Source organism: Futiania mangrovi (assembly GCF_024158125.1).
Taxonomy (GTDB): domain Bacteria; phylum Pseudomonadota; class Alphaproteobacteria; order Futianiales; family Futianiaceae; genus Futiania; species Futiania mangrovi.
The window spans coordinates 111108-167211 of sequence record NZ_JAMZFT010000001.1; the positions used below are offsets into that span (position 1 = coordinate 111108).

Annotated in this window: 50 protein-coding genes, 1 tRNA gene and 1 pseudogene (2 of these 52 only partly in view); 31 read left to right on the forward strand and 21 right to left on the reverse strand. The window is 68.9% G+C overall.

The genetic code is table 11. From position 1 onward, the window contains the following. From tolQ to thiD, 11 genes are all read left to right on the forward strand, one after another. Window positions 1–330, forward strand: the 3' end of a protein-coding gene (gene tolQ / locus NJQ99_RS00540; RefSeq protein WP_269330856.1) for a protein TolQ. Its footprint begins 375 nt before the window's first position; only the last 330 of its 705 coding nucleotides appear in the window; its start codon lies beyond the left edge, outside the window; its stop codon occupies window positions 328–330. Beyond that, a complete protein-coding gene (tolR, locus tag NJQ99_RS00545) occupies window positions 330–806 on the forward strand; it encodes a protein TolR (protein ID WP_269330857.1) in 477 nt (158 codons plus the stop codon). Before tolQ ends, tolR begins: the two co-directional genes overlap by 1 nt. A gap of 33 nt (window positions 807–839) precedes the next feature. Next, window positions 840–1979: a hypothetical protein gene (locus tag NJQ99_RS00550; protein ID WP_269330858.1), complete on the forward strand. Its 1140-nt coding sequence runs from the start codon at window positions 840–842 to the stop codon at window positions 1977–1979. Between the two features lie 118 nt (window positions 1980–2097). Continuing rightward, window positions 2098–3420, forward strand: coding sequence for a Tol-Pal system beta propeller repeat protein TolB (tolB, locus tag NJQ99_RS00555; protein WP_269332048.1), 1323 nt, complete (start codon window positions 2098–2100; stop codon window positions 3418–3420). A gap of 183 nt (window positions 3421–3603) precedes the next feature. Continuing rightward, window positions 3604–4131, forward strand: a complete 528-nt coding sequence (pal, locus tag NJQ99_RS00560) for a peptidoglycan-associated lipoprotein Pal (protein ID WP_269330859.1) — start codon at window positions 3604–3606, stop codon at window positions 4129–4131. Window positions 4132–4233: 102 nt separating this feature from the next. Further along, complete coding sequence (ybgF, locus tag NJQ99_RS00565) at window positions 4234–5226, forward strand: tol-pal system protein YbgF (RefSeq protein WP_269330860.1); 993 nt, start codon at window positions 4234–4236, stop codon at window positions 5224–5226. A 25-nt stretch (window positions 5227–5251) separates the two neighbouring features. Continuing rightward, window positions 5252–6631: a tRNA lysidine(34) synthetase TilS gene (tilS, locus tag NJQ99_RS00570; RefSeq protein ID WP_269330861.1), complete on the forward strand. Its 1380-nt coding sequence runs from the start codon at window positions 5252–5254 to the stop codon at window positions 6629–6631. 96 nt (window positions 6632–6727) lie between these two features. Next, window positions 6728–8647 (forward strand): ATP-dependent zinc metalloprotease FtsH, encoded by a 1920-nt coding sequence (gene ftsH / locus NJQ99_RS00575; protein WP_269330862.1) that lies wholly within the window; start codon window positions 6728–6730, stop codon window positions 8645–8647. 106 nt (window positions 8648–8753) lie between these two features. Continuing rightward, entirely contained in the window at window positions 8754–9812 is a 1059-nt protein-coding gene (gene folP / locus NJQ99_RS00580) for a dihydropteroate synthase (RefSeq protein ID WP_269330863.1), read from the forward strand. A gap of 72 nt (window positions 9813–9884) precedes the next feature. Continuing rightward, a complete protein-coding gene (glmM, locus tag NJQ99_RS00585) occupies window positions 9885–11228 on the forward strand; it encodes a phosphoglucosamine mutase (RefSeq protein WP_269330864.1) in 1344 nt (447 codons plus the stop codon). After that, window positions 11225–12070, forward strand: a complete 846-nt coding sequence (gene thiD / locus NJQ99_RS00590) for a bifunctional hydroxymethylpyrimidine kinase/phosphomethylpyrimidine kinase (RefSeq protein WP_269330865.1) — start codon at window positions 11225–11227, stop codon at window positions 12068–12070. Before glmM ends, thiD begins: the two co-directional genes overlap by 4 nt. 15 nt (window positions 12071–12085) lie before the next feature. Here the strand turns inward: thiD and NJQ99_RS00595 are convergent, their stop codons facing one another. Then, window positions 12086–12253, reverse strand: a complete 168-nt coding sequence (locus NJQ99_RS00595; protein ID WP_269330866.1) for a Flp family type IVb pilin — start codon at window positions 12251–12253, stop codon at window positions 12086–12088. A gap of 231 nt (window positions 12254–12484) precedes the next feature. Here NJQ99_RS00595 and NJQ99_RS00600 point away from each other — a divergent pair, with 231 nt between their 5' ends. The 3 genes from NJQ99_RS00600 (at window position 12485) to NJQ99_RS00610 (ending at window position 16763) form a co-directional block, all read left to right on the forward strand. Next, complete coding sequence (locus NJQ99_RS00600) at window positions 12485–13651, forward strand: phosphoserine transaminase (RefSeq protein WP_269330867.1); 1167 nt, start codon at window positions 12485–12487, stop codon at window positions 13649–13651. Window positions 13652–13759: 108 nt separating this feature from the next. Next, window positions 13760–15352, forward strand: coding sequence for a phosphoglycerate dehydrogenase (gene serA, locus NJQ99_RS00605; RefSeq protein ID WP_269330868.1), 1593 nt, complete (start codon window positions 13760–13762; stop codon window positions 15350–15352). A 118-nt stretch (window positions 15353–15470) separates the two neighbouring features. Beyond that, complete coding sequence (locus tag NJQ99_RS00610; RefSeq protein ID WP_269330869.1) at window positions 15471–16763, forward strand: adenylosuccinate synthase; 1293 nt, start codon at window positions 15471–15473, stop codon at window positions 16761–16763. 82 nt (window positions 16764–16845) lie between these two features. On the opposite strand, the gene rpoH is transcribed toward NJQ99_RS00610, so the two are convergent. Together rpoH and NJQ99_RS00620 are read right to left on the reverse strand one after the other, a co-directional pair. Then, entirely contained in the window at window positions 16846–17736 is an 891-nt protein-coding gene (gene rpoH / locus NJQ99_RS00615) for an RNA polymerase sigma factor RpoH (RefSeq protein WP_269330870.1), read from the reverse strand. A 143-nt stretch (window positions 17737–17879) separates the two neighbouring features. Beyond that, window positions 17880–18908, reverse strand: a complete 1029-nt coding sequence (locus NJQ99_RS00620) for an RluA family pseudouridine synthase (protein ID WP_269330871.1) — start codon at window positions 18906–18908, stop codon at window positions 17880–17882. Between NJQ99_RS00620 and NJQ99_RS00625 the strand changes: the two genes are divergently transcribed. Both NJQ99_RS00625 and NJQ99_RS00630 read left to right on the forward strand, forming a co-directional pair. After that, on the forward strand, window positions 18895–19290 hold the full coding sequence (locus NJQ99_RS00625; protein ID WP_269330872.1) for a DUF6476 family protein: 396 nt from the start codon (window positions 18895–18897) through the stop codon (window positions 19288–19290). The genes NJQ99_RS00620 and NJQ99_RS00625 overlap by 14 nt on opposite strands. Beyond that, on the forward strand, window positions 19287–19730 hold the full coding sequence (locus tag NJQ99_RS00630) for a M67 family metallopeptidase (protein WP_269330873.1): 444 nt from the start codon (window positions 19287–19289) through the stop codon (window positions 19728–19730). The genes NJQ99_RS00625 and NJQ99_RS00630 overlap by 4 nt, the downstream gene beginning before the upstream one ends. A gap of 12 nt (window positions 19731–19742) precedes the next feature. On the opposite strand, the gene cysQ is transcribed toward NJQ99_RS00630, so the two are convergent. After that, complete coding sequence (gene cysQ, locus NJQ99_RS00635; protein ID WP_269330874.1) at window positions 19743–20531, reverse strand: 3'(2'),5'-bisphosphate nucleotidase CysQ; 789 nt, start codon at window positions 20529–20531, stop codon at window positions 19743–19745. A 91-nt stretch (window positions 20532–20622) separates the two neighbouring features. Then, window positions 20623–20799, reverse strand: coding sequence for a DUF3553 domain-containing protein (locus NJQ99_RS00640; protein WP_269330875.1), 177 nt, complete (start codon window positions 20797–20799; stop codon window positions 20623–20625). 137 nt (window positions 20800–20936) lie between these two features. Between NJQ99_RS00640 and NJQ99_RS00645 the strand changes: the two genes are divergently transcribed. From NJQ99_RS00645 to NJQ99_RS00665, 5 genes are all read left to right on the forward strand, one after another. Continuing rightward, the gene (locus tag NJQ99_RS00645) at window positions 20937–21545 is read left to right on the forward strand and encodes a histidine phosphotransferase family protein (RefSeq protein ID WP_269330876.1); all 609 of its coding nucleotides are present in this window, start codon (window positions 20937–20939) and stop codon (window positions 21543–21545) included. Window positions 21546–21649: 104 nt separating this feature from the next. Next, complete coding sequence (locus tag NJQ99_RS00650) at window positions 21650–23776, forward strand: chemotaxis protein CheA (RefSeq protein ID WP_269330877.1); 2127 nt, start codon at window positions 21650–21652, stop codon at window positions 23774–23776. Further along, complete coding sequence (locus NJQ99_RS00655) at window positions 23773–24225, forward strand: chemotaxis protein CheW (protein ID WP_269330878.1); 453 nt, start codon at window positions 23773–23775, stop codon at window positions 24223–24225. Before NJQ99_RS00650 ends, NJQ99_RS00655 begins: the two co-directional genes overlap by 4 nt. Window positions 24226–24266: 41 nt before the next feature. Further along, a complete protein-coding gene (cheB, locus tag NJQ99_RS00660) occupies window positions 24267–25361 on the forward strand; it encodes a chemotaxis-specific protein-glutamate methyltransferase CheB (protein ID WP_269332049.1) in 1095 nt (364 codons plus the stop codon). Then, window positions 25358–26179, forward strand: a complete 822-nt coding sequence (locus NJQ99_RS00665) for a CheR family methyltransferase (protein ID WP_269330879.1) — start codon at window positions 25358–25360, stop codon at window positions 26177–26179. The genes cheB and NJQ99_RS00665 overlap by 4 nt, the downstream gene beginning before the upstream one ends. Before the next feature lie 103 nt (window positions 26180–26282). On the opposite strand, the gene ctrA is transcribed toward NJQ99_RS00665, so the two are convergent. From ctrA to sciP, 7 genes are all read right to left on the reverse strand, one after another. Next, the gene (gene ctrA / locus NJQ99_RS00670) at window positions 26283–26984 is read right to left on the reverse strand and encodes a response regulator transcription factor CtrA (protein WP_269330880.1); all 702 of its coding nucleotides are present in this window, start codon (window positions 26982–26984) and stop codon (window positions 26283–26285) included. A 179-nt stretch (window positions 26985–27163) separates the two neighbouring features. Continuing rightward, window positions 27164–27931, reverse strand: a complete 768-nt coding sequence (locus NJQ99_RS00675) for a nucleotide-binding protein (protein WP_269330881.1) — start codon at window positions 27929–27931, stop codon at window positions 27164–27166. Continuing rightward, window positions 27931–28878, reverse strand: a complete 948-nt coding sequence (locus NJQ99_RS00680) for a hypothetical protein (RefSeq protein ID WP_269330882.1) — start codon at window positions 28876–28878, stop codon at window positions 27931–27933. Before NJQ99_RS00680 ends, NJQ99_RS00675 begins: the two co-directional genes overlap by 1 nt. Window positions 28879–28910: 32 nt before the next feature. Continuing rightward, the gene (gene fliN / locus NJQ99_RS00685; RefSeq protein ID WP_269330883.1) at window positions 28911–29195 is read right to left on the reverse strand and encodes a flagellar motor switch protein FliN; all 285 of its coding nucleotides are present in this window, start codon (window positions 29193–29195) and stop codon (window positions 28911–28913) included. A 34-nt stretch (window positions 29196–29229) separates the two neighbouring features. Continuing rightward, entirely contained in the window at window positions 29230–30240 is a 1011-nt protein-coding gene (gene fliG, locus NJQ99_RS00690; RefSeq protein ID WP_269330884.1) for a flagellar motor switch protein FliG, read from the reverse strand. Next, window positions 30237–31682 carry a flagellar M-ring protein FliF C-terminal domain-containing protein gene (locus tag NJQ99_RS00695; RefSeq protein ID WP_269330885.1) on the reverse strand — a complete coding sequence of 482 codons (1446 nt, stop codon included), beginning with the start codon at window positions 31680–31682 and terminating at the stop codon, window positions 30237–30239. The genes fliG and NJQ99_RS00695 overlap by 4 nt, the downstream gene beginning before the upstream one ends. Window positions 31683–31910: 228 nt before the next feature. After that, window positions 31911–32192, reverse strand: a complete 282-nt coding sequence (sciP, locus tag NJQ99_RS00700) for a CtrA inhibitor SciP (RefSeq protein ID WP_269330886.1) — start codon at window positions 32190–32192, stop codon at window positions 31911–31913. A gap of 242 nt (window positions 32193–32434) precedes the next feature. Here sciP and mnmA point away from each other — a divergent pair, with 242 nt between their 5' ends. The 4 genes from mnmA to cysC all read left to right on the forward strand — a co-directional run bounded on the left by mnmA (window position 32435) and on the right by cysC (window position 36676). Next, the gene (mnmA, locus tag NJQ99_RS00705; protein WP_269330887.1) at window positions 32435–33580 is read left to right on the forward strand and encodes a tRNA 2-thiouridine(34) synthase MnmA; all 1146 of its coding nucleotides are present in this window, start codon (window positions 32435–32437) and stop codon (window positions 33578–33580) included. Between the two features lie 38 nt (window positions 33581–33618). Then, window positions 33619–33695 (forward strand) — tRNA-Met (locus NJQ99_RS00710). A gap of 246 nt (window positions 33696–33941) precedes the next feature. Then, window positions 33942–34736, forward strand: a complete 795-nt coding sequence (gene cysD / locus NJQ99_RS00715; RefSeq protein ID WP_269330888.1) for a sulfate adenylyltransferase subunit CysD — start codon at window positions 33942–33944, stop codon at window positions 34734–34736. Between the two features lie 14 nt (window positions 34737–34750). After that, window positions 34751–36676, forward strand: coding sequence for an adenylyl-sulfate kinase (gene cysC, locus NJQ99_RS00720; RefSeq protein WP_269330889.1), 1926 nt, complete (start codon window positions 34751–34753; stop codon window positions 36674–36676). A 33-nt stretch (window positions 36677–36709) separates the two neighbouring features. Here the strand turns inward: cysC and NJQ99_RS00725 are convergent, their stop codons facing one another. Next, window positions 36710–38284, reverse strand: a complete 1575-nt coding sequence (locus NJQ99_RS00725; protein WP_269330890.1) for a benzoate-CoA ligase family protein — start codon at window positions 38282–38284, stop codon at window positions 36710–36712. Between the two features lie 193 nt (window positions 38285–38477). Between NJQ99_RS00725 and NJQ99_RS00730 the strand changes: the two genes are divergently transcribed. Next, on the forward strand, window positions 38478–39272 hold the full coding sequence (locus tag NJQ99_RS00730) for an enoyl-CoA hydratase-related protein (RefSeq protein WP_269330891.1): 795 nt from the start codon (window positions 38478–38480) through the stop codon (window positions 39270–39272). Between the two features lie 7 nt (window positions 39273–39279). Here NJQ99_RS00730 and NJQ99_RS00735 read toward each other — a convergent pair whose 3' ends face one another. The 3 genes from NJQ99_RS00735 to speB form a co-directional block, all read right to left on the reverse strand. Further along, the gene (locus tag NJQ99_RS00735) at window positions 39280–40080 is read right to left on the reverse strand and encodes a maleate cis-trans isomerase family protein (protein WP_269330892.1); all 801 of its coding nucleotides are present in this window, start codon (window positions 40078–40080) and stop codon (window positions 39280–39282) included. Window positions 40081–40100: 20 nt separating this feature from the next. Further along, window positions 40101–41348: a D-amino acid dehydrogenase gene (locus NJQ99_RS00740; protein WP_269330893.1), complete on the reverse strand. Its 1248-nt coding sequence runs from the start codon at window positions 41346–41348 to the stop codon at window positions 40101–40103. Between the two features lie 92 nt (window positions 41349–41440). Continuing rightward, window positions 41441–42385, reverse strand: coding sequence for an agmatinase (speB, locus tag NJQ99_RS00745; protein WP_269330894.1), 945 nt, complete (start codon window positions 42383–42385; stop codon window positions 41441–41443). A gap of 176 nt (window positions 42386–42561) precedes the next feature. Between speB and NJQ99_RS00750 the strand changes: the two genes are divergently transcribed. Continuing rightward, complete coding sequence (locus NJQ99_RS00750) at window positions 42562–45057, forward strand: GcvT family protein (protein ID WP_269332050.1); 2496 nt, start codon at window positions 42562–42564, stop codon at window positions 45055–45057. Window positions 45058–45063: 6 nt separating this feature from the next. Here NJQ99_RS00750 and NJQ99_RS00755 read toward each other — a convergent pair whose 3' ends face one another. After that, entirely contained in the window at window positions 45064–46281 is a 1218-nt protein-coding gene (locus NJQ99_RS00755; protein WP_269330895.1) for an MFS transporter, read from the reverse strand. Between the two features lie 282 nt (window positions 46282–46563). Between NJQ99_RS00755 and NJQ99_RS16265 the strand changes: the two are divergent. The 4 genes and pseudogenes from NJQ99_RS16265 to ettA all read left to right on the forward strand — a co-directional run. Beyond that, a pseudogene (locus tag NJQ99_RS16265) lies at window positions 46564–47286 on the forward strand (AAA family ATPase); the annotation flags it as partial. Window positions 47287–47532: 246 nt separating this feature from the next. Beyond that, window positions 47533–48075 carry a hypothetical protein gene (locus NJQ99_RS00765; RefSeq protein ID WP_269330896.1) on the forward strand — a complete coding sequence of 181 codons (543 nt, stop codon included), beginning with the start codon at window positions 47533–47535 and terminating at the stop codon, window positions 48073–48075. A 309-nt stretch (window positions 48076–48384) separates the two neighbouring features. Next, window positions 48385–48807 carry a MucR family transcriptional regulator gene (locus NJQ99_RS00770; RefSeq protein WP_269330897.1) on the forward strand — a complete coding sequence of 141 codons (423 nt, stop codon included), beginning with the start codon at window positions 48385–48387 and terminating at the stop codon, window positions 48805–48807. A gap of 249 nt (window positions 48808–49056) precedes the next feature. Further along, entirely contained in the window at window positions 49057–50709 is a 1653-nt protein-coding gene (ettA, locus tag NJQ99_RS00775; RefSeq protein WP_269330898.1) for an energy-dependent translational throttle protein EttA, read from the forward strand. An 81-nt stretch (window positions 50710–50790) separates the two neighbouring features. On the opposite strand, the gene NJQ99_RS00780 is transcribed toward ettA, so the two are convergent. The 4 genes from NJQ99_RS00780 to NJQ99_RS00795 form a co-directional block, all read right to left on the reverse strand. Then, window positions 50791–51393 carry an MlaC/ttg2D family ABC transporter substrate-binding protein gene (locus tag NJQ99_RS00780; protein ID WP_269330899.1) on the reverse strand — a complete coding sequence of 201 codons (603 nt, stop codon included), beginning with the start codon at window positions 51391–51393 and terminating at the stop codon, window positions 50791–50793. Window positions 51394–51448: 55 nt separating this feature from the next. Beyond that, the gene (locus tag NJQ99_RS00785) at window positions 51449–52216 is read right to left on the reverse strand and encodes an MlaA family lipoprotein (RefSeq protein WP_269330900.1); all 768 of its coding nucleotides are present in this window, start codon (window positions 52214–52216) and stop codon (window positions 51449–51451) included. A 397-nt stretch (window positions 52217–52613) separates the two neighbouring features. Beyond that, window positions 52614–52754: a hypothetical protein gene (locus NJQ99_RS00790; RefSeq protein ID WP_269330901.1), complete on the reverse strand. Its 141-nt coding sequence runs from the start codon at window positions 52752–52754 to the stop codon at window positions 52614–52616. Further along, window positions 52751–56104 carry the 3' portion of a hydantoinase B/oxoprolinase family protein gene (locus NJQ99_RS00795; RefSeq protein WP_269330902.1) on the reverse strand. Its footprint extends 303 nt past the window's final position, so only the last 3354 of its 3657 coding nucleotides appear in the window; the start codon falls outside the window, past its right edge — the gene reads right to left on this strand; it ends in the stop codon at window positions 52751–52753. The genes NJQ99_RS00790 and NJQ99_RS00795 overlap by 4 nt, the downstream gene beginning before the upstream one ends.

A 56104-nucleotide genomic window follows, 5' to 3' on the forward strand; every position in this document is an offset into this window, starting at 1 on the left:
CGCGAGATGGAGCGTCTCGACCGGTCCCTCGGCTTTCTTGCCAGTTGCGGTGCGGTTGCGCCCTTCGTCGGCCTGTTCGGCACGGTCTGGGGCATCATGAACAGCTTCCGCGCCATTGCCGCCTCGCAGAACACGAGCCTCGTGGTCGTCGCGCCCGGCATCGCCGAGGCGCTGTTCGCCACCGCGCTTGGCCTGCTGGCAGCCATTCCGGCGGTCATCTTCTACAACAAGATCACCGGTGACATAGGGCGCTACGCCGGCCGGGTGGAAGCGTTCGCGGACGACTTCATCGCCCTTGTCAGCCGGCACTCGGACCGGAGGCCGTCCTGATGGGTGCGAGCCTCGGAACGGGCGCGGGCGGCAATGGTCCGCGCAAGCTCTTCGGCGGCGGCCGGCGGCGGATGTCCTACCGCCCCATGGCGGAGATCAACGTCACGCCCTTCGTCGACGTCATGCTGGTTCTGCTCATCGTGTTCATGGTGGCGGCCCCGCTGCTGACGGTGGGCGTGCCCGTGGAGTTGCCGAAGACGCAGGCGCGCGCGCTTCCCTTCGACCAGGAGGAGCCGCTGACCATCACGGTCGATGCGGACGGCCGGGTGTTCATCCAGGAGACCGAAGTGCCGCTCGACGGCCTTGTCGCAAAGATCGCGGCGATCCGTGCCGCGCGCGACAATGACCGCCTCTACATCAAGGCGGACCGCGACGTCGACTACGGCAAGGTGATGGTGGTCATGGGCCGACTGAACTCCGGTGGCTTCACGAAGATCGGCCTGGTGACCGAGCCGGAGCCCGAGGCCGGGCGCTGAGCCCCGAGTAGGTGAGGGAGGAACCGTTCCCGCATGCGCCGTTCGATTGCCCTGTCGCTTGGTCTGCACGCCGCCGTCGCCACGGCCGCGGTCGTGACCTGGCCGCATGCGGCGCGCACGCCGATGGTGGATGCGGGCGCGATCGGCGTCGAGGTGGTGCTGCCGGGCGCGGCGGAACTCCAGGGGCCGGCGCAGATGGAGGAGGTGACGGCGCCCGCCGCCGAGGCGACCGCCGATCCGATTGCCGACGCGATCGCCAGCCTGCCGCCCGAGCAGGCCGTGCAGCCCGACACGCCTCCCGCCCCGCCGCCTCCGCCGCAGACGCCCGCCGCAGAGGCGCCCCCGCCCCAGGAGCCCGCGCCAGATCCCGACGCCGCCACACTGGTGCCGGCCCTGACGGAGGCGCCGCCGGTCAAGGCGGCGGAGCCCGCGCCGGAACAGGTGCCGCCGCCCCCGCCGCGCCCGGCCGAGACGGTGCAGGCGGCCGAGCCTGTGCCGGAAACCGCGAAGGCCGAACCGGTCGAGGCACCCGACCCCGCGCCCGAACCCGTCAAGGAACCGGTGAAGGAGCCCGAGACGGCGAAGGCGGAACCCGTGCCGGCGGAACCGCAAAAGGCCGAAACGGTCGAGCCGGAACCGAAGGCCGAGCCGAAAACCGAAATCGCCGCCGCGCCTGTACCCAAGCGCAAGCCGACGCCGCCGCCTGCGCCGAAGCAGGAGAGGGCCGAGGCCCCGAAGCCGAAGACGCCCGCGCCCACCGCGACGTCCTTCCTTGATCGGGTTGCCGCGGCGGTGGACAATGCGCGGACGGCGCCTCCTGCCGCGGCACGCAGCGCCGGGCAGGCGCGCGCCGGGATCGGGTCCGGGCTGACGGATACGGAGCGTGACCGTCTGCGCCGCCAGGTGTCCCGTTGCTGGCGCGAGCCCGTGGGCGCGCCGCGGCCGGAGGAGCTGGTCGTGACCCTGTCGGTCGAGCTGACCCGGGATGGCAAGGTTTCGGGCCGGCCGCGCGCCATCGAGGTGCGGCGCGACGACAGCCATTACCGTGCCGCCATCGATGCGGCTGTGCGGGCGGTGCTGCGCTGCCAGCCCTACGACATGCCCGCGGACAAGTACGACAGCTGGCGGACCGTCGAGCTTGTCTTCGACCCCGCCGATCCGTCATTCCGATAGGAGGGCGCCGATCTTGCCCGCGTGCCCCATGAGAAGGAGGCCAAGCCCCGTGACCCGACCCACCGAGAAGGCGATTTTCCCGCTGTGTGCCCGGTCCGTGCGTGCCGCCCGTCTGCAGATGGCGGCGGCTCTCATGGCGGTCGCGGCAGCCCTTGTCCTGACAATCCCCGGCAGCCCTGCCCACGCTCAGGCACCCTTGCGGATCGAGATCACCGAGGGCGTGGCCGAGCCGCTGAAGATCGCCATCGTCGATTTCCGCGGTGCAGGCGATCCGCGCGCGGCGGAGTTCGGCCGCGACGTGGCGAACGTCGTCTCCGCGGACCTGGAAAGCTCGGGCCTGTTCGCGCCCGTCGATCCGGCGGCCTTCATCCAGGCCGACGTGGGCTTCGACCAGGTTCCCCGCTTCGCCGACTGGCGCGTGATCGACGCACAGGCGCTCGTCGTCGGCCGGTCTGTGGTCGAGCCGGACGGCAGGCTGCGCGTCGACTTCCGCCTCTGGGACGTGTTCGGCGAGGAGCAGATGGTCGCGCTGCAGTTCTACACGCGCCCCGAAAACTGGCGCCGCATCGCGCACCTGGTCGCCGACGCGATCTACGAACAGCTGACCGGCGAGAAGGGCTATTTCGACACGCGCATCGTCTATGTCGCTGAGACGGGCCCGAAGAACGCCCGCGTGAAGCGGCTCGCCATGATGGACCGGGACGGCGCGAACCACCGGTTCCTCACGGGCGGGGAGAGCCTCGTGCTGACGCCGCGCTTCAGCCCGACGACGCAGGAGATCACCTATCTCTCGTACCGCGACGGGCGCCCGCTGGTTTACCTCTTCAACATCGAGACCGGCCGGCAGGAGGTGCTGGGGAATTTCCCCGGCATGTCCTTCGCCCCCGCCTTTTCGCCCGACGGCGACGGCGTTGTGATGAGCCTCGCGCGCGACGGCAATTCCGACATCTATCTGATGGACCTGCGCACGCGCGCGCAACGCCGCCTGACGAACCATCCCGCCATCGATACGTCGCCGTCGTTCTCGCCGGATGGCCGCAGGGTCGTCTTCAACTCCGACCGGGGCGGGTCGCAGCAGCTCTACGTGATGAACGCCGACGGCTCGGATCCGCAGCGGATCAGCTTCGGGGAGGGGCGCTACGCGACGCCCGTGTGGAGCCCGCGCGGCGACCTGATCGCCTTCACGCGGATCGCCGGCGGGCGATTCGGCATCGGCGTGATGCGGCCGGACGGATCGGGAGAGCGCATCCTGACGGAGAGCTTCCTCGACGAGGCGCCAACCTGGGCGCCGAACGGGCGCGTGCTCATGTTCTTCCGCCAGACCCCGGGGGAACGCGGTGCGACGCGGCTCTATTCCGTTGATCTGACAGGGCGAAACCTGCGGCTTGTGCCGACGCCGCAGGACGCATCCGACCCGGCGTGGTCGCCGCTGTTGCGGTGAGGCGCCTCGACGGGGAGGTCCAAGGGGTCTTGCAAATCAGTTGCCTTTGGCGCAGTTCTCCCCCCGGAGTATCAGGGGGCAGTCTGAACCGGTTCCGCCCGCGGCGTCTAGCGCCGGGTCCGCGCGCGGAACAGCACATGGAACACCCGGACACGACCGTTGGCCGGACATATGGAGGTTGAGATGGGCCTATCCGCCGCACCGAAGCTTGCACTTCTCGTTTCGCTGATGATGGGCCTCGCGGCCTGTTCGTCGACTGACAGCGCCGCCCCGGTCGCCACCGGGGCAGGTGCCGGCGGCACCGGGGTGTCGACGGGCCGCGTGCAGGCCGGGCCTGCGCCGGGCACGGTCGAGGAATTCCAGGTCGAGGTTGGCGACCGCGTCTTCTTCGGCACCGACGAATATGCCCTGTCGCCGGACGCTCAGAACACGTTGCGCGCGCAGGCGGCGTGGCTGATGCAGTACCCGCAGGCCGCCATCGTGATCGAGGGCCACGCCGACGAGCGCGGCACGCGCGAATACAACCTTGCGCTCGGCGACCGCCGTGCGTCCTCGGTGCGCAACTATCTCGTCGCGCTGGGCGTGCCGGGCGACCGCATCCGCACGGTCAGCTACGGCAAGGAACGGCCGGTTGCGCTCTGCTCCAACGAATCGTGCTGGAGCGAGAACCGCCGTGCGGTGACCGTGGTCACCGGCGTTCCGAGCGCCTGAGGCAGGAGCGCCGGCGCACGGCCGGCGCTTTGCGGCCTCATTCTCGCCGCTCCCGCGGGCGAGGGATGAGGGCGTGATGCCATCTGCGATGGGAGGCGAGGCATGATCGCGCGCAAGGGACTATCCGCAATGCTCGCCGGCGTCCTGCTGCTCGCGGCGGGCAGCGGGGCCGCGCTGGCGCAGGCCGGCGACCCCGCCTTGCAGAATCGTCTGGATCAGCTGGAGCGCCAGGTGATCAGCCTCCAGCGCGACTTCTACTCCAGCGCGGGCCGTGCGCAGACGCCGTCGGCGGGGGGCGGGGCACCGCTCGATGCTTCGGCGACGGTCCGGCTCGATCAGCTGGAGACGGAACTGCGCCGGCTGACAGGCCAGATCGAGGAGTTGCGCTTCGCGATCCGGCAGAACGAGGACCGGCTGACCCGCTTCGTCGAGGATGCGGAGTTCCGCCTGCGCGCGCTCGAGGGCGACGGACCGGCGACCGGCGAGGCCGGGGGCACTGCCGGTCCGGGTGCCGCGGCTTCCGCCGGGGCTGCTGGCGCGGCAGGCGCTGCAGGTGCGGCCGTCGCGAACGGCGGCCGCGCGGCGCTTCCCTCTTCCGGCCAGTCGCCGCAGCGGGTGCTCGGCACCGTGAGCCCCGACCGAATCCCGCCCGCGCCGCGCGAGGTGCCCGATGCCGGAGGCCAGCAGACGGCCGCACTCGCTCCCACGGGCGATGCGCGCGCCGATTACGAGCGGGCGTTCGCGCTGCTCCAGCGCAAGGATTTCGAGGCGGCGGAAGGGGCGTTCATGCAGTTTCTCGGTGCCTATGGCGACCATGGGCTTGCCGGGAACGCCCAGTACTGGCTGGGCGAGACACATTACGTCCGCGGCGCCTACGAGGACGCGGCGGCGGCTTTCCTCGACGGGTTCCGCAAGTATCCCGCCAGCCCCAAGGCCCCCGACAGCCTCCTGAAGCTCGGCATGACGCTTGCCGCGCTGAACCAGCCGCAGGAGGCCTGCCTGACCTTCGACGAGGTAGCCACGCGCTATCCGGACGCCAGCGCGGCGATCAAGCGGCGCACCGCGATCGAGAAGGCGCGTAACGGCTGCCGCTGAGCGATCCTTGCGGAAGGGGCGCGCCATGACCCGCCCGTCCGGTTCCCGCCTTCCCGGCGCGGACGGGGCCGATGCCCCGCCGTCGCCCGAGACGCTGTCTGCGGCGCTTCGCTCCCTGCTCGGGACCGCGCCGGAAGGGCTGGCACTCGCCGTGTCCGGCGGATCCGACAGCCGCGCGCTGATGGAGATGGCGGCCCGGCTGCCGGTGCGCCCAGCACGGCTTCTCGTCCTTACCGTCGACCATGGCGTCCGCCCCGAGGCTGCGGCGGAAGCCGCTACCGTCGCCGCGCGCGCCCAGGCGTTGGGCGTGGCCGCGCAGGTGTTGCGCTGGGAGGGCGCTCCAGCCGACGGGAACTTCCAGGCTGCCGCCCGTGCCGCGCGCTATCGCCTGATGGCGGAGGCCTGCCGGGCTGCCGGGATTGCTGTGCTGGCAACCGCCCATACGCGCGACGACCAGGCCGAAACCGTGCTCGCCCGCCTGGCCCGCGGCGCGGGCGTGGACGGCTTGTGCGGCATTTCCCCCGTGCTGGACGCGGGCGCCGGCGTGCGGATCGTGCGGCCCTTGCTGGGCGCGGGCCGGCAGGAACTCAGGGACTGGCTCCGCGGCGAGGGAATTGCGGACTGGGTCGACGATCCCTCCAACGAGGCTAGGCGGTTCGACCGGGTGCGGCATCGGCGCCTGCTTGCGCTGCTGGCGGAGGAGGGGCTCGATGCCGGGGCGCTTGCGGGGCTGGCGGGGCGCATGCGCGATGCGCGCGACGCCCTCGATAGTGCCGCGTCGTCACTGGCCGGCACGGCAGCGCGGTTCGATCCGCTGGGCTTCGCGGTTCTCGACCGCGAGATCTATGCCGCGGCTCCGGCGGAGGTGCGGCGGCGGGCACTGCTGGGCCTGTTGCGCGCGGTCTCCGGCCGGACTGGCCATCCGCCCAGGTTCGACCGGCTCGGCCGGCTCGACCGCCTGCTCGCCGGTACGGGCTGTGTCCGCGCGACGCTGAACGGCGCCGTGGTGCGGACAGACGGGCGGGAGGTCCTCATGCTGCGCGAGGGGCGTGGTGCCATGACGGCATCGCCGGTTGCGGTGTCCGGCGGCGCGGTCTGGGATGGGCGGTTCCGCCTGGAGGGCGATGCGGCGGCGCCCTTGTCCGCGTCCGCGCTGGGCGTGGAGGGGATCGCCATCCTGCGCAGTCAGGGGGTGCTGCCGAAGAAGGGGGGGCTCCCCGTGCCGCACGCGGTGTTTGCGGCGACCCTCGCCTTGTGGCGCGGCGGGACGCTGGCCGGGGTGCCTGCCTTGGGCTGGGCAGCGGCTGACGCGCGCGGCATTTCGGCGCGCTTTCCTGCCTTTCCGCCATTCGCGCAGGGGAAAGATGCGCAACCCGTTGTCGCCGATCCGTTGTCTCTCTGGTAAGTTTGCCTATCTCAGTATGGTAACGCCGCGCGGCGGGCGGCGTGGGATGTGCCCGCCATTGCCGGGACGACGCGGCGAGAAGGAGATGTAACTCTCGTGACGAATTTCCGTAACTTCGCGCTTTGGGTGATCATCGCGCTTCTGCTGGTGGCCCTGTTCAACCTGTTCCAGGGGCCGGCGGGGCGCGGCACGAACGCGAAGGTCAGCTTTTCGCAGTTCATGTCGGACGTGCAGGATGGCCGCGTCGCCGACGTGCGCATCCAGGGCGAGACCCTGTCGGGACACTACAAAAACAACCAGCCCTTCATGACCTATGCGCCGGACAACCAGAGCTACGTGGACCGGCTCATGGAAAACGGGGTGCGCGTGGATGTCGTGCCGCAGGACGACGACGCGCTGTTCTCGATTTTCGTGTCCTGGTTCCCCATGCTGCTGCTGATCGCCGTGTGGATCTTCTTCATGCGCCAGATGCAGTCTGGCGGGCGCGGCGCCATGGGCTTCGGCAAATCCAAGGCGAAGCTGCTGACCGAGAAGCAGGGCCGCGTTACCTTCGACGACGTCGCCGGCATCGACGAGGCGAAGGACGAGTTGCAGGAGATCGTGGAGTTCCTGCGCGACCCGCAGAAGTTCCAGCGCCTGGGTGGCCGCATTCCCAAGGGCGCGCTGCTCGTCGGTCCTCCCGGCACCGGCAAGACGCTGCTGGCGCGTGCCATCGCGGGCGAGGCGCGGGTGCCGTTCTTCACCATCTCGGGCTCCGATTTCGTGGAGATGTTCGTGGGCGTCGGCGCAAGCCGCGTGCGCGACATGTTCGAGCAGGCCAAGAAGAACGCCCCCTGCATCATCTTCATCGACGAGATCGACGCGGTCGGCCGCCATCGCGGTGCGGGCCTCGGCGGCGGCAACGACGAGCGGGAGCAGACGCTGAACCAGCTCCTCGTCGAGATGGACGGGTTCGAGGCGAACGAGGGCATCATCCTGATCGCCGCCACGAACCGCCCGGACGTGCTCGACCCGGCGCTGCTGCGCCCGGGCCGCTTCGACCGCCAGGTCGTGGTGCCGAACCCGGACATCACGGGCCGCGAACAGATCCTGAAGGTGCACGTGCGCAAGGTGCCGCTGGCGCCCGACGTGGACCTGAAGGTCATCGCGCGCGGCACCCCGGGCTTCTCCGGCGCGGACCTCGCCAACCTCGTGAACGAGGCGGCGCTGCTGGCGGCGCGCGGCGGCAAGCGGCTCGTCACCATGCACGAGTTCGAGAACGCAAAGGACCGCGTCCTCATGGGGGCGGAGCGCCGCTCGATGGCCATGACGGAGGAGGAAAAGCGTCTCACGGCCTATCACGAGGCGGGGCACGCGCTGGTCGGCCTGTTCGTGCCGGGCAACGATCCCTTGCACAAGGTCACGATCATACCGCGCGGCCGGGCGCTCGGCGTCACCATGAACCTGCCGGAGCGGGACCGCTACGGCATGAAGAAGATGGAGATGGAGGCGCGCCTCGCCATGATGTTCGGCGGGCGCGTGGCGGAGGAGTTGATCTTCGGGCCGGAGAACGTGACGACCGGCGCCTCCAACGACATCATGCAGGCGACCAACATGGCCCGCGCGATGGTCATGGAGTACGGCATGAGCGACAAGCTCGGCCGGCTGCGCTACCGCGACAACCAGGAAGAGGTGTTCCTCGGCCATTCCGTCGCGCAGAGCCAGAACATGTCGGAGGAGACGGCCCGCCTCATCGACGAGGAGGTGCGCCGCATCATCGACGAGGCTGAGACGCTCGCCCGCAAGGTGCTGAACGAGCACATGGACGACCTGCACGCCGTCACCAATGCGCTGCTGGAGTACGAGACGCTCTCCGGCGCGGAGGTGAAGCAGGTGCTGAAAGGCGAAGCGCTGCACCGGCCTTCGGATCACGAGCCGCCGAAGGAGACGGGCTCTGCCGTCCCGACTTCGGGCAAGGGCGCGCGCAAGCCGAAGCCCGACCCGGATGTCGGCGGGATGGAGCCGCAGCCGACCTGACGGGCCGCGCCGTCCGCAAGCCCAGGAAACAGGCAAGGCCCGGTCCCCGCGGATCGGGCCTTGCGCGTCCGGGCCACCAGCGCTGCACAGGAGGAGTGTTGTTTCCGTGACCCCGCCGTCCGTCTATCTGCGTCCATTCGGCCTGCTGTCAGGCGCCGATGCGCACGCCCGCATCGCGGCGGGCGACGCGCTGCCGCTCGCGGGTGGCTGGCTGGCCTTCACGGGACTGGAGCGTATCCGGCGGACCCCGGGGGCGGCGATCCACCGCGAGGTGCTGCACGTTGCGGGGCTTGCGAATCTCGACGGCGAGAGCGCCGGAACCCTTGCCCGCCTCACTGCCCCGCGCGGCGATTTCGCCGGGCTTTCCTTGGACCGGCCGCATGTCATGGGCATCCTGAACGCGACGCCCGACAGCTTCTCAGACGGCGGCGTGCATTTCGAGGCCGACGCGGCGGTCGCTTCCGGGCGCCGCATGGCGGAGGCGGGCGCCACCGTCCTCGACGTGGGCGGGGAATCGACGCGGCCGGGGGCGGACCCGGTAAGCGAGGCTGAGGAACTCGCCCGTGTGCTGCCGGTGCTGGAGGGGCTGCAGGGCGTGGCCTGTCTCTCGCTCGACAGCCGCAACGCGCCCGTCATGGCGGCGGGGCTGGAGGCCGGCGCGCGCATCCTGAACGACGTCTCGGCGCTGACGCACGATCCCCGCGCGCTCGAGGTCGCCGCGCGGGCGGGGGCTCCCGTTGTGCTGATGCACGCGTCCGGCGACCCGAAGGTGATGCAGAGCCGCACGGACTATGCCGACGTCGTGCTCGACGTCTACGATTATCTCAACGAACGCATTGCCGTGTGCGAGGCGGCTGGCCTGCCGCGCGCCTCGATCTGCGTCGATCCGGGTATCGGCTTCGGCAAGACACGGGCGCAGAACCATGCGCTGCTGCGCGACCTCGCGCTTTTCCACGGGCTCGGCTGCCCGATCCTGCTGGGCGCCTCGCGCAAGAGCTTCCTTGCCGACCTGCCGGGGGCCGAGGCGCCAACCGGACGCCTGGGCGGGTCGCTGGCGGCGGCGTTGCAGGGGCTTTCGTGCGGCGTGCAGATGCTGCGCGTGCACGACGTGGCGGAAACGGCGCAGGCGGCGGCGCTCCACATGCGCTTGCACGGTGCGGCGTAAAGCGGCATTAACCGAGATCGTGCGACCGTCCGCCGCGACAGTCATGTGTGCGAAAGGGGATCGCGAGCGACCATGAGCAGACGCTATTTCGGGACCGACGGCATCCGCGGCACGGCGAACAAGGCGCCGATGACGGCGGAGATCGCGCTCCGCGTCGGTCTCGCCGCCGGCAAGATGTTCACCACGGGCGCGCACCGTCACCGGGTCGTGATCGGCAAGGACACGCGGCTTTCCGGCTACATGGTGGAGGCGGCGCTGATGGCCGGTTTCGTCTCGGTCGGCATGGACGTGATGCTGCTCGGCCCCGTGCCGACGCCCGCCGTGGGCATGCTCACGCGCTCGCTGCGCGCCGACCTCGGCGTGATGATCTCGGCCTCGCACAATGCGTTCCAGGACAATGGCATCAAGCTCTTCGGTCCGGACGGCTACAAGCTCTCCGACGAGATCGAGGCGCAGATCGAGCACATGATGGAGAACGGCCTCGACGAGGGGCTGGCGAAGCCCGACCGGCTCGGCCGTGCGCGGCGGCTGGAGGACGCGCAGTCCCGCTATGTCGAGATCGTGAAGGCGAGCTTTCCGCGCGAACTGACCCTCGACGGCATCCGTGTCGTGATCGACTGCGCGAACGGCGCCGCCTACAAGGTCGCGCCCGACGTGCTGTGGGAACTGGGGGCGGAGATCGTGAAGATCGGCGTTTCGCCCGACGGCTTCAACATCAACCGGGAATGCGGGTCGACCGCGACGGGCGCACTCAAGACCAAGGTGGTCGAGACGCGCGCGGACATCGGGATCGCGCTCGACGGCGACGCCGACCGCGTCATCATCGTCGACGAGAAGGGCCGCGAGGTCGACGGCGACCAGTTGATGGCGCTGATCGGCAAGGCCTATCACGAGCGCGGGCGCCTGACCGGCGGCGGCATCGTGGCGACGGTCATGTCGAACCTGGGGCTCGAGCGGTTCCTCGAAGGCCAGGGGCTGACGCTCGCCCGCACCAAGGTCGGCGACCGCTACGTGGTGGAGCACATGCGCGCCCACGGCTTCAACGTGGGCGGCGAGCAGTCGGGCCATATCGTGCTTTCCGACTATGCGCGCACCGGCGACGGGCTTCTGGCGGCGCTTCAGGTGCTCGCCGTCTGCCGCGAGGCGGACAAGCCCGTGAGCGAGGTTTGCCACCTCTTCGATCCCGTTCCGCAGGTGTTGAAGTCAGTGCGCTACGCCGGTGGCGAGCCGCTGGAGACCGCGAAGGTCAAGGCAGCGATCAAGGCAGGCGAGGAGCGTCTGAACGGCGCGGGCCGCCTCGTCATCCGCAAGTCCGGGACGGAGCCCGTGATCCGCGTGATGGCGGAAGGCGACGACGAGGGTGTCGTCAGCGCCGTCGTGGACGACATCTGCGGCGCGGTGACCGGCGCGGCATGACGGACGGGGCGGGGACGCATCGCGGGCGCGTGCTGATCGTCGCCGGCTCCGATTCCGGCGGCGGCGCGGGTATCCAGGCCGACATCAAGGCCGTAACCGCGCTCGGCGGCTACGCCATGACCGCCGTGACGGCCATCACCGTTCAGGATACGATGGGGGTCCATGGTGTCCACCCGATCCCCCTCGACATCGTACGCGGCCAGATCGCGGTGACGATGGACGACATCGGTGCGGATGCGGTCAAGACCGGGATGCTCGGCACCGTCGAGACGATCGAGGCCGTGGCCGCCGCGCTCGACGCGCACAGGCCCGACGCGGCTACCTGTCCGCTGGTCGCCGATCCCGTGATGGTGGCGAAGGGCGGCGCGTCCCTGCTCGAAGACCGCGCCGTCGGCGCGGTGCTTGATCTCATTCTGCCTCGCGCAGCCCTCGTCACGCCCAACGCGCCGGAGGCGCAGCGCCTGACGGGAATCGAAGTGGAATCGCTCGACGGACAGCGGCGTGCGGCGGAGGCTCTCCTGAAGGCAGGGGCTGCGGCAGCGCTCGTCAAGGGCGGGCACGTCGCGGGCCATATGGTGCGCGACCTGTTGATGACGGTGGACGGCGAGCATGTGTTCGAGGCCCCGCGGATCGACAGCCGCAGCACTCATGGCACGGGCTGCACGACGGCCTCGGCGATTGCCTGCGGGCTTGCACTCGGCCAGCCGCTCGACCTCGCGGTGGGCCGGGCGATCGCCTATGTGCGGCGCGCCATCGAACTGGCGCCCGGCTTCGGGAAGGGGCATGGGCCGCTGTGGCACGGCTGGACGGTCGATCCGGCGCGCGTTCCGGACAAGCCCTGACGCGCGTCGGCCCGGTCAGTTGGTGAGGCCGTCCGACACGTCGGTGAATGGCTGCGCCAGGTCCGTGCCCAGAGTCTGCACGGAGACGACAATGGCGAGACAGATCCCGACCGCGATCAGACCATACTCGATCGCGGTGGCGCCGCTGTCGTCAGCCAGGAACCGGCGAAGGTGACTACGCATGGCATTGGCCCTCCCGCGAGGGGTTGGAATGGTTGCATCCTGCCCGACAAAGATTTCGTGGGTCTTAAGGAAGGTTACTAACACTTCGTTGAGCTTCAGGCTTACTGCCCGTTGACCATGCCGGCACGTGCGCAAAATCTCCGTTGACGGCGCTGCGGCTTCGGCGTAACAGGCTCGCGGGCCACGCCTCCCCAACGAGGCGCGACCCATCTGTGAGGATGGGAGAAATCCATGACGAAAGCTCAACCGGCTGCACGGCCGGTCAATCCGTGCTTCTCTTCCGGCCCCTGCGCCAAGCGCCCCGGCTGGTCCCTGCAAAATCTCGAAGACGCGTTTCTCGGACGCTCGCACCGCGCGAAGGGCGGCAAGGCGAAGCTGACGGACGCCATCGACCGCACCAAGGCGATCCTGGGCGTGCCGGAGGACTACCTCGTCGGCATCGTGCCCGCCTCCGACACGGGCGCCGTCGAAATGGCCATGTGGACCATGCTGGGCGCGCGTCCCGTCGACCTGCTGGCATTCGAATCCTTCGGCGCGGGCTGGGTGAGCGACGCGGTGAAGCAGCTCAAGCTCGCCGACGCCCGCGTGCTCGAGGCACCCTACGGCCAGCTTCCCGACCTCGGCGCGGTCCGCAAGGACGCCGACGTGGTCTTCACCTGGAACGGCACCACCTCCGGCGTGCGCGTGCCGAACGGCGACTGGATCGCCGACGACCGCGAGGGGCTGACGATCTGCGACGCGACGTCTGCGGCGTTCGCGCAGGATCTGCCCTGGGCCAAGCTCGACGTCACCACCTTCTCCTGGCAGAAGGTCATGGGCGGCGAGGCGCAGCACGGCATGATCATCCTGTCGCCGCGCGCCGTCGCCCGGCTGGAGAGCTACACGCCGAACTGGCCCGTCCCGAAGATCTTCCGCATGACCAAGGGCGGCAAGCTGATCGACGGCATCTTCAAGGGCGAGACGATCAACACGCCCTCCATGCTGGCGGTCGAGGACTATCTCGATGCGCTGGGCTGGGGCGAGAGCATCGGTGGCCTGAAGGGCCTGCGGGCGCGTGCGGACGCGAACCTCGCCGTGCTCGCGCGCTGGGTCGACGAGACGCCGTGGGTGGACTTCCTCGCCGAGGATCCCGACACGCGGTCCAACACCAGCGTCTGCCTGAAGATCGTCGATCCGGCCTTCCTCGCGCTCGACGACAAGGCTCAGAAGGCTGTGTGCAAGGCGCTGGCCGACGCGCTGGAGGCCGAGGGCGTCGCCTATGACATCAACGGCTACCGGGATGCGCCGGCAGGCCTTCGCATCTGGGCGGGCGCCACGGTCGAGACGCGCGATCTCGAGGCGCTGACCCCCTGGCTCGACTGGGCCTATGCCCAGGTCGCGCCGGCGAAGGCGGCCTGAGCCGCCCGGTACGGACGCACTCCCGCGACTTGATCCCGCCCCCGCCTGCCCTTGCGTGCAGGTCAGGGGGCGGACAGACCTTCCTTATCTCAGAGGATACCCGGATCCATGCCCAAGGTACTCGTTTCCGATGCGCTGTCCGAGCGTGCTGTCGAAATCTTCCGCGAGCGCGGCATCGACGTCGATTTCCAGCCCGATCTCGGTAAGGACAAGGACAAGCTGGCCGAGGTGATCGGCCAGTACGACGGCCTCGCCATCCGCTCCGCCACCAAGGTCACCGACAAGATCATCGCGGCGGCCGCCAACCTCAGGGTAATCGGCCGTGCCGGCATCGGCGTCGACAATGTCGACATCCCCAAGGCCACCGCGCGCGGCATCGTGGTGATGAACACGCCGTTCGGCAACTCGACCACCACGGCCGAGCACGCGATCGCCATGATGCTCTCGCTCGCCCGCCAGATCCCGCAGGCGAACGCTTCCACCCACGCCGGCAAGTGGGAGAAGTCGCGCTTCATGGGGATCGAGCTGACCGGCAAGACGCTGGGCGTCATCGGCTGCGGCAACATCGGCTCCATCGTGGCCACGCGCGGCGTCGGGCTGAAGATGCGCGTCATCGCCTTCGACCCCTATCTCTCGCCGGAACGGGCGCAGCAGCTTGGCGTCGAGAAGGTCGACCTCGACACGCTGCTCGCGCGCGCCGACATCATCACGCTGCACACGCCGCTGACCGACAAGACCCGCAACATCCTGTCGCGGGAGGCGCTGGCCAAGACCCGCAAGGGCGTGCGCATCGTCAATTGCGCGCGCGGCGGCCTTATCGACGAGGAGGCGCTGAAGGACGCCATCGACGCCGGCCACGTGGCGGGCGCGGCGCTCGACGTCTTCGCGGTGGAGCCCGCCAAGGAGCATCCGCTCTTCGGCAACGAGAACGTGATCTGCACGCCGCACCTCGGCGCCTCCACCGAGGAAGCGCAGGAGACGGTCGCCCTGCAGGTTGCCGAGCAGATGGCCGACTACCTGCTGACCGGGGCCGTGACCAATGCGGTGAACATGCCCTCGATCTCGGCGGAGGAAGCCCCGCGCCTGAAGCCGTGGGTGCGGCTGGCGGAGATGCTGGGCTCGTTCGCCGGCCAGGTGACCGAGAGCGCGATCAAGGAGGTCGAGATCCTGTTCGAGGGCGTCGCCTCAGAGATGAACGTGAAGGCCATGACGTCCGCCGCGCTCGCGGGCCTGCTGCGCCCGCAGGTGGGCGACGTGAACATGGTCTCGGCACCGATCATGGCGAAGGAGCGGGGTATCGTCCTCTCCGAGGTCAAGCGCGACAAGATGGGCGTGTTCGACGGCTACATCCGCCTGACCATCCAGACCGAGAAGCAGCGCCGCTCGGTCGCAGGCACCGTCTTCTCCGACGGCAAGCCGCGCTTCATCCAGATCAAGGGCATCAACCTGGACGCCGAACCCGCCGCCCATATGCTCTACACGACGAACGCCGACAAGCCGGGCTATATCGGCGCGCTCGGCACGACGCTGGGCGAGGCGGGCGTGAACATCGCCGCCTTCGCGCTCGGACGCGACAAGGAGGGCGGCGATGCCATCGCCCTTCTCACGGTCGACGATGTCGTCTCCGACGCGGTGCTGGAGAAGGTGCGCGATCTGCCGCACGTCCTCCAGGCCAAGCGGGTCGAGTTCGACGTGGAGTGACAACCGGGCCGCACTGCCCGAACAGGCTTTGATCGGACGGGGGCGGGGTGCTAAACCTCGCCCCCGTTCACGTGTGCGGGGATAGCCTCGCGCGCCGCAGGGATGAGGGACGGAACGCATGACCAATGTCGCCGTGGTCGGCTCCCAGTGGGGGGACGAGGGCAAGGGCAAGATCGTCGACTGGCTGTCGGAGCGGGCGGACGTCGTCGTCCGCTTCCAGGGCGGGCACAATGCGGGCCACACGCTCGTCATCGGCGGCAAGGTCTACAAGCTGTCGCTGCTGCCGTCGGGCATCGTACGCCCGGGCAAGCTGTCGATCATCGGCAACGGGGTCGTGCTCGACCCTTGGGCGCTGTTCGACGAGATCGCGCGCCTGACGGGCCAGGGCGTCGAGATCAGCCCGCAGAACCTGCGCATCGCCGAGAACGCGCCGCTGATCCTGCCGTTGCACCGGGAGCTCGACCAGATCCGCGAGAAGGCGGCGGGCCGTGCCGCGATCGGCACGACGGGCCGCGGCATCGGCCCGGCCTACGAGGACAAGGTCGGCCGCCGCGCCATCCGCGTCAGCGACCTCGCCGACGGGCCGACCCTCGACGACCGGATCGAGCGGCTGCTGGCCCATCACAACGCGCTGCGCCGCGGCCTCGGCGAGGCGGTGATCGACCCGACGCAGCTGAAATCGGACCTGGAGGAGATCGCCGACCGGATCCTGCCCTTCGCCGACGCGGTGTGGAGCACGCTCGACGCGCACCGCCGCGCGGGCGACCGGATCCTGTTCGAGGGCGCGCAGGGCACCATGCTCGACGTCGACCACGGCACCTATCCTTACGTCACCTCCTCCAACACGGTCGCGGCGGCCGCCAGCGTGGGCACCGGCATGGGGCCAGGCGCGGTCGGGTTCATCCTCGGCATCACCAAGGCCTACACGACGCGCGTCGGCTCCGGCCCCTTCCCGACGGAGCAGGACAACGCCGTCGGCAACCGGCTGGGCGAGCGCGGGCACGAGTTCGGCACGGTCACGGGGCGCAAGCGCCGCTGCGGCTGGTTCGACGCGGTGCTCGTGCGCCAAGCGGTGGTGCAGCAGGGCATCGACGGCATCGCGCTGACCAAGCTTGACGTGCTCGACGGCTTCGACGAGATCAAGGTCTGCGTGGGTTACGAGATCGACGGCGGCCGGGTGGAGCGTCTGCCCGCGGCGGCGGCGGTTCAGGGCCGCGTGACCCCGATCTACGAGACGCTGCCGGGCTGGTCGGAGTCGACCGCGGGCGCCCGGTCCTTCTCGGACCTGCCCGCGACCGCAATCAAGTACGTGATGCGCCTGCAGGAACTGATCGGCTGTCCGGTCTCGCTCGTTTCGACGAGCCCGGAGCGGGACGACACCATCCTGCTGCACGATCCTTTCGAGGATTGAGGGCCTTTCGAGGATTGAGGGCGGACCAGCGCGAAGCATGCGAGAAGGGGCGCGCTGGCGCCCTTTTTCATGTCTGGCGGTGTCAGTCGCCCGCGGGGATCAGATGCTGCGCGCGGGCGGCCTCGCGCATGGCCTTCTGCAGCTTCTCGAAGGCGCGCACCTCGATCTGGCGCACCCGCTCCCGGCTGACGCCATAGACCTGCGCGAGATCCTCCAGCGTGGAGGGATCTTCCTTCAGCCGCCGCTCGATCAGGATGTGCTTCTCGCGCTCGTTGAGCACGCCCATCGCCTTGACCAGCAGGGCGCGGCGCTGTTCCAGTTCCTCGCGTTCGCCCAGAAGCGTTTCCTGGTCCTCGTCCTCGTTGACGAGGAAGTCCTGCCACTCGCCCTCCGAGTCGGCGCGCAGCGGCGAGTTGAGCGAGCTGTCGCTGCCCGACATGCGCCGGTTCATCGAGATGACCTCGTCCTCGGTCACCGAGAGCTTGGTCGCGATCGTCTTGACCTGGTCGGGGTGCAGGTCGCCTTCCTCGATTGCCTGGATCTGGCCCTTCACCTTGCGCAGGTTGAAGAAGAGCTTCTTCTGCGCCGCCGTGGTGCCGATCTTCACCAGGCTCCAGGAACGCAGGATGTATTCCTGGATCGCTGCGCGGATCCACCACATGGCGTAGGTGGCGAGCCGGAAGCCCTTTTCCGGGTCGAAGCGCTTGACCGCCTGCATCAGGCCGACATTGCCCTCCGAAATGATTTCCGAGATCGGCAGGCCGTAGCCGCGGTAGCCCATGGCGATCTTGGCAACGAGGCGCAGATGGCTGGTAACGAGCTGGTGTGCGGCGTCGGCGTCCTCATGCTCGACCCAGCGCTTGGCCAGCATGTACTCCTGCTGCGGCTCCAGCATGGGGAACTTGCGGATTTCCTGCAGATAGCGGCTGAGGCCGCCGTCAGGCGTCATGGTCGGAAGCGTGTTTCCTGCCATTGCGTCGATCCCTCGCGCGACGTCCCGGTCCACCCAAATCACCCGCCGGGACAATCTCATATATCCACGCTTTGTGGCGGCTCAATGGCCTGCCGGCATATTTGGAGCCTGCAAGCGTGTTCCGGCAAAACGCGCGAGGAGCGTCAGGCGTTGCGCAGCGCGCCGAGCAGAAACGCCATGTCCTCGGGCAGGGGGGCGGAGAAGCGCATCTCCTCGCCCGTGCGCGGATGCCGGAAGCCCAGTGTCGCGGCGTGCAGTGCCTGGCGGGGAAACTCCTCGACCAGCGGGCGGATGCGCGGGGAAAGCGTGCGGGCGAGTGTCTTGTGTTTGCCGCCGTAGACGCTGTCGCCGATCAGCGGATGGCCGATGTGCGTCATATGCACGCGGATCTGGTGCGTCCGGCCCGTCTCCAGCCTGCACTCGACGAGGCTCGCCACCGGCGCGTCGGCAGGGCCAAAGCGTTCCAGCACGCGAAAGTGCGTGACCGCGGCCTTGCCGCCCGATTTCACCACCGCCATCTTCTTGCGGTTCGTCGGGCTGCGGCCGATCGCGCCCTCGATCCGTCCCCACGGGCCCTTGATCAGGCGGCGGCCGGTTGGACCCCAGTCCGCGACCGGGGGCTCTCCCCAGACGATGGCGCGATAGCTGCGCTCGGTCGTGTGGGCGGCGAACTGCTCCGAGAGGCCGAGGTGCGCGCCGTCGTGCTTGGCGACGACCATCAGGCCGCTCGTCTCCTTGTCGATCCGGTGCACGATCCCGGGCCGCTTCACCCCGCCGATGCCGGAGAGGCTGTTGCCGCAATGGGCGATCAGCGCGTTCACGAGCGTGCTCTCGGGGCTGCCGGGTGCTGGGTGCACGACGAGGCCGGCGGGCTTGTTCACCACCAGCAGGTCGGCATCCTCGTGCACGATGTCGAGGGGGATGTCCTCGCCCGAGGGCAGCGGATCGTCGGGCGGGGGGACGACCACCTCCACCTCGTCGCCGGCGCCGACGCGCGTGCTCGCGTCGACGGCCGCGCGGCCCGAGACGCTGACGAAGCCCGTTTCGATCAGGCGCTGAACCCGGCTTCGCGATAGATGGGGCAGGGAGGCGGTGATATACCGGTCGAGCCGTTGACCTGCATCCGCGTTCCCGACCGTGAGGAGGTGTTCGTCCCCGATGTCCGACAGCATGCCCGACCCCGCTCAGACCACGGATACGTCGCAGGACCCGCCGCAGGACGGCGCGAGCGACGACCGGACGTACCGCATCCTCAAATGGGTCGTCATCGTCATGGGCGTCCTGCTCGTGGTCGGGTTCGTCGTCATCGTGGTCGGCATGATCTCCAAGATCCAGGGTTTTACCGGCGCGAACCGGAAGGCGGCGCCGCAGTCCGTGTCGGCGCCCTACGAGGCGGCCGTCACGCTGCCTCCGGGGGCAAGGATTGTCGAGACCGCGGTCGGCGACGGCCTCGTGGTGCTGCGCCTCGAGACGCCTCGAGGGCCGGCTCTCCTCCTAGTCGATCCGCGCACCGGGCGCACGCGCGGCACGGTGACGCTCACCCCCGCGGAATGACACCGACGCTTGAGATAGGGCCTCGGCATCGCGGCGTCATCCGCGCTGCCGCGAAAAAAGCCTGGCCGGCGGAGGCATGCGGCCTGCTCGTCGGCACCGCGGACCCTGTATGCATGATCTGGCGCGTTGCGCGCGTCGTCGGGAGCCCCAATCTCCTGGCCCCCGCCCGCGACGACAGGTTCGAGGTCGACCCCGCCCTGCTGCTGCGCACGCACCGGGAGGCGCGGGAGGCGGGCCTTGCGCTCGTCGGTCTCTATCATTCGCATCCGCGCGGCGTCGCCGTTCCGTCGGAGACCGACCGGCAGTCGGCCTGGCAGCCGGGTCTCGCCTGGCTGATCGTGGCGGGGCCGCCCGCGTGGGACGACCTCCGCGCCTTCCTCAACGACGGCACGGACACCGACGCGCACTTTGCGGCCATGCGGCTCTCGGGCGGGGGATAGGGCGCGCGGCACTCAGGCGACGCTCGGCGGGCGCACCCGTCCGAAGGCGAGGAAATAGCCGTTCCGCAAGCCCGGCTTGCGATAGGCGAAGGGCACACCCTCCGGCGTCACGACATGCCCGCCGGCGGCTTCCAGCACCGCCTGGCCTGCCGCCGTGTCCCATTCCATCGTGGGTCCCATGCGCGGGTAGATGTCGGCTTCCCCGGCTGCGATCAGGCAGAACTTGAGCGAGGAGCCCGCCTGCTTCGTCTCCGCCACCGTCAGGCCCTCGAGCAGACGCGCATCCTCGCGCGAGGTGTGCGACCGGCTGCCGATCGCGGTCCAGCCCGCCGGGGGCGGCGTGCGCGCCGCGATCTCCCGCACCTCGCCATTGTCGCTCGCGAACGCTCCGACGCCTGCCGCCCCCCAGAAGGCGCGGCCGAGCGCGGGAGCGAGAACGATCCCCGCCGTCGGGCGGCCGTCCTCCACCAGCGCGATATTGACCGTGAACTCGCCGTTGCGGCGAATGAATTCCCTGGTGCCATCCAGCGGATCGACCAGGAAGAAGGGCGCGTCTTCCGGCACCGCGTCGCCTGCCTTGAACCGCTCCTCGGTGACGATGTGGATGTCGGGGGCGATCTCGCGCAGGCCTTTGTAGATCACGGCGTCCGCAGCATGGTCGGCCGCCGTGACGGGGGAACCGTCCGACTTGTCGTCCACGTCGAAATCGGTCGCGTAAACCTCCATGATAGCGGCACCCGCCGCCTCCGCGATGGGGCGCAGGCGGGCAAGCAGGTTCTGCCGGTCGATCGTGTCGGTCATGGGGGGCGCTCGCGGGCTGGTTGCGGGGACGGGCAGCGGACCCGTGCACTCTGATAGGCAGTGACCGCAACCCCGTCAACGCCGGGCGGGATCAGCGCGCGGGGGCAACCAACTCCAGTTCGATCACCTCGGCGTTGATCAGCTGCTTGCCCGCGTGCTCGAAGTTTACCGTGACCCTGTACCCGACGACGCTCTGTACCTGCCCGATACCCCATTCGGGGGCTTGCGGGTTGCGCACGCGGGCTCCCGGCTCCAGAAAGACGGTCATGGGCATGTCCCTTTGCGATGCGTGCAGTGGTGGCGTCCTGTTGGCGCGCCGGTCAGGCTTTGTTTACCATGGGGCACCAGAGTGGGGCCAGGGGATCGGTTTGCCCGCGCTCTGCGCGGGAGGTGAGGGGGACTCGGATGGACGATCTGGAACTGGCGGCGCTTTTGTGCTCGCGCCTGTGTCATGACCTTGTGTCGCCGGTAGGGGCGATCACCAACGGGCTCGAGATCCTCGAGGATGACGACGATCCGGAGATCCGTGCCCAGGCGATCAGCCACATCGGCCAGAGCGCCGGCGCGGCCTCGGCGCGGCTCCAATTCCTGCGGGTTGCGTTCGGCTCCGGCTCGTCCCTCGGCGAAACCGTGGACACGATCGAGCTTGAAGACCTGGCGGAGGCGCTGTTTGCGCGTACCCGCGTGCACACCGTCTGGTCGCTCGACCGGCCGAGCGTCCCGAAGGACAGCGCCCGGCTGCTTCTGAACCTTTTGCTGGTCGCTGCCGATACGCTGCCGCGGGGCGGCACGGTGACGATCGCGGAGCAGACAGACGCGCTGGTCATCAGCGCCGTGGGCGAGGGGGCCCGCATGCTGCCGGAGGTCGACGGTTTTCTTTCGGGTGAGGTCAACGGCACCCAGCCCGACCCGCGCTCCGTCGTAGCTTTCTATGCGGGGCGCCTGGCCGCGCGGGCAGGCCTGCCCTTCCGCTGGGCGCCCGCCGCGGGTCGCGTCGACTTCGTGATCGGGTGACTTAAAGACGCCTTAACCCTTCGGATGCGAGGATTCCCGCGGCTTTCCGCGCGCAGGATGCGGCGCGCGCAAGGGGGCGCGGCACCCGGTCCCGAGGGAGAGGCATGGACGACGATCTCGTACAGGAGTTCGTGGCCGAGACGGCGGAGGGGCTTGCCGAGGCCGACGGGCTTCTGCTGGCGCTGGAGCGCGATCCGTCTGATGCCGATGCGCTGGCCCGCATCTTTCGCATCGTCCACACCATCAAGGGCACCTGCGGCTTCTTCGGCTTCGAACGGCTGGAAACGCTGGCGCATGCGACGGAATCGCTGCTCGACCCCGTGCGGGCGGGCGAGCGGGCGCTGACGCCGGATGCCACTGATCTGCTCCTGGCTGCGCTCGACCGCCTACGTGCGATCGTGGCAGACCTGCGCGACAGCGGGCAGGAGGGCGAGGGGAGCGACGCGGACCTCGTCGCGCGGCTCCTGTCGGGCATGCCGATGGCAGACGGCGGGCCGGAGGGGCCCGGTGCCGGTGAGGCGGCTGCAGCGGAACATGGCGACGCGGACGGGGCAGGGGCTCTTGCCGGGCCTTCAGGGCGCAGCGAGGCGGGGCCGGCCAGCGTCCGGGTCCGGGTCGACGTGCTCGATAACCTGATGGCGACCGTTTCGGAACTGGTTCTGACGCGCAACCGGCTGCTGCAGATCGCGGGTGAGCGCGGGACAGATGCCGACGCCCTCGTCATGCCGCTTGCCCAGCTGTCCCAGGTCACGCGCGCCCTGCAGGGCGAAGTGATGCGTGCCCGCATGCTTGCCGTGGGGACCGTGCTCCAGCCCTTCACCCGCCTGGTGCGCGATCTTGGCCGCGAGCTTGGAAAGCCGCTCGTCCTCACGCTCGAAGGGGGCGACGTCGAACTCGACCGGCAGGTGCTGGAGCGGATCAAGGATCCGTTGACGCACCTCGTCCGCAATGCTGCCGATCATGGGATCGAGGCCCCGGATCGCCGGGCCGCTTCGGACAAGCCCGCGAGCGGACAGATCGCCATCGCTGCCCGTGCCGAGGGAGGGCACATCGCGATCGAGGTTTCCGACGACGGGGCGGGGCTCGACTTCGCTTCCATCCGCGACAAGGCGGTGGCCCGGGGGCTGCTGGACAAGGCTGCCGCCCGTGCTGCCGACGAGCGCCAGCTGTCCGACCTCATCTTTGCGCCTGGCTTCTCGACGGCAGCCGCGGTCACGAGCGTTTCCGGGCGCGGCGTCGGCATGGATGTCGTGCGCCGGAACATCGAGGAGATCGGCGGGTCCGTCGAGGCGGAGTCCGTGACGGGTCGCGGCACGCGCTTCCGCATGAAGATCCCCCTGACGCTCGCCATCGTTCCTGCCCTGATCGTCGAGGCAGGGGGGCAGAGGTTCGCCCTGCCGCAACTCAGCGTCCGCAAGCTGTTGCGCCCGGCGGGAACGCCCGGCGCGCATGTCGACGAGGTGCACGGTGCGCCATTGCTGAGCGTGGACGGCCGGACCGTTCCGCTTCTTTCGCTGGCACGCAGGCTCGCCCTGACTGAGTCGGGCCGGCCGTTCTCGACGGTGATCCTGCTCGAGATCGGCGCGGGCCTCTACGGCCTTGGCGTGGACCGCGTGCTGGGCAGCGAGGATATCGTGGTGAAACCCCTCTCGCGCCTGTTGCGGCATCTGCCACACGTCTCCGGCGCTACCCTGCTGGGCGACGGACGGGCCGCGATGATCCTGGATGCGGTCGGGTTGGCCGAGGGTCTCTCGTGTGCGCCGACGGCGATGGAGAAGCGGGGGACGGCGGATGCGGAAAGGCGCCGCCAATCCTTTCTCATCCTGCGCATCGGGCCGGGGCCCGCGCGCGCGCTGCCGCTGGGCGCGGTCCGGCGTATCGTGACGGTTGCCGCCGCCGCGCTCAGCCAGGGTGCATGGGGCGAGGTGGCGGACCTTGGCGACGCGCTCGTTCCGGTCGTCAGGCTCGCGGGGGACGCAGAGGGCAGCAGTGAGCCGGGTTCCCGGCCGATGGTCCTGCTGGGCGGGGCTGTGCCGGTGGCGCTTGCGGCCGATGCCGTGCTCGACATTGTGGAGACGGCCGAGGAGCCGCCTGCCGGAGACGGCCTTGCGCCGGTCGCCGCCGTCATGCGCCTCGGCGGAGAGGCGGTCGACGTGCTCGACATGACATGGATCGAGGCGCGTGCCGCGGCGCGCCGTCCCGCACTGTCGCGGACGGGGGCGGTGGCATGACCGCGGCGGGTGAGGACATGCTGGCGCTGATCTTGATCGCGGACGGGCATCGCTTTGCGCTTCCTGTAGCGGCGGCGCGCGACCTGTTCCGGCCGGGCCCTGTTTCGCCCGTGCCGCTTGCGCCCCGCGGGATTGCCGGCGTCCTGAATCTCCGAGGCCGCATCGTGACCGCCATCTGCCTGCGTGCCTCGCTCGGCCTGCCCGTGATCCCGGCGGAGATCGCTGCAGTCCTCGAGAACGAGGGGGAGCGGTACGCCATTCTTGCCGACGCCGCCGGCGACGTCGTGCGCCTCCATTCCGGCGATGCGCAGTCCTTGCCGCCGGCCATGTCCGCACCTGTCGCCGCCGTGGCGTCCGGCCTTTACCGCGACGGTGAGGGGCTGGTTACCCTGCTCGACCCCGACCGGCTTCTGGCGGCAGCCAGCGGACAAGCGGATGCCGCCGCGTGACGGCTCCGCTCCATGCTGCCGGCGACCCGCCGATACGGGTGATGATCGTCGACGATTCCGCCATCGTGCGGGGCCTGATCAGCCGCTGGATCGACGCGGAGCCGGACATGACCGTCGCGGCACATGCGTGCAACGGTGCACAGGCGGTTCGCCGCGCCGCGGAAGGCGGCATCGACGTCATTCTCCTCGATATCGAGATGCCCGTGATGGACGGCCTGGCCGCGCTCTCGCACCTGGCGGAGGCGGGCGCGGGCGCACGTGTCATCATGGCGTCGAGCCTGACCGAGCGTCATGCGCGCATCAGCTTCAGGGCTCTGGCCATGGGGGCGGCGGACATCGTGCCGAAACCCTCGTCGGTCCGGAAGGGCGATGCCGAGACGTTCCGTGCTGACCTGGTCGGCAAGGTTCGCGCGCATGGCCGGGCGTCCCGCAGTCCGGGATCGCCGCAGCCTGCGCAGCCGCACGCTGCGGCCGCCTGCGGCACCCGGCCGTCTGCCGCGCCGGCACCGGCCTGGCCAGAGGTGCTTGCGATCGGCGGCTCGACCGGAGGGCCCCAGGCCTTGTTCACCCTCTTCGCGGACTTTCCGCTGGCGAGGCAGGTGCCGGTGGTGATTGCCCAGCACATGCCGCCGACCTTCACGGCCATGCTCGCTCGGCATCTGGGCGCCATCTCCGGCCTGCCGTGCGCCGAGGGGGCAGAGGGGATCCCCCTCGTCCCGGGGCGCATCCATGTCGCGCCCGGAGGGCGTCACATGCGGGTCCGCCGCCAGGGCGGGCGTCTCGTGCTCGCCATCTCGGACGATCCGCCCGTCAACTTCTGCCGGCCGGCTGTCGATCCCCTGTTCGAGAGCGTGGCAACTGCAGCCGGGGCGCGTGGCTCAGCCATCGTGCTGACCGGCATGGGAACCGACGGACGGGCGGGGGCATGCGCGATCCGTGCAGCCGGCGGCGCGGTCGTGGTCCAGGACCAGGCGACGAGCGTCATCTGGGGCATGCCCGGCGCAGTGGCTGCGGCGGGTGCGGCGGACGGCGTCTTTCCGATCTCCGAGCTGGGCCGTGGGCTTGCCGATCTCCTTTCCGGCAGGGCGCGCGCTTCCGGTGCGGCGGACAGCAGCCGGCTCGAGCCGCTGCCATGACCGTCGATGCGTGCTCCATCGACTGGCTGGCCGGGCTGTTGCGGCGTGCCACGGGCTTCGAGCTCGCACCCGGAAAGGCCTATTTCGTCGAGGCCCGCCTCGGCCCGCTGGCGCACGCACGGGGGCTCCCCGATGCAGCCGCGCTGCTCGCCGTCCTGCGGCGTACCGGTGACGCCGATCTGCGGTCCGCAGTCGTCGAGGCGATGGCGATCCGCGAGACGAGCTTCTTCCGCGATGGCACCCCGTTCAGCCTGCTGGCCGGCCGCTACCTGCCAGCAATGGCAGCTGCGCGTCCGCCGGATCGACCGGTCCGGATCTGGTGTGCCGCGGTGTCTACCGGACAGGAGGCGTACTCGGTGGCGATTGCCTGTCGCGAGGCGCCCCTCGGGCTGGCGGGACGGCGGGTGGAGATTCTCGCCACCGATGCGTCGGAGACGGCGGTCGCCCATGCGAGGCGCGGTCTCTACAGTTTGCGCGACGTGCGCCGCGGGTTGTCGCAGGAGCAGTTGCGCCGGCATTTCCGCCCCGCCGGCGAGGACTGGGAAGCCGATCCCGCGCTGCGTGCCATGGTCGATTTCCAGTGCGCGAACCTGCTCGACCGGCCGCCCGTGGGCGGGCCCTTCGACATCGTCCTGTGCCGCAATATCCTGATTTATGTCGCACCCGCAACGAAGACGGCGGTGCTCGACCGGATCGCGGCGTCGATGGTGCCGGGCGGCGTCCTGTTTCTCGGCGCCGCCGAAACGGCGGTCGGCGTGAGCGGTCGGTTCCGCGCCGATCCCCTGGCCCGGAGTGCCTTTCTCAGGCAGGCCGACTGAACCCGGAGCGAAGGTGCCTGAACGGAAAAGGGGCGGACCCCGGAAGGTCCGCCCCTGGTCCCGTTCACTGTTGGAGGCTTGAGCGGGAGGAAGGAGAGAGGCGTCAGGCAGACAGGGCGTGCTGTGACGGATCGGGATCGCGCAGGACATAGCCGCGGCCCCACACCGTCTCGATGTAGTTGTCGCCACCGGTCGCAGCGGAGAGCTTCTTGCGCAGCTTGCAGATGAAGACGTCGATGATCTTGAGTTCCGGCTCGTCCATGCCGCCGTAGAGATGGTTCAGGAACATCTCCTTGGTCAGGGTCGTGCCCTTGCGCAGCGAGAGGAGTTCCAGCATCTGGTACTCCTTGCCGGTCAGGTGGACCCGCTGCCCCTCGACCTCGACGGTCTTGGTGTCGAGGTTGACGGTCAGCTTGCCGGTCGTGATGACGGACTGGGAATGGCCCTTGGACCGGCGCACCACCGCGTGGATGCGCGCCACCAGTTCGTCCTTGTGAAACGGCTTCGTCAGATAGTCGTCGGCGCCGAAGCCCAGCCCCTTGACCTTGTTGTCGATGCCGTTGAGGCCCGACAGGATCAGGATCGGCGTGTTGACCTTCGCCAGCCGCAGCTGCTTCAGCACATCGTAGCCGGTCATGTCCGGCAGGTTGATGTCCAGCAGGATCAGGTCGTAATCATAGAGCTTGCCGAGATCGACACCCTCTTCGCCCAGGTCCGTCGTATAGACGTTGAACCCCTCGGAGGAAAGCATCAGCTCGATGCTCTGTGCCGTCGCGCTGTCGTCCTCGATCAGGAGAATACGCATGCGGAGTGTCCTCTGCCCTGCCCCGTCCATCAATGGTTAAGGATACTAGGGGATGAAACGTTAACAAACGGTGAGCGAATCAACGTCCACAAGCTTTTCTCAACCTTGACGGATGTTTAAAGCGTTTTCTTCCGCCAGAATCTGACCCGTTAACCATGTGTGGCGGAAAGGACACGCTTTCAGGCGGCTGCTGCCGGGTCTCCTGCCGCGCACCGTTCGGCCAATGCCACCAGGTCCTGTGCGGCTGCGCAGCCGGGAGCGACGGACAGAAGGGGGGCCTGTGCCCGGATGGCCTTGCGTACCGCCTCGTCGCGCCTGACCGTGCCGAGCAGCGGCGGAGAAATGCCGAGATAGCTCGTGCATACCGTGGCAAGCGCTGCATGCGTACGCGCGCCGTGCGCCGCGCTGTCGGCCATGTTCACGGCGACGGACACACGGTCCGCGAGGTTGCAGGCGTTGAGCACCTTGATGAGCGCGTAGGCGTCGGTCAGGGACGTCGGGTCCGGCGTCAGGACGACGAGGATGCGGCCGGCTGCGGCGCACAGCCGTACGACTGTCCGGTTCACGCCTGCGCCCAGGTCGATCAGGACCGGATGGCGCGTCCTGGCGAGCGCTGCCGCGGCAGACGCCACCCGGTCGAGGTCGGAAGGGCTCACCGCGGCCAGCGCGGCGGAGCCGGAGGCGCCGGAGGCCACGTCGAAATGTCCGGCATCGCTCAGGACATCCTCAATGCGCGCGCCGTCCTCTATCAGTGCCGTCAGCGTCCTGCGGGGCGCGAGGCCCAACTGCACGTCGACGTTGGCAAGGCCGAGGTCGCCGTCGATCAGCACGGGACGCGGTGCGTTCTGCTGTCTGCCCAGCGCGTCCGCCAGCGTCACCGCGAGCCAGGTCTTGCCGACGCCGCCCTTGCCGGACGCGATCGCGATCAGGTCGTTGCGCGTGCTCATCAGGCGGCCCTCGGCTTGGCGGAAACGGCAGGTGCTGGCGCGCCGTCGGCGGCGGGGTCCAGCGTACCGGCGATCAGGGCGTCGAGCGTCTCCCCGTCCGCATCCAGGCAGCCTGGCGTCGGCCGCGCCGAGATGCCGAAGGCACACAAGGCGAGGTCGGCACCCGATATGGCCTCGGCTACGCCAGCGATGCGGCGGCTGAGGTCGCAGCGGGTGAGGATCGCGCTGTCGGCGCCCCAGATGCGCAGGTCACGGGCAGCGTCCGCGGCCTCCTCCGGATCGGTCCCGGCGGCGAGGACGGCAACGATCCGGTCGGCGGGATGCAGGGCTTCGGCAAGGTCCGTCATGGCTTGGCGCCGGCAGGGCGTGAAAGGACCCGCGTCGATGAGAACGAGACGGCCCGCGACGGCTGCATCTCCGGCGTGGGATACTGCGTCGGCCGGTGTGCGGGCGAGGACGACCTGGCCCACGAGCGGGCCGTATGCGCCGACCGGTGCGCCGGCCCCCAATCCCTCGGGATCGAAGGCAATGAGTGTGACCGCACGGCCTTGCGCCGCACCGCGCGCCGCAAGCCGCACCGTGCTCAGCGAAACGCCGGCACCTGGCATCCCGGTGAGGAGCACGAGGTCGTCGTCCGTGCCGACCGGCCGGAAGCGGTGTTCGGGACAGGCTGGCCGGATGTGGAGATGGGGCCGGGCAGGGCGGTCTGCAGGATCCTCCGCCTCCTCCTGTGCGCGAAAACCGGCGGCCCAGGCCGCAATCCGGCTTTCGAACTGCCCTGTCAGCGGCGTGCTGCCGCCCGCCGGATCGGTGGCCGCCAGGATCTCGACGCAGCCGCGGGCACGGTCGTTGCGGCGCGCGACAAGGAGGGCATCCGGGCCGAGCGTGCGCCGGGCCATGGCCAGCGCCTCGTCCATGGTCGGTGCCGTGAAACTCTTCAGTCGCAAGACCGCTCTCCGCCCATCCGTGCGCCGCTAGGTCAGCCGGCGTTCTGCTTCACGATCTCGGTCATGGTGACGCCAAGGCGATCCTCGACGAGAACAACCTCGCCGCGGGCCACCAGGCGGTTGTTGACGACGATGTCCACCGGTTCGCCCACCTTGCGGTCCAGTTCGACCACGCTGCCCTTGCCGAGGTTCACCAGGTCGCCGACCTCCATCCGGGCGCGTCCGAGGACGGCAGAGACGCGCACCGGCACGTCATGCACCTGGGCGAGGTCGGTAGCCTTGCGTGCGATCTGCGGGGAGGCGGTCTCGGTCGTCATCGGGGTCTCCTTCTGCATGGGCGGGCAGCCGCGCTCAGGCGATCAGGTCTTCGTGGGGTTGATCCGCGCCAAGCGCCATCTCCCCGCGGGCGGCAAGCTCCTTGGCAAGGGCCACGATACGGGCTTGCGCATCGTCCACGTCGCGGATGCGCACGGGGCCCATGGTCTCCATGTCGTCGCGCAGCAGTCGGGCGGCGCGTTCGGGCATATTGCGCCAGAAGGTTTCCTGAACCGTCGAGGACGCGCCCTTGAGCGCCAGCGCCAGGACGCCCCGGTCTGTGCCCTGCAGCAGGGTCTGGACGCTGCGGTCGCTCAGCGTGGCCAGGTCCTCGAAGGTGAACATCAGCGCGCGGATGCGGTCCGCCGCCGTTCGGTCGCGGCCCTGCAGCGCGCCCATGAGCCGCTGTTCGGTCGCCCGGTCGAAGCTGTTGAAGATTTCGGCCATCTGCTGGAAGGCGTCGCCCTGGTTCGCGCGTCCCAGCGTTGCCAGGAACTCGCTGTCGAGCACCGCCTCGACCTCCTCCAGGATGTCCTCCTGCACCGGATCGAGGCTCAGCATCCGCGTGATGGAGTCGAGCGCGACGCCGTCGGGCAGCGCGGCCATCACGCGCGCGGCCGTCTGCGCATTCAGCCGCGAGAGCACCAGCGCGACGGTTTGCGGGTACTCGTTGCGAAGGTAGCGGGCCAGCGCCTGCGGGTTCACGGCGCCGAGGCGGTCCCACGTCGTGCCCCCGCGGGTGCTGCGGATCTCCGCGGCGACATCGCTTGCGGCCTCGCTGCCGCGATGAACGGTGATCAGACGCTCCACGGTCTCGGGCGTTCCGGCGACCGCGCCGTCGGCGCCGAGCCGGGTGCGCGCATCCGCCAGCACCTGCGAGACGGCTGCCGGCGGTACGGGTCCCAGGTCCGCCATCAGCCGGCCCAGTGCGCGCACCTCTTCGGCATCGAGGCGCGCCCAGACGTCGGCGCCCCGCTCTTCCCCGAGCGCGAGGAGAAGAAGGGCGGCCCGCTGCGGTCCGGTCAGCGCGTCGGGTGCGGCCGTCATGTCTTGTCCCGCCCGTGCAGCCAGTTACGGACGAGGGCGACAGCGCGGTCCGGATGCTCCTGGACGAGACGTCCGACGTCATGGCCAAGTTCGGCCGCATTGCCCTGCTCATAGGCGAGGTGGCGCGGGCCTTCGGCAGGGGAGGGCGCCTCGGGGGCGGGTGCCACGGGGCGCTGCGGCACCAGGCCCGCTGCCGGGGCACCGCGGCCCGGCGCGGCGGCGAGACGGACGGCCCGGAAGGCCAGCCCGATGGCGGCCAGGATGACGATGGCGAGGCCTGCGATCTCCGCGATGCGAATCCAGTCGACCGCCCGCGCAGGGGTGAGCGAGACGTCCCCGATCGGCTGGGCTGGCGCGGCGAAGGGCAGGCTCTCCACGGTGATCCGGTCGCCGCGGGCCGTGTCGAGCGCGATGCCGTCGCTGACCAGCCCCTCGATACGCGAGAGCAGGGCAGCAGCGTCGGGGGTGTCCTGGAGGGCCGCCGCGTTCACGAGGACCGCGACGCTCATCCGCTCCACCCTGCCTTCGTCCACATGCTCGGTCTCGGTCGTGCGGGTCACCTCGTAGGTCGCACGCTCGCCCGTGATCTCGCCCTGCGGCGTGGCCGTCGTCTCGTTCGCGGTAAGCACCTGGCCCGAGGGGTCGAGGCGGTTCTGGGTCACGGTGCGGCTGGCGAAGCGGATATCGGCGGTTACCTCCACGCGGACGTTCTCGTCTCCCACCACGCGGGCGACGAGCGTGCGCGCGCGCTCCGCGAGTTCCGCCTCGAAGGCCTTGCGCCGCAGGTCTGCGGGGACAAGCCCGTCGGTCTCGGCCAGTGCGTGTGCGCGGCCCGCCGGGTCGACGACACGCACGGCCTCGGGCGCCAGGCCTGCCAGGGCTCCGGCGACCAGGCTGCGCACGGTCGCCAGCATGTCCGCTGGCGGTGCGGCGCCCAGCATGTCGAGAACCACCGTGGCCCCCGGCGCGCCGCCTTCTGCGGCGAAGTGCACACTGGCAGCGTGAACGCCGCTCAGGTTTGCGAGCGTGCGCGACAGGTCGGCCTCCAGCGCGGCGCGCCCGGACTGCCCGCCGGCTGAAACCCGGAAGCTCGCGGCATCGCGCGTGGCGTAGCCGGCGCCGGCCGGATTGGGTATGGCGTCGGCCGCAAGGGCAAGGCGCACGCTGTCCACGCGGTCGCGGGCAACCAGCACGGTTCCGGTGTCGGCGTTCACCTCGTGCGCGACGCCGAGTGCGCCGAGGCGCTGCGTGACCTGCAGCAGGTCGCGGGGGGCCAGGTTCGAAAAGAGCACGTCCCGGGCCGGCATCATCACCCACCACGCAACGGCCACGGCGATGAGCGCGCCGAGCAGTCCGGAAAGCGCGATCGCGCCAGCCCTGAGAGCTGGCGGGATGGACGCGGGGGCCGTCGTCCCGGGGGTCGTCACTGGCGCATCCGACATGGCTTTGCGTTCCGGGCTGTCCGTTCTAGTCACGCCCGACGGGTGGGCGGAATTGGCGCGTGTCTGCCTGATGTTTTAGCTAAGGAAGCGTAAATGCGGCTTTAACGCTGCGGGCGCAGGCGGCCTCCTGGCTGGCCAGACGGCACGACGCCGCCCGCGGCAGGGCCGGGGCGGCGTCAGTCCGGTGGAGACCGTCATGATCGGTTGACGCTCCGGCCACGGAGCGGCTCAGTTGGGTCGGCGGTACCGTTGCAGGCGCGTCGTGCGCAACCCGGCCAGCCCATGCCGGTCGATGGCGCGTTGCCATGCCTCGAATTCCTCGACCGACAGCGTGTAGCGGTCGCATGCCTCCTCGAGGGTCAGAAGTCCGCCTCGTACGGCAGCCACGACTTCGGCCTTGCGACGGATCACCCAGCGCTTCGTATCGCGCGGCGGAAGGTCCGCGCGCGTGAGCCGTCGCCCGTCGGGTCCGATCACGCTCTGCGGTGTCGAATTCAACTGACTCGTCATTTCTTCCCAAAAGCTCCGTGGCCGTTGTTGGGGTGAGCTTATGGGGCTGCCTTTAAAAAATGGCTAAGCGATTGATCCAATTGTTCTGATTTACTATGATTAATGCTTGTAAAGGTTAAAGTTTTCGTGAAATTTATCTCCGATCAACTTAAAGTGGAGTGGGGTGAGCGGGCTCGCCCCTGCAAGGTGGCAATCGGATGGCGGCGACGATATATACGCGCTCAGGAACGAAGGGAGCGTGCATGGGCGATCGGCTCAACAGCCTTGGTTTGCCGGGACGGCCGGAAGAGACGCGCGTTGTCGTCGCGATGTCGGGCGGCGTCGATTCCTCTGTTGTTGCGGGGGTTCTCGCGCGCGAGGGGTATGATGTCGTTGGCATCACGCTTCAGCTTTACGACCATGGTGCCGCGCTGGCGAAGGCGGGGGCCTGCTGCGCCGGGCAGGATATCCACGATGCGCGCGCGGTCGCGGACAGGCTGGGAATTCCCCACTATGTGCTCGACTACGAGAACCGCTTCCGGGAAGAGGTGATCGAGGATTTTGCCGACACTTACCTGGCCGGCGGTACGCCCATTCCATGTATTCGCTGTAATGAGCGCGTGAAATTCCGGGATCTTCTGGCAACGGCGCGTGACCTGGGTGCGGCGTGTCTTGCCACCGGCCATTATATCCGGCGCGAAGAGGGGGCGAACGGGCCGGAACTGCATCGCGCCGCCGATGCGTCGCGGGATCAGAGTTACTTCCTGTTTTCCACCACGCGCGAGCAGCTCGGGATGTTGCGCTTTCCGCTCGGCGCCCTGCCGAAGGCGGAGGTGCGCCGACTGGCGGAAGGCATGGGACTTGCGGTGGCCGACAAGCCGGACAGCCAGGACATCTGCTTCGTTCCGCAAGGTCATTACACGAAGGTGATCGAGAAGGTCCGGCCCGGGGCCTCGGAGCCGGGGGAGATCGTGCATCTCGACGGCCGGGTTCTGGGGCGTCACGACGGCATTATCCATTACACGGTCGGGCAGCGGCGCGGCCTGGGTGTCGCGACGGGCGAGCCGCTCTATGTGGTCCGGCTCGATGCGGAGCGCCGCCAGGTGGTTGTCGGTCCGCACGAGGCCCTGCTCGTCCACGACATCGCGCTGTCGGACGTGAACTGGCTTGGCGATGCGCCGATCCCGGCTGCGGGCCTGCCGGTTGCCGTGCGGGTGCGGTCGACCCGGCCGCCCGTGGCGGGACGCCTTCATGCCGATGGGGACGGGCGCGCGCGGGTCCGGCTCGATGCCGGCGAGGCTGGTGTGGCGCCGGGACAGGCCTGTGTCTTCTACGAGGCAGGGGAGGGGACGCGCGTCCTCGGGGGCGGCTGGATCGTCTCTGCCGATCGCGTCCAGCAGGCGGCTTGACAGGGCGCGCCGGCGCCCCCTATATCCCTCGCGCCTGTGGCGGGGTAGCTCAGTTGGTGAGAGCGCAGGATTCATAACCCTGAGGTCGGCGGTTCAAGCCCGCCCCCCGCTACCACTTCTTCTTCAAACTTTTTCTGGTACGAAAAGCAGCCCCTCGTGGCACGCAGTTTGCGTGGCTAGCGAGGAGCGGTACGCTTTTGTGCCGGTGTGTTGCATGTTCAACAGTTGTGTTTTGTGGTTATATTTTCACCACTTTTCGGTGGTGGAAAAATTTGACGCCGCGCGCTTCGCGCTGTAAGCGGCGTGCCTTGGACGATGTCTGCGCCCATGCCGGCGCTGTCAGATACGGGAACTGGGGAATATGGACCGGCTTTCGGCCCTCGAGGCCCAATCGATCTTCATCCTGCGCGAGGCGTTCAACCGCATCGACAAGCTTGCCCTGCTGTGGTCGCTCGGCAAGGACTCCAACGTCATGGTCTGGCTGGCGCGCAAGGCGTTCTTCGGCCATGTGCCCTTCCCCGTGATGCACGTCGACACGGAGAAGAAGTTCCCGGAGATGTACGCCTTCCGGGACCGCTATGCGAAGGAATGGAACCTCACCTTCCTGCGCGAGCTGTGCCCGCCGGTCGAGGAGATGGACGAGACGCTGCCGCCCGCGGCCCGCTCCGCTGCGCGCAAGACGGCCGGCCTCAAGGCCGCGATCGCCAAGCACGGCTTCAACGGGCTGATCGCCGGCATCCGCCGCGACGAGGAAGCAACGCGCGCCAAGGAGCGCGTGTTCAGCCCGCGCGGCGACCAGGGCAACTGGGACTTCCGCGACCAGCCGCCGGAGTTCTTCGACCAGTACAAGACCGAGTTTCCGCCCGGAACCCATGTGCGCGTGCATCCGCTGCTGCACTGGACCGAGGTCGACATCTGGCTCTACACGAAGCGCGAGAACATCCCCGTGATCCCGCTCTATTTCGCGAAGGACGGGAAGCGGTATCGCTCGCTCGGCGACCAGGACATCACCAATCCCGTTCCCTCGACCGCCGTGACGATCGACGAGATCATCGAGGAACTGCGCACCACCCGCGTTGCCGAGCGGTCTGGACGCGCCATGGACCACGAGGCCGAGGACAGCTTCGAGCGCCTGCGCGCCGAAGGCTATCTGTGAGCGGAGGCACCGACATGACCAACGCACCCAAGACCACTGCCCTTCGCCTGGTGGAAAGCGCCGCGCCGGAGCGCGACCAGCTCAAGATCGTGATCGTGGGCCACGTCGACCACGGCAAGTCGACGCTCGTCGGCCGCCTGTTCCACGAGACGGGCTCGCTGCCAGACGGCAAGTTCGAGGCGATCAAGGCCATGTGCGAGCGGCGCGGCATGCCGTTCGAATGGGCGTTCCTGATGGACGCCTTCCAGGCCGAGCGCGACCAGGGCATCACGATCGACACCTCGCAGATCTGGTTCAAGACAGAGGCGCGCGACTACGTCATCATCGACGCGCCCGGCCACAAGGAATTCCTGAAGAACATGATCACCGGGGCTGCGCAGGCGGAAGCCGCGCTGCTGGTGATCGACGCCGACGAGGGCGTGCGCGAGCAGTCGCGCCGGCACGGCTATCTCCTGTCGCTGCTCGGCATCACGCAAGTTGCCGTCGCGATCAACAAGATGGACCTCGTCGGCTATTCGGAGGAGCGGTTCCGCGCGGTCGAGGCCGAATACCGCGCCTATCTGGAAAGCATCGGCGTCAAGCCGCGCGTCATCGTGCCGGTGTCGGCGCGCGAGGGCGACCTGATCAGCGGACCGTCGGCGAACATGCCCTGGTACACCGGTCCCAGCATCGTCGGCGCGCTCGATTCCTTCGAGAAGGCGGCGCCCATGGTGGAGCGGCCGCTGCGCATGTTCGTGCAGGACATCTACAAGTTCGACCAGCGCCGGATCATCGCCGGGCGCCTGTCGAGCGGGCGCATCCGCGTGGGCGACGAGGTGATCTTCTCGCCCTCCAACAAGACGGTGCGCGTGAAGTCGATCGAGTCCTGGTCATCGGACCCCGCCGCGCCTGCTCGCACGGTCGCGGAAGCGGGCGAATCCGTTGGCATCACGCTCGACGAGCAGATCTTCGTGGAGCGCGGCGACCTCATCAGTCATGTGCCGGACGAGGATCGCGCCGCGCCGATGGAGACGGACGTGTTCCGGGCGCGGCTGTTCTGGCTGGGGCGCGAGTCGCTGAGCGAGGGCAAGCGCCTGAAGTTGAAGCTCGGCACGCTCGAAGCGCAGGTGACGGTGGAGCGGATCGAGCACGTGGTCGACACGGGCGATCTCGCAACCGGGGCCGCCACGCATGTGGAGCGCAACGCGGTCGCCGAGGTGGTGATCCGCGCGAACCGGCTTCTGGCGCTCGATCCTTACGAGGATAATCCCTATTCGGGCCGCTTCGTGCTGGTCGACCGTTACGACGTGGTGGGCGGCGGCATCGTCTCGATGGAGGGCTACGCCGACCAGCGCGAACTGGTGACGCGGCGCGCCACCAACATCACGCGGGTCGAGCACCGGATCACCGAGGACATGCGGGTGGCACGCAACGGCCACAAGGGCGCTGTGATCTGGCTGACGGGCCTGTCGGGCGCGGGCAAGTCCACGCTCGCCGTCGCACTGGAGCAGGCGCTGTTCGAGAAGGGCTACCAGGCCTATGTGCTCGACGGCGACAACATCCGCGACGGTCTCAACGCCAATCTCGGCTTCAGCCCGGAGGACCGGGCGGAGAACATCCGCCGGGTGGGCGAGGTGGCCTCGCTCTTCGCGTCGGCCGGCATGATCGCGATCACCGCGTTCATCTCGCCTTACCGCTCCGACCGGGAGCGGGCGCGCAAGGCGGCGCCTGGCCGCTTCCACGAGGTGCATGTGAAGGCGTCGGTGGAAGCGTGCGAGGCGCGCGACCCCAAAGGCCTCTACAAGCGGGCGCGCACCGGCGAGATCAAGGAGTTCACGGGCATTTCCGCGCCCTACGAGGCGCCGGACGCGCCCGATCTCGTGGTCGACACGGAAGCACAGTCCATCGACTCCTGCCTCGACACGCTGGTCGCCTACGTGGCGAACGCCTGCCGAAGCTGACAAGAAACGCGGAAGGGGCGGCCGGCGGGGTGCCTACTGCGCCGGCTGCGCCTGTCGCAGGCGGTAGCGCTGCACCTTGCCGGTGACCGTGCGCGGTATGGTCTGCACGAACTCGACCCAGCGCGGGTACTTGTAGGGCGCAAGCCGTTGTCGGGCGAGCGCCTGCAGGGCCTCCGCAAGCGCCGGGCCCGCCGTGGCGGGGTCGCGGGGCACGATGAAGGCCTTCGGTTTCTCCAGTCCGTCGGCGTCGCGCCAGCCTGCGACCGCCACCTCCGCGACGCCCGGGTGGGTGGCGAGCACGGCCTCGACCTCGAGCGGCGAGACATAGATGCCGCCGACCTTCATCATGTCGTCGATGCGGCCGCAATGGACGTAATAGCCGTCCGCATCGCGCCGGTAGGCGTCGCCCGTGCGCGTCCAGGGGGGACGGAATGTCGCCCGCGTGCGCGCCTCGTCGCCCCAGTAGCCGACGGCACTGGACGGCCCCGCCACCTCGAGCATGCCGATGCGCCCCGCCTCCCCGATGGGCTGTCCCAGCTCGTCCAGGAGACGCAGCCTGTAGCCCGCGACCGGCTTGCCGCTGGTTCCCGGCCGGACGTCCCCCGGCCGGTTGGAGAGGAAGGTCTGCAACATCTCCGTCGAACCGAGCCCGTCGAGAACCTCCACGCCCAGACGGTCCCGGACCCTTTCATGCAGCGCCACCGGCAGCGCCTCGCCCGCGGAGATGCAGAAACGCAGCGCATGCTGCCCCTTTTCCGGCAGCGCGCCGTGCGCCAGCATCATTGCGTAGAGCGTGGGCACCGCGAAGAATACCGTCGGGCGCTTCTGCGCCATAAGGCTTCCGATACGGGCAGGATCGGGTTTCTCCGGGTCGAGCAGCGCCGTTGCCCCCGTTGCGAGCGGAAAGGTCAGGCTGTTGCCGAGGCCATAGGCGAAAAACATCTTGGGCGCGGAAAACAGAACGTCGTCCGGACCGATCCCCAGAGTTGCGACGGCGAAACGGTCCGCCGTGCGGATCAGGCTGGCGTGCCGGTGCATGACGCCCTTCGGCCGCCCGGTCGTTCCCGATGTGTAGAGCCAGAAGCCGACGTCGCTGCCCTGCGTTGCCGCCGATGGCGCGTCCGGATCGCCGCTTGCCAGGAGATCGCCGAGCGTCAGCGTGCCCGGCCCCGGGGCGGCCGCACCTGCAAGGATCCTGTGCGCCAATACGGGCGAGGCAGCGGCGCCAGGTCCGGCCGCGGGCCAGAGGGTGGCGTCGCAGATCAGCGCCCGCGCCCCGGAATCGCTCAGCATGTAGGCGATGTCGTCCGGCGTCGCGCGCACGTTCACCGGCACCGGGACGAAGCCGCCGCGCAGCGCCCCCAGGAAACAGACCGGAAAGTCCACCGTATCGTGCTGCAGCAGCAGGATGCGGTCGCCGCGCTGCAGGCCAAGCCCGGCAAGTGCGCAGGCGAGGCGGCGCGTGTCCCGATCGAGGTCCGAGAAGCTCAAGACCCTGCGTCCGTCGTCGAACGCTGCCTTGCCTGCGCGGCCCGCGGCGATGTTGCGGCCGATCAGGTCGTCGGCGGCATTGTAGACGGGGCCGGACGTGCTGTCGGTGGATGCCATCTCCAATCCTTATGCCGACAGGCAGGCCGCCGCGTTGCCGGCGGGAGAGCCCTTGGTCGATTCCAGCGTAGCGTGTGAGAAAAAGTCATGCCTCAATCTTTCGTTGCAGGCAATCTGTTCGGCATGGGCTTTGCGGGCAGGGGCCAGCAAGCGGGGCTGCCGGGCGCCTGCGCGCGGATGAAGGGAAGGTCTGATGGACAGGACACGGAGCATCGGGCAGGAGCGCGATGGCGCGGTCGCGACGGTGCTGCTCAACCGTCCCGAGGCCGGAAACGCACTGACCGCAGACCTTCTGGAACGGCTGCTGCGGACGCTCGACATGCTCGAGAAGGACGAGAGCGTGCGTGTGGTCGTGCTGGCGGCGGCGGGTGCGGATTTCTGCATCGGGATCGACCCGTCAGCCCGCAGGCCGGACCGGCGCTCGCCCGCCCAGGACTTCGGCCGGATCCTGTCGGACGCGCTCGCGCCGGTGATCCTGCGGCTGCGGGATATGCGCCGGCCGGTGATCGCGGCCGCCCAGGGCCGCGCGACGGGCGCGGGCCTTGGCCTGCTTGCGGCAGCCGACATCGTGCTTGCCGAGCGAGGGGCTCTCTTCGCGCTGGACGGCGTGGAGAGCGGGCTTGCGCCGGAGGGGGCGGCAAGCTGGTTCCTGCCGCGGCTGATCGGGCTTTCCCGCGCGCGTGCGCTCGCCATGACGGGGGCCGCGTTCGGCGCGGAGGAGGCGCGGGAGTTCGGGCTCGTCTGGCGCGTGGTCGAGGAAGGGGCGTCGCGCCCCGCGGCTGCCGCCCTCGCCCAGCATCTTGCGGGCCGCGCGCCTGAGACGCTCGCCCTGATGAAACGGATGTTCGAGGCGACGACGGTCGCCAGCCTCGAAGAGCAATTGCAGGTCGAGGCGAACGTGCAACGCCGCCTCGGCCGCACCGAGGACCACCGGGAGGCGGTCGCCGCCCTCGCCGAGGGCCGCACGCCCGTCTTCCGGGGAAAGTAAACGCGCCTCAGGCAAGGGGCAGGGTGTAGAGCCGCCCGAACGCAGGCAGCGTGTCCCCGATCCCCGCAAGCCGCAGCGCGTGCCAGATCATCGCATGGTTGGACGAGGTGACAGGCTTGCCGATACGCTCCTCGATCGCCGCCGCCGCCCGGCCGAGGCGAAGGCTGGTGCACGAGACGAACACGCCATCCACGTCGGCGGCGTCCACGATCCGGGCGATGGCGCCCTCGATCGAGGCAACGGTGATGCTGGCGACGGTCGGATCGTTCTCCTCGTTGAAGCTGCCGAACACGGGGACCTCGAACCCGCGCGCCTCGATATAGCGCTGGAGACCTGCGTTCACGTCGGCGCGGTAGGGTGTCAGAACGCCGATCCGTTGCGCCCCGAAGGCGCGAAAGGCCGCAAACGCTGCCGTGATCGGCGTGGTCGGCTTCGCTTCGGGGCGGACGCTGCGGATCTTCTCGAACACCGTCTCCTCGCCGATCACCATGGCGCCCGACGTGCAGCCGAACATCACCACGTCGAGGGTGTCGCCCGGAAGGATCAGGTCGGCGGTGGGCGCGATCCGCTCCTTCATGTCGGCAAGGGTTTCCGGCGTGATCGTGGGCGAGTTGAGGATGCGCGCATTGTAGGCCGCGACGCCCGGCACCTCGGCCAGCACCTCGCGCATCTCGTGCTCGAGCGTGTAGTCGGTGGCGAGCACCACCGCGCCCAGCCGGGCGCGTGCAGCCACACCCTTGTCCGTCTCGTAGGGCAGATGCTCCAGCATCAGCGTTGCGCCCTTCGGCGTCTGTTCGGCCACGCCCATTCCCGTCGTCTCCCGTCCGTTCAGTTGGGAAGCATCATGCCTGCGGTGTCGACCTCGGGCGCCCGGCCCGCGATCAGGTCGGCGGCGATGCGCGCGCTGCCCGCGCCCATCGTCCAGCCCATGTGCCCCTGGCCCGTGTTCATCCAGAGGTTCTGCACGCGCCCGCGTCCGAAGATCGGCAGGCCGGTCGGCGTCATTGGGCGCAGGCCCGCCCAGAACTCCGTCCTCTGCCAGTCGGCCGCATCCGGGAACATGGAGCGGATCGTGGCATACATGTGGCGGAAGTCCTTTTCCGTGTAGCTCGTGTCATAGCCCGCGAACTCCGCCGTGGCCGTTACACGGATGCGGTCGTCGTAGCGGGCATAGGCGATGAGGTTGGCCTCGTCGATGCCGCCAATGCGCGGCGCATTGTTGCGGCCCGCGACGGGCGCGGTCAGCGAGTATCCCTTGATCGGGTAGATCGGCAGGTCGAGCCCCGCGTTCTTAACGAGGAACGGGCTCATCACCCCCAGCGAGACCATGTAGGCGTCGGCCACAACGTCGCCCTTGTCCGTCACGGCGCGGATTACCCGGTCGCCGGAGATGTCGAGCGCCTGGACCGTCGTCCCGAAGCGAACGTCGCCGCCGGCCTCCGCCACCTTTGCGGCCAGTGCGCGCACGAAGGTGCGGCAGTCGCCCGACTGGTCGCCGGGGGCATAGAGCGCGCCCGCGAACTGGTTGGTGATGGGGGCGAGCGCGGGGTCGATGGCCACGGCCTCCGCCATGGTGACGGTGCGCACCTCGACACCCTGGCGTCGCAGCACCTCGGCCTTCTTCGATGCGGCGACGAGGGCCGCCTGCGACCGGTGCAGGAACAGGCAGCCGTCGGTCACGTGGCTGAAGGCGATGCCGGTTTCCTCCGCGATCAGGTTCAACCGGTCGCGGGAATAGGTGCAGAGCCCGACCTTGGCCGCTGTGTTGCGCGCCGCTGCAGCCTCCGTGCACTGGCCGAGGAACTTGAGCGTCCACGACCACAGCCGCGCGTCGAGCGACGGCTTGAAGCGCAGCGCCTGGTCGTTGCGCCACAGCGAGCGCACGAGCATGCCCGGCGCGGCGGGGCTTGCCCAGGCATAGGCATGGCCGGGCGAGATCAGCCCGGCGTTGCCGGCGCTGGTGAAGCTCGCCGCCTCCGCCTCCCGGTCGACCAGAACGACCTCGTGCCCGTCGCGCAGCAGCTCCCACGCCGCCGTCACGCCGATCACGCCAGCCCCAAGCACCGCGATCCGCATGTCGCCCCTCGCGCAAGATACCGCATCCGGGGTGCATCAAACCCGGTTCGCGCGGGCTTGCCAAGGGCTGCGCGGGCACGCGCGCCATGCACTCAGCGGCGGGCGTCGGCCATCAGGCAGAGGTATTCCAGCGCGATTTGCGCGCCCGCGAGCGCCGTCATCTCCGCATGGTCGTAGGGCGGTGCGACCTCGACAAGGTCGAAGCCCGTGTAGGTGAGCTTCGTGAGGCCGCGCACGATGCCCAGCGCCTGCGCGCTCGACAGTCCGCCCGGCACCGGCGTGCCCGTGCCCGGCGCGAATGCCGGGTCGAGGCAGTCGATGTCGAAGGTGATGTAGACGGGCCGGCTTCCGACGCGCGCGCGGATCTCCGACACCGCCGCCTCGATCCCGTACTCGTGGATCCAGGGGGCGGTCAGGATGTTGTAGCCGTGCGTCTCGTCGTTCCAGGTGCGCAGGCCGACCTGCACCGAATGTGCCGGGTCGACGAGACCTTCCTTCGCCGCCCAGTAGAACATCGTGCCGTGGTCGAGGCGCTTGTCCTCCTCCGCCCAGGTGTCCGAATGGGCGTCGAAGTGGATGAGGCTGAGGGGGCCGTGCTTCTCCGCCACCGCCTTCAGCACCGGATAGGTGACGAAGTGGTCGCCGCCGAGCGTCAGTGGCACCACGCCCGCCCGAACGATGGTGCGGGCGTGCGCCTCGATCGCGTCGGCGAACGCGCCCGGGTGGCCCATGTCGAAGAAGCAGTCGCCATAGTCGATGGCGGCAATCGTCTCGAACGGGTCGAAGCCCCAGGGGAAGGGCTTGCCCCACGCGATGTTGGCGGACGCCGCGCGCAAGCCCCGCGGACCGAAGCGCGCGCCCGGCCGCCCCGTCGTCGCGAGGTCGAGCGGCACGCCCGTGATCGCCACGTCGGCACCGGCGAGGTCCTTGGTGTACTTGCGGCGCATGAAGGACGTGACGCCGGAATAGCTGGGTTCGTTCGGGCCGCCATAGGGCGTCGCCGCGGTGATCGCCTGGTCCATCGTGGGCGCGGGCATCGCTCTCTCATCCTTCCGGGTCGGGGCAAGGGGTTTCGGCCCGCTATGTAGCCCCGATCATGTCGGAAACCTAGGGGGCGATGTCGGAAACAGGGAACGCGCGCCGGCTCTGCCGGGTAAGCTGGGAGTGAGTGCGCACGGACGAATGGCAGGGAAGGGGAACGCGGATGGCGGACATGGTCACGCATGCACGCGCGGTCGTGGTCGGCGGCGGTGCGGTGGGCTGCTCGATCGCCTATCACCTCTGCAAGGCGGGCTGGACGGACACGGTCCTGCTGGAACGCGACGAGCTGACCGCGGGCTCCACCTGGCATGCCGCGGGGCTGCTGCCGCTCTTCAACATGTCTTACGCGACGAGCCACATCCACGACTACTCGGTGAAGTTCTACCAGGACCTGGCCGGCGAGACCGGCATGGACACGGGCTTTTTCCGCGTCGGCAACCTGCGCATGGCGCAGACCGAGGCGCGCATGGACGAATACCGCCTCTATGCCTCGACCGCCGAGACGGTCGGCATCCCTTACGAGTGGCTCACGCCGAAAGAGATCGCCGAGCGCTGGCCGCTGGTGCGGACCGAGGACTTGAAGGGCGCGATCTTCCACCCGACCGACGGCTACATCAATCCGGCCGACGTGACGCAGGCGATGGCGGCCGGCGCGCGGGCGCGCGGCGCGAGGATCTACCGCAAGACGCAGGTGGATGCGTTCGAACGCACGGCGAGCGGCGAATGGATCGTGCGCGGCCACATCGTCGCGGACAAGGGCGGCATCCTTCAGGCGAAGCAGCCGTTCGAGATCCGCTGCGACGTGGTCGTCACGGCGACCGGCAACCATGCCCAGCGCACTGCGGCGATGGTCGGCTGCTACATCCCTGCGATCCCGGTCGAGCACCAGTACATCGTGACCGAGCCCGACCCCGCGCTGGTCGAGTGGCGCGCGTCGAACCCGCAGCATCCGGTCCTGCGCGACGCGGACGCCAAATGGTACGTGCGGGAGGAGCGCGGCGGCTGGATCCTCGGCCCCTATGAGCGCAACGCCCCCGCCTGGGCCGTCTTCGGCGTGCCGGAGACGTTCCGGGCCGATCTCCTGCAACTCGACCTCGACCGGATCGAGGCCGAGTACCTGTCGATGATCCACCGCATCCCGTCCACCGAGAACGTGGGCCTGAAGGACGACTTCAACGGGCCCATCTGCTACACGCCCGACGGCAATCCGCTGGTCGGGCCCGCGCCGGGCGTGGACAATTTCTACTTCGCGGAGGGGTTCTCCTTCGGCATCACGGCTGCGGGCGGCACCGGCTACTACCTCGCCCAGATGATCACGCAAGGCGAGGCCGAGATCGACATGTGGTCGCTCGACCCGCGCCGCTACGGGCCGTGGATCAACCGCAACTATGCCGCGCGCAAGAACGAGGAGTGCTACGAGCACGTCTTCATCCTGCACCACCCGGACGAGGAGCGGGAGGCCTGCCGCCCCCTAAAGACCGCACCCTGCTACGACCGGGTGAAGGCGCGGGGCGCGCAATTCGGCCAGGTGAACGGGTGGGAGAGGCCGACCTATTACGCCGATACGCCCGATTTCGACGATCACGCCGCCCGGTCGTTCCGCCGCGGCGGCTGGTGGCGCTTTGCGGAAGCCGAGGCCCGCGCGGTGCGCGAGGGCGTGGGCCTCTTCGACGTCACGCCCTTCGCCAAGCACCGGATAATGGGTCCGGGCGCGACGGACTTCCTCGACCGGCTGACCTGCAACCGGCTGCCGAAAGTGGGGCGCATCAATCTGACCTATGCGCTGACCGAAGCGGCCGGCACCGTGCGGTCCGAGTTCACCATCGTGCGGCATGGCGAGAACGACTATTACGTCGTCTCGGCGGGCGCGGCGGAGGCCTATGACGGCGATTACCTGCGCAAGATGGCGCCCGCGGACGGCAGCGTCGTCATCCAGAACGTCACCACGCAATACGGCGTCTTCGCCATCGCCGGACCGAAGGCGCGCGAGGTGATGGAGGCGGTCACATTCGCGCAAGACCCGGCGGCGGTCTATACCAACAAGGCGTTCCCCTGGCTCTCGGCGCGCGAGGTCGACCTCGGCATGTGCCGGACGCTGGCGATCCGCGTGGCCTATGCGGGCGAGCTGGGGTGGGAGCTGCATCACCCGATGGAGATGCAGAACTATCTCTTCGACCGCATCGTGGCTGCGGGGCAGGGGCTCAGGCTCTGCGGGACGCGCGCAATGAACTGGCTGCGGCAGGAGAAGTCCTATCGCGCCTTCGGCTCGGACCTCGGGCGGGATGCGACGCCGTTCGAATCCGGGCTCGACCGCTTCGTGGACATGTCGAAGGATTTCGTCGGCAAGACGGCGCTGGAGACGGCGGGGATCAGGGCGCGCTGCGTGACGCTGCTGATCGACGGGCCGGCGGACGCCGATCCGTGGGGGCGCGAGGCGCTCTACGAGAGCGACGGGACGACCCGCGTCGGCCGGCTTACGTCGGGCGGGTGGTCGGTCGTGTTCGGCAGGCAGATCGGCCTCGGCTATGTCGACCCCGCCCATGCCGCGCCCGGCACGCGGCTCAAGGTGCGAATCATGGGCGCACTGTGGGACGCGGAGGTTGTCGAGGACAGCCCCCACGATCCGCAGAACCTGCGCATCCGCGCCGACAGCCCGGCGCGCCGCTAGGCCGCGTCAGGCTGCGGCGCCGGCCTTCTGCCGCTCGATCGAGCGGTCGTCGATGGGCCAGTGGACGAACGCCGCGAGCACGCCCAGGATCACGCCGCCCCACCACACCGGCTCGTAGGTGCCGAAGGCGTCGTAGAGCGCGCCGCCTGCCCACACGCCGATGAAGGAGCCGACCTGGTGGCTGACGAAGGTGATGCCCGACAGCATCGCCATGTAGCCAGGGCCGAACACCTGGCCCACGATCCCGTAGGTCAGCGGTACGGTCGACAGCCACAGGAAGCCCATGGCGATCGCGAAGGCATAGGTCGACATCTCGGTCAGCGGCATCAGCAGATAGGCCGCCGTCACGATGGAGCGCGCGACATAGATGAAGACGAGGCCGTATTTCTTGGAATAGCGCCCGCCGGCCCACCCAGACGCAAAGCTGCCCGCGATGTTGCAGAGGCCAACCAGCATCAGCGCGGTGGCGCCGACCGTGGGGCCGAGCCCGTTGTCGCCGAGGTAGGCCGGCAGGTGGACGGTGATGAAGGCGACCTGGAAGCCGCACACGAAGAAGCCGATGGTCAGGAGGATATAGCCGCGGTGGGCGAATGCCTCAGTCAGCGCGTCGCGGAAGCTCTGGTCGGGCGGCAGGATGCGGCCCGCGCTTCCGCCCGCGAAGACGCTTGCGAGTGGAATGATCAGCGCCGCCACCAGCGACAGCCAGAACAGTGCCTCCACCCAGCCGAAGTTCGTCAGCAGCGCCGCGCCGAGCGGCACGACGACGACCTGGCCCATGGAGCCTGCCGCGGTGCCGAGGCCCATGACGAGGGACCGCTTCTCGGGCGCGACCATCTTGGCCAGCGCGGCGATGACGATGGTGAAGGACGAAAACGCGATGCCCATGCCGACGAGAAGTCCGGCGGAGATGTTCAGCAGAACCGGATCGGTCGTGACCGACATGAGCCAGACGCCGACCGCGTAGAGCACGCCGCCCACCGTGAGCACCCGCACCGGCCCGTAACGGTCCGCCAGTCCGCCCGCGATGGGCTGGGCAAGGCCCCAGACGAGGTTCTGCACGGCAAGCGCGAGGCCGAACACCTCCCGCCCCCAGCCGAGATCTGCGGACATCGGCGCCAGGAAGAGACCGAAGCTCGACCGCACACCAAGCGAGATGAGTGCAATGAGTGCACCCGCAGCCATGATGATGGCGGGTGTCCGCCAGGAGGCGCCGTGAAGCGACATGAGCGATAACATCCATTTCCTTCGATGGGGCGCAGTTTGACGCAGCAGGGCTGCAGCGCAAGCACCGCGAAGTTCCAGGCTGCGAAAAACAGAGTTGCACGGATCGCGTGCCCTCTCGCGGCGCGTTCCACAGTTTACGTGCCATTAAGGTGGTGAAGCCTAGGATTCAGGAGAATATTCGGCTCGTCACGCAGCAGCGCCGGCGTCGGTGGCACTTGTTGGGGTGCGGGCGGTTGGGTCCGGTTTCGAGTTGCGACAGGGGACGTTTTCATGCCTTCAGCCATGCGCGTGATTGTGGTCGCGTCTCAGAAGGGCGGTGCTGGGAAGACCACGCTGGCGGGACATCTGGCGGTCGAGGGGGAGCTTGCGGGCAACGGACCCGTGGCGCTGATCGATACCGATCCGCAGGGCTCGCTTGCGACGTGGTGGAACGCGCGCAATTCGGCGGCGCCGGCCTTCGTGCGGACCGACTTCTCGACGCTTTTCCACGACGTCGAACAGCTGCGCGAGGCCGGTTTCCGGGTCGTGGTGATCGATACCCCGCCCGCCGTGACCCGCGCGATCGCGGAGGTCGTGAGCTTCGCCGACCTCGTGGTGCTGCCGACCCGGCCCAGCCCGCACGACCTGCGCGCCGTCGGTGCGACCGTCGACATCATCGAGGCCAAGCGCAAGCAGATGATCTTCGTTGTCAACGGTGCCACGCCGCGGGCCCGGATCACGTCCGAGGCTGCCGTCGCGCTGTCGCAGCACGGCACGGTTGCGCCTGTGACCATCCATCACCGCGTCGACTTCGCTGCCAGCATGATCGACGGCCGCACCGTGATGGAGACCGATCCCGAGGGGTCTTCGTCGAAGGAAGTCAAGGCGCTGTGGGAGTATATCGCGACCCGCCTCGAAAAGGTCGCGCGGGAAACCGCAGTCCAGGCGCCAGCCGTCGGGGCCCGTCCGCCAGGTGTGCTTTCGCCCGCGATCCCGCCATCCGAGCGTCCGGGTTTCGGGCAGAGACACGCCGCCGCAGCCGGCACCGCCGCGCCGCAGCCGGGCGTGGCGCGCGACACGGCGTCTGCCGTCGAGCGGCCCGCGTCCCCTGCCGAGGCCGCTCCGCAGGACGGCGCGGCGCATGCGGCCCCTGCGCAGGCGCCTGCTGCCGGCGCTGCCCGGCGCTTTGGCGGTGCCACGCTCGGCAGGCCCGGCACCACCTTCGGCCGCCGTGCCCACACTTGAACTTCCAGCCGGATCAGGATGCACGCCATGGCCCGTAACAAGTTTGCCACGCTCCACTCCGGTCTCCTCGTACGGAAAGGGGAAGCCGAGCCCGCTCCACCGCCTGCGTTGAGCGCACTCGACATGCCGGCGCAGGAACTGGGAGCGGAGAACATGCGGGGACGCAAAGGGATCGCCCAGCCGCACGGCGGCGCGCTGTCGCCGGGGCTGAGCCGTTTGCTGGGCAGTGCAGACGCCGCGGCGCACGCGGCCGGTCCCGACGACATCGATGCCTTCTATGGGGACGAGGAGGCCGATGCGTTCGACGAGGGCGCTGACAGGGACGAGGAGGCAACCGCGCAGGTACACTCGATCCGGGACATCCTGGCCCGGCAGCGCAGGATCACGCCCGTCTCGATCAACGAGAGCGTGCAGCGCCGCCGTGACGGAACGCTGCTGGTGACGGTCCCGCTGAGCGCGGACGAACTCGAAAAGCTGCGCGCGGTTTCCCGTGTGCGCGACGAACGCATGTCGGACGTGCTGCGTCAGGCGGTCGTGGCCTTCCTCGTCGCCGAGGATCCGGACGCCTGAGCGCCAGGGCCGCACCCGCGCGGCCGAGCCCGGAGGGTGCGCGAATCGCCAGGCGATAGGATGGCGCTGCCGGCGCGGCAGGCGATATGCCATGCCTTGGCATGCATTCACTCCACCATCGATTGAATCGCGCCAATCTGCAACGCCACACGCGCGACTCTCATCTCGAAGATATTCCGGTTCGGTGAAAATATTTTCTATTTTCCCGGGATTGATACTTCCTTTCGCTGTTTTCTGCGTGTATCTCTCAAGCGCACACAAAAAGAGCACTGCGCGGGGTGAACTCGCGCCACGAAGGAGCTTGAAGGGATGCAGTCGAGAGATGAGATCATCGACATGACGGCCGATATCGTGTCGGCCTATGTCGGTAACAACAGCGTACCGGCCAGTGAACTGCCTGCATTGATTTCCAGCATTCACGGAGCACTTCTCGCGGCCTCCGGTGGGAAGCCGGTCGAGGCAGAAGAGCAGATGCGCCCGGCAGTGCCGGTGAAGAAGTCCGTTCAGGACGAGCAGATTTCCTGCCTGATCTGCGGCGGGTCGTTCAAGTCGCTGCGCCGCCACCTCGGTACGCAGCACAATCTGACGCCTGAGCAGTATCGCGCGATGTGGGGACTGGCCCCCGATTACCCGATGGTCGCGCCGTCCTATGCCAAGGCCCGCTCGGACCTTGCAAAGGAGATGGGCCTCGGCAAGCGGCCGGCGTCGGGAAAGGCCAGCGGCAAGCGCTGACCGGTCCGGCCACAAGACAGCGCCGGGCCCCGTGCGGGTCCGGCCGTTGGCAAGGGGGTCCGTGCGTGTTGCACGGACCCCTTGTGCATCGTGGGGTGCACTTGCGTGTCTGCCCCTTGCACTGCGTCCGGCCGTTCACATCTGAAGAACATCCCACGCCGCGCTGCCGCGATTGCACGGCGCGCGCGCGCCCGCTACAACGCGGGGCGCACATCCATCCCGGTTTCACCTGTAGCGGAGCAGTCACGCATGGCACGCGAGTTCATCTATCACATGCACCGTGTCACCAAGGCCTATGGGGCCAAGAAGGTGCTGGATGGCGTCTCGCTGAGCTTCTATCCGGATGCCAAGATCGGCGTGATCGGTGTCAACGGCGCCGGCAAGTCGACGCTGCTGCGCGTCATGGCCGGCATCGACACGGAATACACTGGCGAGGCCTGGGCGGCGGAAGGTGCGCGCATCGGCTACTTGCCGCAGGAGCCGCAGCTCAACGGCGACAAGGATGTGCTCGGCAACGTCATGGAGGGCGTGGCGGAGAAGAAGGCGCTGCTCGACCGCTATAACGAGCTGGCCATGAATTATTCCGACGAGACGGCCGAGGAGATGGCGCAACTCCAGGACCAGATCGACAGCCAGAACCTCTGGGATCTCGATGCACAGGTCGAGCAGGCAATGGACGCGCTGCGTTGCCCGCCGGGCGACTGGGCGGTCGACAAGCTGTCGGGCGGCGAGAAGCGCCGCGTCGCTCTCTGCAAGCTGTTGCTGGCCAAGCCCGACCTTCTGCTGCTTGACGAGCCGACGAACCACCTTGACGCGGAAACGGTCGCGTGGCTGGAGCGCTTCCTGCGCGAGTACGAGGGCGCGGTGCTGCTCATTACTCACGACCGCTACTTCCTCGACAATGTCACGGGCTGGATCCTCGAGTTGGACCGCGGCCGGGGCATCCCCTACGAGGGCAACTACTCGTCCTGGCTGGAACAGAAGCAGAAGCGGATGGAGACCGAGGGCAAGACCGAGGAGGCCCGCCAGCGCACCCTGTCGCGCGAACTGGAATGGGTCCGGTCCAGCCCGAAGGCACGCCAGGCCAAGTCCAAGGCCCGCATCAAGGCCTACGAGGAACTGCTGAACAAGGCGGCCGATGCACAGTCGGGCCGCGCGCAGATCATCATCCCGCACGGCACGCGCCTCGGCGACAAGGTGATCGAGGCGGACGGCCTCGCCAAGGCCTATGGCGACAAGCTGCTGTTCGAGGACCTGTCCTTCCGACTGCCGCCGGGCGGCATCGTCGGCGTGATTGGCCCGAACGGCGCGGGCAAGACGACGCTGTTCCGGCTCATCACTGGGCAGGATGCGCCGGACGACGGTTCCATCACGCTGGGCGACACGGTGCGGCTCGGCTACGTCGATCAGAGCCGCGACGCGCTCGACCCCAAGAAAACCGTGTGGGAGGAAATCTCCGACGGGCTCGACGTGCTGAAGCTCGGCGACCGGGAAATGAACTCGCGCGCCTATGTGGGCGCCTTCAACTTCAAGGGCGGCGACCAGCAGAAGAAGGTGGGCGACCTGTCGGGCGGCGAGCGCAACCGGGTCCACCTCGCGAAGATGCTGAAGGGCGGCTACAACGTGCTGCTGCTCGACGAGCCGACCAACGACCTCGACGTCGAGACCCTGCAGGCGCTCGAGGCTGCGCTCGAGGACTTCGCGGGCTGCGCTGTCATCATCAGCCACGACCGCTGGTTCCTCGACCGCATCGCGACCCACATGCTCGCCTTCGAGGGCGACAGCCACGTGGAGTGGTTCGAGGGCAATTTCGAAGACTACGAGGCCGACAAGAAGCGCCGCCTCGGCGACGCGGCGGTCGAGCCGCACCGCATCAAGTTCAAGCGGTTCGAGCGCGCCTGAGCGGGCACTGCGCGCTGATGCGAAAAGGGCGCTCCCGTGGGAGCGCCCTTTTGCGTTCGCGTTCTTGCGTGGGGAGGAGGTTCAGAGGCCCGCGACGCGCGGCTTCAGTTCCTCGACCAGTGCCGGAAGCTTGCCCCCGTTGCGGGCGAGGATCGACGTGAACTCCGACTGCTGGGTCTGGGCCATCGACACCTGCTCGACGATCAGGTCGATGACCTTGAAACCGCCATCGGTCGCACGCAGGCGCCAGTCCACCTGCACCGGCGGCCCCTCCGCGCGCACGATGCGCGACTTCACGATCAGGCCCTTGGCGCCCGCGTCGATCACCCGCTCGACCTCCAGCTTCTCGCCGGCATAGGCATCGATGCGCGTTGCGTACATGAAGGAGACATAGTCGGCGAAGAAGTCGAGATAGGCCCGCTTCTCCTCCTCGCTCGCCGCGCGCCAGTACCGCCCCGTCGCGAACTTCCCGATCGCCTCGACGTCGGCGTTGCGGGCGAAGATGTCGCGGAATTCCGCCTGGCGGGCCGCGGTATCGTTGCCGTTCTTCTCCAGCACCTGGATCACGCGGTCGGCAAGGCCCTGCACGAAGGCCTTCGCCGTGTCCTCGGTCGCTGCGGCCGCAGCCGTCACCATCATCGCGAGGGCGACCAGGGGCCCCGTAATCATCATGAGCGGACGCATCTGACTTCACTCCCGGTGATGCTGTGGACCATGGTGTAACGCGCCAGCATCCGCGCTAGTTCGTTCCTGCCCTCGGGGTGTCCGAGACGGCGCTGATGTCCGGCAGGGATTCGGTATCCAATTCGCCATTGAGGATGGCGGCATTGCGGCGCTGGCGATAGGCCGAGCGGATCGCAGCGTAGAAATCGGGCGAGGTCCGGTAAAGCTCGTCGAGCGCTTCCATGTTCTCTGCCCGGAACTCCAGCACCTCCACCGAGCGTTTGCTCACCGACGCGACAGTGCCGTTCTCCAGGTACATCAACGGATTGAAGGCATGATCGACGATCCGGCCCACCAGGTCGCGCGGCGGCACGGGGCCGAGCAGCGGAAGGAAGAGGTAAGGCCCTTCCTCGATCCCGGCAACGGCCAGCGTCTGGCCGAAGTCTTCCTCGCGTAGCGGCAGGCCGAGGTCGGTCGCGGGGTCGAGGAGGCCGAGACCGCCCAGCGTCGTGTTCACGAACAGGCGCCAGAAGGTGGTCTGGGCGTGGTCCCAGTCGCCCTGCAGAACCGCGTTGGCGAGCGTGATCGGCAGGCCGATATGGCTCGTCACGTTGCGCAGGACATGGCGCACGGTCGTCGGCGTCACCGCGTCGTAGGCGACCGCCGCAGGCCGGATGACCACCGTGTCGATTCCCTGGTTCACCGCGAACATGGCGCGGTTGAACGGCTCGAACGGATCGTTCGGCTCATCCAGCGCAGAAAGCGTCGGGCCTTGTGTGGACGCGCAGCCGCCGAGCGCGGCGCACAGCAGACCGATCCGGAGAAACCGCCAGAAAGACGTCATTGCAGATAGGGGCCTCGTAAACTTCGTGGACTTCTCGGGATGGCACGCCGGCAGACGTGCTGCCGGACCCTACACAACGGCCCCGGAGTAAACGGCAGGAAAGTTAATGAAGCCGACCCGGAATGGCGAGTCGTTGCCCGCCATCCTGAAAAAAACCTGTCCTGTGTTGCACCTGAGAAACGGTGCCTCAGATCAAACCGAAGACGACCGCGCACAGAAACAGGAAGATGGCACCGGTCGTCAGCTGAAATATCGCTGTCATGACTCCCTCCATCCGTATCGCGGAAAGTCTGCCCCGATCCCCCGGCCCGGGCAAGCCGAGTTCGTCGACGCACTGCAACATGGGTGTGCAATGCAGCACGCCCCCGCCTCCGATCAGGGAGGCGAGGGCGCGTCCTTAGTCCGTGGAGGCTGGCGCGGATGCCGCGGGCGGCGGCTCTTCCGTCTGGGCCCGCTTCCAGTCCGTCGCCAGCTTCATGGCGAGCAGGAGCAGGGCGATTCCGAGAATCGCCAGCCCCCGCATGGCGCCGCGGCTCACTCCGCGGCCTCCCTGTCCGATTCGGCCTTGCCGTAGCCGCCCCCGGACGGCGTCGAGATGACCAGGACGTCGCCCGGATGCACTTCGGCCCGGTCGCAACCCTCCAGGTCCTCCCGGTGGCCGTTGGCCCGGACGATCCAGTTGCGGCCGCAGGCGCCGTCCTCGCCGCCTTCGAGGCCGAAGGGCGGTATGCGCCGGTGCCCGGTCAACAGCGACACGGTCATGTCCTCGAGGAAGCGAAGTTCGCGCACCGTGCCGTCGCCGCCGCGCCATTTGCCCTTGCCCCCCGACCCGCGCCGGATCGAGAAGGATTCGAGCCGCACCGGGAAGCGCCATTCCAGCACCTCCGGGTCGGTCAGCCGGGAGTTGGTCATGTGCGTGTGGACGGCATCGGTGCCGTCATAGCCCGGACCCGCGCCCGACCCGCCGCAGATCGTCTCGTAATACTGGTGCGTGTCGTTGCCGAAGGTCAGGTTGTTCATCGTGCCCTGGGCGGCCGCCATGGCGCCGAGCGCGCCGAACAGCGCGTCCGTGATCGCCTGGCTGGTTTCCACGTTGCCGGCGACGGTCGCGGCAGGCGCTTCGGGCGCCAGCATCGACTTCGGCGGCACGATCAGCTCGATGGGCTTCAGGCAGCCCTCGTTCATCGGGATATCGTCGTCCACCATGCAGCGGAATACGTAGAGCACCGCCGCGCGGGTGACAGCCGAGGGCGCGTTGAAATTGTTCGGTTGCTGCGGGCTCGTGCCCGTGAAGTCTACGGTTGCGGTGCGCGCCTCGCGGTCGACGCGGATCGCCACCTTGATCCGGCTGCCCTGGTCCATCTCGTAGGTGAACTCGGAATCGTGCAGCGCGTCGATGACCCGGCGCACGCATTCCTCGGCATTGTCCTGCACGTGGCCCATGTAGGCCTGCACCACGTCGAGGCCGAAATGGTTGACCATGCGCCTGAGCTCCTGCACCCCCTTCTCGCAGGCGGCGAGCTGGGCGCGGAGATCGGCGACGTTCTGGTCCGGGTTGCGGGCCGGGTACTTCGCCGAGGTCAGCGCCTTGCGCAGGGCGTCCTCTCGGAACGTGCCGCGGTCGACCAGCAGCAGGTTGTCGAGCAGCACGCCCTCTTCCTCGACCGTGCGGCTGTTGGGCGGCATGGAGCCGGGGCTGATGCCGCCGATGTCGGCGTGGTGGCCGCGCGCGGCGGTGAAGAACAGGATCTCCTCGCCCGCCTCGTCGAACACCGGCGTCACGACCGTCACGTCCGGCAGGTGGGTGCCGCCGTTGTAGGGGTCGTTCAGGCAATAGACGTTGCCGGGCTGGATCGTGCCGCGGTTCTTCTCGATCACCGTGCGCACGGAGGTTGCCATGGAGCCGAGGTGCACCGGCATGTGCGGCGCATTGGCGATGAGGTTGCCCTCCTCGTCGAACACCGCGCAGGAGAAGTCGAGCCGCTCCTTGATGTTCACCGAGGAGGAGGTCTTCTCCAGCGTCACGCCCATCTGCTCGGCGATCGACATGAAGAGGTTGTTGAAGATCTCCAGCATCACCGGGTCGACTTCGGTTCCGACGGCGGCCTTGCGGCTGGCAGCCTTGGTCCGCTCGACGATCACGTGGTCGCGGTCGGTCAGCTGCGCGCGCCACTCCGGCTCCACCACGATGGTGGAGTGCGGCTCGGTGATGATCGCGGGGCCCGTCACGATCATGCCGGGCCGCATGTCCTCGCGCCGGACGATGCGGGCGTCGTGCCAGGCGCCGTCGGAAAAGAAGCGCGTCTCGCGCGTTGCGGGAGCTTCCGTGCCGAGGTCGGCGTCCGCGACGCCCAGCACCGGGTCGGCCACTTCCGCCGCCTTGCCGACGGCCTCGGCAAAGAGGCTTTCGACGAGGATCGGCTTGCCGGGATCGATGAAGCCGAACTGCTGGCGGTAAAGCTCCTCGAATGCCGCACGCATCTCGTCGACCGAGCCGAAGGGCACGGCCAGCGCGCTGTCGGTGCCCTTGTATTTCAGGAACGCCTCGCGCTTCGACGAGATGTTGTCCTCCGTGATCCCTTGAGAGCGGACCTCGGCCTCAGCTTCCGTCGCCAGGATGTCGAGGTCGGTGGCGATGGCCGCCACCGTGTCGTCGTCGAGCGGGAACTCGGCCGCCTTCTGCCGGGTCGCGCGCACGTCGGCGAGCCCCATGCCATAGGCCGACAACACGCCTGCGAAGGGGTGGATGAAGACCTTGGTCATGTTCAGCGCATCGGCCACGAGGCAGGCATGCTGCGCGCCCGCGCCGCCGAAGCAGGCCAGAGCGTACTTCGACACGTCATAGCCGCGCTGCACCGAGATCTTCTTGATGGCGTTCGCCATGCTCTCTACTGCGATCTTGAGGAAGCCGTCCGCCACCTCTTCCGGGGCCTTGCCTGTCTCGCTTGCCATCTCGGCGAACTTGGCCTCGACCGCGCCGCTGTCGAGCGGCTGGTCGGCGTGGGGGCCGAAGACGCGGGGGAAGAAGTCCGGAGAGATCTTGCCCACCATCAGGTTCGCGTCGGTCACGGTCAGCGGCCCGCCCTTGCGGTAGCAGGCGGGACCTGGATTGGCGCCCGCGGAGTCCGGGCCCACGCGCATCCGCGCGCCGTCGAAGCTGAGGATCGAGCCGCCGCCTGCCGCCACGGTGTGGATCATCATCATGGGCGCGCGCATGCGCACGCCCGCGACGAGTGTTTCGAACGCACGCTCGTACTCGCCGTCATAGTGCGACACGTCGGTGGACGTGCCGCCCATGTCGAAGCCGATGATCTTGTGCAGGTCGGCCATCGCCGCGGTCTGCACCATGCCGACGACGCCGCCCGCGGGACCCGACAGGATTGCGTCCTTGCCCTGGAACAGGCTGGCGTCGGTCAGCCCGCCCGCGCTGGTCATGAACATCAGCCGCGTACCGGTGTCGTCGACCCCGACCTTGGAGGCCACGCGATCCACGTAGCGGCGCAGGATCGGCGAGAGATAGGCGTCGACCACGGTCGTGTCGCCGCGGCCGACGAGCTTCATCAGCGGGCTCGCCTCGTGGCTCGCGGAGACCTGCGTGAAGCCGATGTCGCGGGCGATCTCGGCGGCGCGTTTCTCGTGCGCATGGTAGCGGTAGCCGTGCATGAAGACGATCGCGCAGGCGCGGTAGCCCTCGTCGTAGGCCGCCTGGAGGCCGGCGCGCAGCTTGTCGCCGTCGAGCGGGACGAGCACATCGCCCTCGGCGCTCAGCCGCTCCTCGGCCTCGATGACGTGCGAATAGAGTTGCTCCGGCAGGACGATATGGCGATCGAACAGGCGCGGCCGGTTCTGGTAGCCGATGCGCAGCGCGTCGCCGAAGCCCCGCGTGAT

Bases quoted from the DNA above. Each gene is read 5' to 3' on its own strand.
- cheB (WP_269332049.1), top strand. From the start codon at position 24,267: ATGATCGTCGACGATTCCGCCATCGTGCGGGGCCTGATCAGCCGCTGG.
- NJQ99_RS00755 (WP_269330895.1), bottom strand. From the start codon at position 46,281: ATGTCGCTTCACGGCGCCTCCTGGCGGACACCCGCCATCATCATGGCT.
- NJQ99_RS00650 (WP_269330877.1), top strand. From the start codon at position 21,650: ATGGACGACGATCTCGTACAGGAGTTCGTGGCCGAGACGGCGGAGGGG.
- tolR (WP_269330857.1), top strand. From the start codon at position 330: ATGGGTGCGAGCCTCGGAACGGGCGCGGGCGGCAATGGTCCGCGCAAG.
- pal (WP_269330859.1), top strand. From the start codon at position 3,604: ATGGGCCTATCCGCCGCACCGAAGCTTGCACTTCTCGTTTCGCTGATG.
- cysQ (WP_269330874.1), bottom strand. From the start codon at position 20,531: ATGACCGACACGATCGACCGGCAGAACCTGCTTGCCCGCCTGCGCCCC.
- NJQ99_RS00740 (WP_269330893.1), bottom strand. From the start codon at position 41,348: ATGCGGATCGCGGTGCTTGGGGCTGGCGTGATCGGCGTGACGGCGGCG.
- mnmA (WP_269330887.1), top strand. From the start codon at position 32,435: ATGGGCGATCGGCTCAACAGCCTTGGTTTGCCGGGACGGCCGGAAGAG.
- NJQ99_RS00595 (WP_269330866.1), bottom strand. From the start codon at position 12,253: ATGCGTAGTCACCTTCGCCGGTTCCTGGCTGACGACAGCGGCGCCACC.
- speB (WP_269330894.1), bottom strand. From the start codon at position 42,385: ATGCCCGCGCCCACGATGGACCAGGCGATCACCGCGGCGACGCCCTAT.
- NJQ99_RS00725 (WP_269330890.1), bottom strand. From the start codon at position 38,284: ATGGCATCCACCGACAGCACGTCCGGCCCCGTCTACAATGCCGCCGAC.
- rpoH (WP_269330870.1), bottom strand. From the start codon at position 17,736: ATGGCAGGAAACACGCTTCCGACCATGACGCCTGACGGCGGCCTCAGC.
- NJQ99_RS00665 (WP_269330879.1), top strand. From the start codon at position 25,358: ATGACCGTCGATGCGTGCTCCATCGACTGGCTGGCCGGGCTGTTGCGG.
- NJQ99_RS00785 (WP_269330900.1), bottom strand. From the start codon at position 52,216: ATGACGTCTTTCTGGCGGTTTCTCCGGATCGGTCTGCTGTGCGCCGCG.
- NJQ99_RS00645 (WP_269330876.1), top strand. From the start codon at position 20,937: ATGGACGATCTGGAACTGGCGGCGCTTTTGTGCTCGCGCCTGTGTCAT.
- glmM (WP_269330864.1), top strand. From the start codon at position 9,885: ATGAGCAGACGCTATTTCGGGACCGACGGCATCCGCGGCACGGCGAAC.
- cysD (WP_269330888.1), top strand. From the start codon at position 33,942: ATGGACCGGCTTTCGGCCCTCGAGGCCCAATCGATCTTCATCCTGCGC.
- NJQ99_RS00600 (WP_269330867.1), top strand. From the start codon at position 12,485: ATGACGAAAGCTCAACCGGCTGCACGGCCGGTCAATCCGTGCTTCTCT.
- NJQ99_RS00735 (WP_269330892.1), bottom strand. From the start codon at position 40,080: ATGGGCGTGGCCGAACAGACGCCGAAGGGCGCAACGCTGATGCTGGAG.
- NJQ99_RS00550 (WP_269330858.1), top strand. From the start codon at position 840: ATGCGCCGTTCGATTGCCCTGTCGCTTGGTCTGCACGCCGCCGTCGCC.
- tilS (WP_269330861.1), top strand. From the start codon at position 5,252: ATGACCCGCCCGTCCGGTTCCCGCCTTCCCGGCGCGGACGGGGCCGAT.
- NJQ99_RS00655 (WP_269330878.1), top strand. From the start codon at position 23,773: ATGACCGCGGCGGGTGAGGACATGCTGGCGCTGATCTTGATCGCGGAC.
- fliG (WP_269330884.1), bottom strand. From the start codon at position 30,240: ATGACGGCCGCACCCGACGCGCTGACCGGACCGCAGCGGGCCGCCCTT.
- NJQ99_RS00675 (WP_269330881.1), bottom strand. From the start codon at position 27,931: ATGAGCACGCGCAACGACCTGATCGCGATCGCGTCCGGCAAGGGCGGC.
- NJQ99_RS00640 (WP_269330875.1), bottom strand. From the start codon at position 20,799: ATGACCGTCTTTCTGGAGCCGGGAGCCCGCGTGCGCAACCCGCAAGCC.
- fliN (WP_269330883.1), bottom strand. From the start codon at position 29,195: ATGACGACCGAGACCGCCTCCCCGCAGATCGCACGCAAGGCTACCGAC.
- tolB (WP_269332048.1), top strand. From the start codon at position 2,098: ATGGCGGCGGCTCTCATGGCGGTCGCGGCAGCCCTTGTCCTGACAATC.
- NJQ99_RS00630 (WP_269330873.1), top strand. From the start codon at position 19,287: ATGACACCGACGCTTGAGATAGGGCCTCGGCATCGCGGCGTCATCCGC.
- ettA (WP_269330898.1), top strand. From the start codon at position 49,057: ATGGCACGCGAGTTCATCTATCACATGCACCGTGTCACCAAGGCCTAT.
- NJQ99_RS00610 (WP_269330869.1), top strand. From the start codon at position 15,471: ATGACCAATGTCGCCGTGGTCGGCTCCCAGTGGGGGGACGAGGGCAAG.
- sciP (WP_269330886.1), bottom strand. From the start codon at position 32,192: ATGACGAGTCAGTTGAATTCGACACCGCAGAGCGTGATCGGACCCGAC.
- NJQ99_RS00695 (WP_269330885.1), bottom strand. From the start codon at position 31,682: ATGTCGGATGCGCCAGTGACGACCCCCGGGACGACGGCCCCCGCGTCC.
- NJQ99_RS00765 (WP_269330896.1), top strand. From the start codon at position 47,533: ATGGCCCGTAACAAGTTTGCCACGCTCCACTCCGGTCTCCTCGTACGG.
- cysC (WP_269330889.1), top strand. From the start codon at position 34,751: ATGACCAACGCACCCAAGACCACTGCCCTTCGCCTGGTGGAAAGCGCC.
- NJQ99_RS00750 (WP_269332050.1), top strand. From the start codon at position 42,562: ATGGTCACGCATGCACGCGCGGTCGTGGTCGGCGGCGGTGCGGTGGGC.
- NJQ99_RS00625 (WP_269330872.1), top strand. From the start codon at position 18,895: ATGTCCGACAGCATGCCCGACCCCGCTCAGACCACGGATACGTCGCAG.
- NJQ99_RS00730 (WP_269330891.1), top strand. From the start codon at position 38,478: ATGGACAGGACACGGAGCATCGGGCAGGAGCGCGATGGCGCGGTCGCG.
- ybgF (WP_269330860.1), top strand. From the start codon at position 4,234: ATGATCGCGCGCAAGGGACTATCCGCAATGCTCGCCGGCGTCCTGCTG.
- NJQ99_RS00770 (WP_269330897.1), top strand. From the start codon at position 48,385: ATGCAGTCGAGAGATGAGATCATCGACATGACGGCCGATATCGTGTCG.
- NJQ99_RS00780 (WP_269330899.1), bottom strand. From the start codon at position 51,393: ATGCGTCCGCTCATGATGATTACGGGGCCCCTGGTCGCCCTCGCGATG.
- thiD (WP_269330865.1), top strand. From the start codon at position 11,225: ATGACGGACGGGGCGGGGACGCATCGCGGGCGCGTGCTGATCGTCGCC.
- NJQ99_RS00620 (WP_269330871.1), bottom strand. From the start codon at position 18,908: ATGCTGTCGGACATCGGGGACGAACACCTCCTCACGGTCGGGAACGCG.
- ctrA (WP_269330880.1), bottom strand. From the start codon at position 26,984: ATGCGTATTCTCCTGATCGAGGACGACAGCGCGACGGCACAGAGCATC.
- serA (WP_269330868.1), top strand. From the start codon at position 13,760: ATGCCCAAGGTACTCGTTTCCGATGCGCTGTCCGAGCGTGCTGTCGAA.